Annotated in this window: 50 protein-coding genes (2 of these 50 cut by a window edge); 21 read left to right on the plus strand and 29 right to left on the minus strand. The window is 66.1% G+C overall.

Going from position 1 to position 57,369, the window contains the following annotated elements:
• The 6 genes in view from mraY to mraZ are tightly spaced (each overlapping or abutting the next) and all read right to left on the minus strand, a layout consistent with a single transcriptional unit that may run on beyond the window.
• On the minus strand, window positions 1-342 hold the 5' end (the start) of the coding sequence (mraY, locus tag QY325_10445) for a phospho-N-acetylmuramoyl-pentapeptide-transferase (protein ID WKZ65179.1). 906 nt of this gene lie to the left of the window's left edge; 342 of the gene's 1,248 nt are visible here — the first part of the coding sequence; it begins with the start codon at window positions 340-342; its stop codon lies off the left edge, out of view.
• Window positions 343-1,806, minus strand: coding sequence for a UDP-N-acetylmuramoyl-L-alanyl-D-glutamate--2,6-diaminopimelate ligase (locus tag QY325_10450; protein WKZ65180.1), 1,464 nt, complete (start codon window positions 1,804-1,806; stop codon window positions 343-345).
• Window positions 1,803-3,908, minus strand: coding sequence for a penicillin-binding protein (locus QY325_10455; protein ID WKZ65181.1), 2,106 nt, complete (start codon window positions 3,906-3,908; stop codon window positions 1,803-1,805). Before QY325_10455 ends, QY325_10450 begins: the two co-directional genes overlap by 4 nt.
• Window positions 3,905-4,312: an FtsL-like putative cell division protein gene (locus QY325_10460; GenBank protein ID WKZ65182.1), complete on the minus strand. Its 408-nt coding sequence runs from the start codon at window positions 4,310-4,312 to the stop codon at window positions 3,905-3,907. The genes QY325_10455 and QY325_10460 overlap by 4 nt, the downstream gene beginning before the upstream one ends.
• On the minus strand, window positions 4,309-5,214 hold the full coding sequence (rsmH, locus tag QY325_10465) for a 16S rRNA (cytosine(1402)-N(4))-methyltransferase RsmH (GenBank protein ID WKZ65183.1): 906 nt from the start codon (window positions 5,212-5,214) through the stop codon (window positions 4,309-4,311). Before rsmH ends, QY325_10460 begins: the two co-directional genes overlap by 4 nt.
• On the minus strand, window positions 5,204-5,668 hold the full coding sequence (mraZ, locus tag QY325_10470) for a division/cell wall cluster transcriptional repressor MraZ (protein ID WKZ65184.1): 465 nt from the start codon (window positions 5,666-5,668) through the stop codon (window positions 5,204-5,206). Before mraZ ends, rsmH begins: the two co-directional genes overlap by 11 nt.
• A 437-nt stretch (window positions 5,669-6,105) precedes the next feature.
• On the opposite strand from mraZ, the gene QY325_10475 reads away from it, so the two are divergent.
• Complete coding sequence (locus tag QY325_10475; GenBank protein ID WKZ65185.1) at window positions 6,106-6,867, plus strand: alpha/beta fold hydrolase; 762 nt, start codon at window positions 6,106-6,108, stop codon at window positions 6,865-6,867.
• Between the two features lie 75 nt (window positions 6,868-6,942).
• Window positions 6,943-7,584: a ribosome biogenesis GTP-binding protein YihA/YsxC gene (gene yihA, locus QY325_10480; GenBank protein ID WKZ65186.1), complete on the plus strand. Its 642-nt coding sequence runs from the start codon at window positions 6,943-6,945 to the stop codon at window positions 7,582-7,584.
• A 60-nt stretch (window positions 7,585-7,644) separates the two neighbouring features.
• On the opposite strand, the gene gldC is transcribed toward yihA, so the two are convergent.
• Together gldC and QY325_10490 are read right to left on the minus strand one after the other, a co-directional pair.
• Entirely contained in the window at window positions 7,645-7,974 is a 330-nt protein-coding gene (gene gldC, locus QY325_10485; protein WKZ65187.1) for a gliding motility protein GldC, read from the minus strand.
• Window positions 7,975-8,048: 74 nt separating this feature from the next.
• Complete coding sequence (locus QY325_10490) at window positions 8,049-9,089, minus strand: hypothetical protein (protein ID WKZ65188.1); 1,041 nt, start codon at window positions 9,087-9,089, stop codon at window positions 8,049-8,051.
• 13 nt (window positions 9,090-9,102) lie between these two features.
• Here QY325_10490 and QY325_10495 point away from each other — a divergent pair, with 13 nt between their 5' ends.
• A complete protein-coding gene (locus QY325_10495; GenBank protein WKZ65189.1) occupies window positions 9,103-9,834 on the plus strand; it encodes a porin family protein in 732 nt (243 codons plus the stop codon).
• A 62-nt stretch (window positions 9,835-9,896) separates the two neighbouring features.
• Entirely contained in the window at window positions 9,897-10,694 is a 798-nt protein-coding gene (gene nadE / locus QY325_10500; protein ID WKZ65190.1) for an NAD(+) synthase, read from the plus strand.
• 3 nt (window positions 10,695-10,697) lie between these two features.
• Here nadE and QY325_10505 read toward each other — a convergent pair whose 3' ends face one another.
• From QY325_10505 to trmB, 8 genes are all read right to left on the minus strand, one after another.
• Complete coding sequence (locus QY325_10505) at window positions 10,698-11,726, minus strand: 2-oxoacid:ferredoxin oxidoreductase subunit beta (GenBank protein WKZ65191.1); 1,029 nt, start codon at window positions 11,724-11,726, stop codon at window positions 10,698-10,700.
• Window positions 11,723-13,588 carry a 2-oxoacid:acceptor oxidoreductase subunit alpha gene (locus tag QY325_10510; GenBank protein ID WKZ65192.1) on the minus strand — a complete coding sequence of 622 codons (1,866 nt, stop codon included), beginning with the start codon at window positions 13,586-13,588 and terminating at the stop codon, window positions 11,723-11,725. Before QY325_10510 ends, QY325_10505 begins: the two co-directional genes overlap by 4 nt.
• Before the next feature lie 97 nt (window positions 13,589-13,685).
• Window positions 13,686-13,961, minus strand: coding sequence for a NifU family protein (locus QY325_10515; GenBank protein ID WKZ65193.1), 276 nt, complete (start codon window positions 13,959-13,961; stop codon window positions 13,686-13,688).
• A gap of 12 nt (window positions 13,962-13,973) precedes the next feature.
• Complete coding sequence (locus QY325_10520) at window positions 13,974-15,038, minus strand: Mrp/NBP35 family ATP-binding protein (protein ID WKZ65194.1); 1,065 nt, start codon at window positions 15,036-15,038, stop codon at window positions 13,974-13,976.
• 77 nt (window positions 15,039-15,115) lie between these two features.
• A complete protein-coding gene (locus tag QY325_10525; GenBank protein ID WKZ65195.1) occupies window positions 15,116-15,574 on the minus strand; it encodes a hypothetical protein in 459 nt (152 codons plus the stop codon).
• Between the two features lie 127 nt (window positions 15,575-15,701).
• A complete protein-coding gene (locus tag QY325_10530) occupies window positions 15,702-16,085 on the minus strand; it encodes an MGMT family protein (protein WKZ67976.1) in 384 nt (127 codons plus the stop codon).
• 2 nt (window positions 16,086-16,087) lie between these two features.
• On the minus strand, window positions 16,088-16,558 hold the full coding sequence (locus QY325_10535) for a hypothetical protein (GenBank protein ID WKZ65196.1): 471 nt from the start codon (window positions 16,556-16,558) through the stop codon (window positions 16,088-16,090).
• A 3-nt stretch (window positions 16,559-16,561) separates the two neighbouring features.
• Window positions 16,562-17,242, minus strand: coding sequence for a tRNA (guanosine(46)-N7)-methyltransferase TrmB (trmB, locus tag QY325_10540; protein ID WKZ65197.1), 681 nt, complete (start codon window positions 17,240-17,242; stop codon window positions 16,562-16,564).
• A gap of 129 nt (window positions 17,243-17,371) precedes the next feature.
• Here trmB and QY325_10545 point away from each other — a divergent pair, with 129 nt between their 5' ends.
• Window positions 17,372-18,439, plus strand: a complete 1,068-nt coding sequence (locus tag QY325_10545) for a glycosyltransferase (GenBank protein ID WKZ65198.1) — start codon at window positions 17,372-17,374, stop codon at window positions 18,437-18,439.
• Window positions 18,440-18,462: 23 nt separating this feature from the next.
• A complete protein-coding gene (locus QY325_10550; protein ID WKZ65199.1) occupies window positions 18,463-19,707 on the plus strand; it encodes a DNA/RNA non-specific endonuclease in 1,245 nt (414 codons plus the stop codon).
• On the opposite strand, the gene QY325_10555 is transcribed toward QY325_10550, so the two are convergent.
• On the minus strand, window positions 19,708-20,763 hold the full coding sequence (locus tag QY325_10555; protein ID WKZ65200.1) for an ATP-binding protein: 1,056 nt from the start codon (window positions 20,761-20,763) through the stop codon (window positions 19,708-19,710). It lies immediately after the preceding gene.
• 99 nt (window positions 20,764-20,862) lie between these two features.
• Between QY325_10555 and QY325_10560 the strand changes: the two genes are divergently transcribed.
• Entirely contained in the window at window positions 20,863-22,548 is a 1,686-nt protein-coding gene (locus tag QY325_10560; GenBank protein ID WKZ65201.1) for a Na/Pi cotransporter family protein, read from the plus strand.
• Window positions 22,549-22,557: 9 nt separating this feature from the next.
• Here QY325_10560 and QY325_10565 read toward each other — a convergent pair whose 3' ends face one another.
• Window positions 22,558-23,055, minus strand: a complete 498-nt coding sequence (locus tag QY325_10565; GenBank protein WKZ65202.1) for a hypothetical protein — start codon at window positions 23,053-23,055, stop codon at window positions 22,558-22,560.
• A 21-nt stretch (window positions 23,056-23,076) separates the two neighbouring features.
• Between QY325_10565 and QY325_10570 the strand changes: the two genes are divergently transcribed.
• Window positions 23,077-24,090, plus strand: coding sequence for an acyl transferase (locus QY325_10570; GenBank protein ID WKZ65203.1), 1,014 nt, complete (start codon window positions 23,077-23,079; stop codon window positions 24,088-24,090).
• Here the strand turns inward: QY325_10570 and tyrS are convergent.
• Window positions 24,087-25,364, minus strand: coding sequence for a tyrosine--tRNA ligase (gene tyrS / locus QY325_10575; GenBank protein WKZ65204.1), 1,278 nt, complete (start codon window positions 25,362-25,364; stop codon window positions 24,087-24,089). The genes QY325_10570 and tyrS overlap by 4 nt on opposite strands.
• Window positions 25,365-25,439: 75 nt before the next feature.
• Between tyrS and QY325_10580 the strand changes: the two genes are divergently transcribed.
• Entirely contained in the window at window positions 25,440-26,441 is a 1,002-nt protein-coding gene (locus QY325_10580) for an NAD-dependent epimerase/dehydratase family protein (GenBank protein WKZ65205.1), read from the plus strand.
• On the opposite strand, the gene QY325_10585 is transcribed toward QY325_10580, so the two are convergent.
• Genes QY325_10585 through QY325_10600 form a run of 4 tightly spaced genes read right to left on the minus strand, consistent with a single transcriptional unit; the run spans window position 26,375 to window position 38,621 of the window.
• Window positions 26,375-26,770, minus strand: coding sequence for a DUF4296 domain-containing protein (locus QY325_10585; protein WKZ65206.1), 396 nt, complete (start codon window positions 26,768-26,770; stop codon window positions 26,375-26,377). The genes QY325_10580 and QY325_10585 overlap by 67 nt on opposite strands.
• Window positions 26,767-28,104 (minus strand): dihydroorotase, encoded by a 1,338-nt coding sequence (locus tag QY325_10590; GenBank protein ID WKZ65207.1) that lies wholly within the window; start codon window positions 28,102-28,104, stop codon window positions 26,767-26,769. Before QY325_10590 ends, QY325_10585 begins: the two co-directional genes overlap by 4 nt.
• A gap of 5 nt (window positions 28,105-28,109) precedes the next feature.
• Complete coding sequence (locus QY325_10595) at window positions 28,110-28,829, minus strand: polyprenol monophosphomannose synthase (protein WKZ65208.1); 720 nt, start codon at window positions 28,827-28,829, stop codon at window positions 28,110-28,112.
• Between the two features lie 33 nt (window positions 28,830-28,862).
• Window positions 28,863-38,621, minus strand: a complete 9,759-nt coding sequence (locus QY325_10600; GenBank protein ID WKZ65209.1) for a gliding motility-associated C-terminal domain-containing protein — start codon at window positions 38,619-38,621, stop codon at window positions 28,863-28,865.
• A gap of 301 nt (window positions 38,622-38,922) precedes the next feature.
• On the opposite strand from QY325_10600, the gene QY325_10605 reads away from it, so the two are divergent.
• The 3 genes from QY325_10605 to QY325_10615 are packed head-to-tail and all read left to right on the plus strand — an operon-like array spanning window position 38,923 to window position 44,123.
• Window positions 38,923-41,484: a TonB-dependent receptor gene (locus QY325_10605; protein WKZ65210.1), complete on the plus strand. Its 2,562-nt coding sequence runs from the start codon at window positions 38,923-38,925 to the stop codon at window positions 41,482-41,484.
• A 14-nt stretch (window positions 41,485-41,498) separates the two neighbouring features.
• Entirely contained in the window at window positions 41,499-42,764 is a 1,266-nt protein-coding gene (locus tag QY325_10610) for a DUF5689 domain-containing protein (GenBank protein WKZ65211.1), read from the plus strand.
• A gap of 18 nt (window positions 42,765-42,782) precedes the next feature.
• Entirely contained in the window at window positions 42,783-44,123 is a 1,341-nt protein-coding gene (locus QY325_10615; GenBank protein WKZ65212.1) for a T9SS type A sorting domain-containing protein, read from the plus strand.
• 66 nt (window positions 44,124-44,189) lie between these two features.
• On the opposite strand, the gene QY325_10620 is transcribed toward QY325_10615, so the two are convergent.
• The 4 genes from QY325_10620 to QY325_10635 form a co-directional block, all read right to left on the minus strand.
• On the minus strand, window positions 44,190-45,224 hold the full coding sequence (locus QY325_10620; GenBank protein WKZ65213.1) for an endonuclease/exonuclease/phosphatase family protein: 1,035 nt from the start codon (window positions 45,222-45,224) through the stop codon (window positions 44,190-44,192).
• Window positions 45,225-45,300: 76 nt separating this feature from the next.
• The gene (locus tag QY325_10625; GenBank protein ID WKZ65214.1) at window positions 45,301-45,930 is read right to left on the minus strand and encodes a hypothetical protein; all 630 of its coding nucleotides are present in this window, start codon (window positions 45,928-45,930) and stop codon (window positions 45,301-45,303) included.
• The gene (locus QY325_10630) at window positions 45,927-46,721 is read right to left on the minus strand and encodes an alpha/beta fold hydrolase (GenBank protein WKZ65215.1); all 795 of its coding nucleotides are present in this window, start codon (window positions 46,719-46,721) and stop codon (window positions 45,927-45,929) included. The genes QY325_10625 and QY325_10630 overlap by 4 nt, the downstream gene beginning before the upstream one ends.
• Window positions 46,718-47,431 (minus strand): pyridoxine 5'-phosphate synthase, encoded by a 714-nt coding sequence (locus tag QY325_10635; protein WKZ65216.1) that lies wholly within the window; start codon window positions 47,429-47,431, stop codon window positions 46,718-46,720. The genes QY325_10630 and QY325_10635 overlap by 4 nt, the downstream gene beginning before the upstream one ends.
• A gap of 57 nt (window positions 47,432-47,488) precedes the next feature.
• Here QY325_10635 and QY325_10640 point away from each other — a divergent pair, with 57 nt between their 5' ends.
• From QY325_10640 to murI, 9 genes are all read left to right on the plus strand, one after another.
• Window positions 47,489-48,166, plus strand: a complete 678-nt coding sequence (locus tag QY325_10640; protein WKZ65217.1) for a CBS domain-containing protein — start codon at window positions 47,489-47,491, stop codon at window positions 48,164-48,166.
• On the plus strand, window positions 48,163-49,575 hold the full coding sequence (locus QY325_10645; GenBank protein WKZ65218.1) for a BamA/TamA family outer membrane protein: 1,413 nt from the start codon (window positions 48,163-48,165) through the stop codon (window positions 49,573-49,575). The genes QY325_10640 and QY325_10645 overlap by 4 nt, the downstream gene beginning before the upstream one ends.
• 3 nt (window positions 49,576-49,578) lie before the next feature.
• Complete coding sequence (locus tag QY325_10650) at window positions 49,579-50,463, plus strand: NAD kinase (protein ID WKZ65219.1); 885 nt, start codon at window positions 49,579-49,581, stop codon at window positions 50,461-50,463.
• A gap of 128 nt (window positions 50,464-50,591) precedes the next feature.
• The gene (locus QY325_10655) at window positions 50,592-51,437 is read left to right on the plus strand and encodes a DUF6089 family protein (protein ID WKZ65220.1); all 846 of its coding nucleotides are present in this window, start codon (window positions 50,592-50,594) and stop codon (window positions 51,435-51,437) included.
• A 29-nt stretch (window positions 51,438-51,466) separates the two neighbouring features.
• On the plus strand, window positions 51,467-52,237 hold the full coding sequence (locus QY325_10660) for an isoprenyl transferase (protein WKZ65221.1): 771 nt from the start codon (window positions 51,467-51,469) through the stop codon (window positions 52,235-52,237).
• 1 nt (window position 52,238) lies between these two features.
• Complete coding sequence (gene bamA, locus QY325_10665; protein WKZ65222.1) at window positions 52,239-54,767, plus strand: outer membrane protein assembly factor BamA; 2,529 nt, start codon at window positions 52,239-52,241, stop codon at window positions 54,765-54,767.
• 30 nt (window positions 54,768-54,797) lie between these two features.
• A complete protein-coding gene (locus QY325_10670) occupies window positions 54,798-55,469 on the plus strand; it encodes an OmpH family outer membrane protein (GenBank protein WKZ65223.1) in 672 nt (223 codons plus the stop codon).
• A gap of 11 nt (window positions 55,470-55,480) precedes the next feature.
• Window positions 55,481-55,990, plus strand: a complete 510-nt coding sequence (locus QY325_10675) for an OmpH family outer membrane protein (GenBank protein ID WKZ65224.1) — start codon at window positions 55,481-55,483, stop codon at window positions 55,988-55,990.
• Between the two features lie 7 nt (window positions 55,991-55,997).
• Entirely contained in the window at window positions 55,998-56,822 is an 825-nt protein-coding gene (murI, locus tag QY325_10680; protein ID WKZ65225.1) for a glutamate racemase, read from the plus strand.
• On the opposite strand, the gene QY325_10685 is transcribed toward murI, so the two are convergent.
• Together QY325_10685 and QY325_10690 are read right to left on the minus strand one after the other, a co-directional pair.
• The gene (locus tag QY325_10685) at window positions 56,809-57,327 is read right to left on the minus strand and encodes a gamma carbonic anhydrase family protein (protein WKZ65226.1); all 519 of its coding nucleotides are present in this window, start codon (window positions 57,325-57,327) and stop codon (window positions 56,809-56,811) included. The two genes, murI and QY325_10685, sit on opposite strands and share 14 nt — an antisense overlap.
• 3 nt (window positions 57,328-57,330) lie before the next feature.
• Window positions 57,331-57,369 carry the 3' end of a heavy metal-associated domain-containing protein gene (locus tag QY325_10690; protein WKZ65227.1) on the minus strand. Its footprint extends 315 nt past the window's final position, so 39 of the gene's 354 nt are visible here — the last part of the coding sequence; the start codon falls outside the window, past its right edge — the gene reads right to left on this strand; it ends in the stop codon at window positions 57,331-57,333.

The following is a 57,369-nucleotide window of genomic DNA, read 5'->3' on the forward strand; positions in this document are numbered from 1 at the left end:
GAGGAAGCCGATGAGGCCCATCCAGACGGTGCTCACCAGCAGCAGGATGATGTAGATGTTGGTGAGCTTGGCGAAGAGCAGCGTGGGGATGATCGTGGCGGAGAGGATGATGAGGCCGCCCATCGTGGGCGTGCCCTGCTTGCTCAGCTGGCCCTCGAGGCCGAGGTCGCGCACGGTCTCGCCCACCTGCATCCGGCGCAGCAGACGGATGATGCCCTTGCCGAACCAGAGCGAGATGAGCAGCGATGCGAACACGGCCAGGGCAGCGCGGAACGAGATGTAGCCGAACGCGCCCGAGCCGGGCAGGCTGTAGCCGATGCTGTCGAAGAGGTGGTAGAGCATCTACTTGTGCAGCAGTTCGAGGGTTTCCTTCAGCACGGCGGCATCGTCGAAAGGGTGCTTCACCCCCATGATCTCCTGGTAGGTCTCATGGCCCTTCCCCGCCAGGAGCACCACGTCGCCTGGGCGCGCCATGCCCACGGCCTGCCGGATCGCCTCGCGCCGGTCGGCGTTCACGAACACCCGCCCCTGGTCGCCGGCGGGCACGCCCGCCCGCATCCCTTCGATGATGGACATGGGCTCCTCGCTGCGGGGATTGTCGCTGGTGAGCACGACGACGGCGCTGAGCGCGGCGGCGATGCGCGCCATCTCCGGCCGCTTGGCGCGGTCGCGGTCGCCGCCGCAGCCCACCACGGTGATCACGCGCTCATCACCGCCGCATACGGCGTTGATGGTCTCCAGCACGTTGCGGAGCGCATCGGGGGTGTGGGCGTAATCGACGATGCCCAGCGCACCGGAGGGCCCGCGCACCACCTGGAAGCGGCCGCGCGGCGGCTCAAGGTCGCTCAAGGCGGTGAGCACGTCGAGCGGCTTCTGCCCCAGTAGCAGCGCCGTGCTGTATACGGCCAGCAGGTTGCTCGCGTTGAACTCCCCCACGAGCCGCGCATACAGGTCGTGACCGTCCACGTTGAGGTGCAGTCCGGTGAGCTGGTTCTCGATGATGCGCGCATGGTGGTCCGCGAGGCTCCGCACGGCATAGGAGCGCTTGGCGGCGCGCGTGTTCTGCACCATCACCGCGCTGTTGGGATCATCGGCGTTCACCAGCGCGAAGGCGGTCGAGGGCAGGCCGTCGAAGAAGCGCTTCTTGGCTTTGATGTACTCGGCGAACGTGCCGTGATAGTCGAGATGGTCGTGCGTGATGTTGGTGAAGACCCCGCCCGCGAAGCGGAGCCCGGTGACCCGATGCTGCACCACGCTGTGGCTGCTCACCTCCATGAAGCAGTGCGTGACGCCGGCTTCAACCATGGCCGCCAGCAGCTCGTTCAGCTGGACGGCATCGGGCGTGGTATGCGTGCTGGGAATGGCTTTCTGCCCGATCCTCGTCTCCACCGTGCTGATGAGGCCGCACTTGGTGCCCAGCGCGCGGAAAAGACGGAAGAGCAGCGTGGCCACGCTGGTCTTGCCGTTGGTGCCCGTGATGCCGATGAGGCTCAGGCGCTTGCTGGGGTGGTCGTGGAAGTTGGCGGCCACGAGCCCCAGGGCCTCGGCCGCGTCCTTCACGCGCACATAGGCCACTCCATCGGCGAACCGCTCGGGCATGCGCTCGCAGAGGATGGCGCTGGCGCCGGCGGCAACCGCCTTCTCGATGAAATCATGGCCATCGGCCCGGGTGCCCGGCACGGCCACGAATGCGGTCAAGGGCTTCACGGCACGGCTGTCGAAGGCGACCTGCTCGATGGCCGTGTTGGTGCTGCCCTCCACCTGCTCGATGGGGACGCCGTAGAGGATGTCCTTCAGCAGCTTCATGCCAGCTCGATGAGTATGGTGGCGCCATCGGCGGCGCGCGTGCCCGGCGGGAGCGATTGCCGCTTCACCATGCCGCTTCCCATCACCCGGACGCGCAGCCCGCGGTTCTCCAGGATGTAGAGCGCATCGCGCAGGCCCATGCCCAGCACGTTCGGCACGAGCCCGCTGCCATCGGTGGCGATCGCGCGCGGCCGGGCCGTCACCGCGGAATCACCGGCCTCGGTGGTCACCCACTCGGATTCGCCCTCGAGGCGGAAGGGTACGCCCAGGCCCGCCATCGCCGCGCTGAGGTCGGCAGCGCGCCCGCTCATGCTCACCGGTGTGCGCGGACCGCTGAGGTCCGCCAGCGGCCGCTCCTGCTGCAGCTCCAGCCGGTTGCTGTAGATCTTGTCGGCGATGGCCTGGAAGATGGGACCCGCCACGATGTTCCCGTAGTAACCGCTCATGGTTGGGCCATTCACCACCACGATGCAGCTGTACTTGGGCGCGTCGGCGGGGAAGTAGCCGGCGAAGGAGGCCTGGTAGCTGAGGCCGTGCTGCTTGTAGCTGCCATTGCGGGCCACCTGTGCCGTGCCCGTCTTGCCGGCGATGGCGAAGTGCGCGCTGCGCAGGTTTGTCGCGGTGCCGCTGTCCACCACGCCCTGCAGCAGCTCGCGAACCGTGGCGAGCGTGCGATCCGAGCAGATGCGCTCGTTGAGGACGCGGGGCTCGAACTCCTCCACCGTGCGTCCGTTGCGCGATACGCGGGTGACGAGCTGCGGCTGCATCATGCGGCCATTGTTGGCCACCGCGTTGTAGAAGGTGAGCATCTGCAGGGGCGTCAGCGCCACCTCGTAGCCGATGCTCATCCATGGAAGGCTGATGCCGCTCCAGCCCTTCTCGCCGGGGCCACGCAGGGTGGGGACCGCCTCACCGGGGATCATCACGCCGGTGGGCTCATGGAGGCGCATGCGCCTGAGCCCTTCGATGAACCGCTTGGGTTCCTTGCCATAGGCCTTGTGCACGGCCAGGCTCACACCGGTGTTGAGCGAGAGCTCGAAGGCGCGGCGCACCGTCACCTTGCGGTGCTTGCCGGGGTGGGAGTCCTTCATCTGCTGGCGGTGGTATTCCACCACGCCCCACCTCGTGTCCACCGTGTCGGTGACGTTGATGAGGCCCTCGTCCAGGCCCACCATGAGGGCCGGCAGCTTGAAGGTGGAGCCGGGCTCCGTGGCCTGCGCCACCGCGTAGTTCAGCGCCTCCACGTAGGTGCTGTCCTCGGTGCGCGTGAGGTTGCTGATGGCCTTGATGCGGCCGGTGGCCACCTCCATCACCACCACGCAACCGTACTGCGCGCCATGGTGGTGCAGCTGGCGCTCCAGCTCCGCATCGGCCACGTCCTGCAGGTTGATATCGATGGTGGTGTGGATGTCCGTGCCCGGCTCGGGATCCACGCCCTCGCCATCGATCGGCATCCAGGTTCCGCCGGCGAGGCGGCGCTCGAGGCGGCGGCCGGTGCGGCCCTTAAGCCAGGGATCGAAGCCCGCCTCGAGGCCCACCGCGCTGCTGTCGCGCAGCACATAGCCCACGGAGCGGGCGGCCAGCCGGCCGAACGGCCGCGCGCGGACCAGGCGCTTCTCCGTGACCAGTCCGCTCTTGTAGCGCCCCTCACGGTAGAGCGGGAAGCGACGGAGCGCCTGCACCTGCGTGTGGCTCGCCCGGCGCTTCACCAGGTGGTACCGTTCGCGCCGCTTGCGGGCATCGACCAGGTCGCGCTTGTACTCGGCCGCCGTGCGGTCCTTGAACAGGTCGGCCAGGTGCCAGGCCAGCGAGTCGATGGCGGTGGCGAAATGCTCATCGGTGAGCGCTTCGGGCACCATGTCCATGCGCACATCGTACTCCGGCACACTCGTGGCAAGCAGCCGGCCGTCCTCGCTGAAGATGTGGCCTCGCTCGGGCTGCACCGTGCGCCAGGCAGTGCTCACATGCTCGGCCTTGGCCCGCCAGCGCTCGCCCTCCACCAGCTGGATACGGAAGAGCTGCACGGCGATGGCGAGGGCGAAGAGCACCACGCCCAGGTACACCGCACCCGCCCGCATCACCAATTGCCTATTGTCGCTCATGGCTTCCGGATCTCCTCCAGTTGTCCCTCCTCGACCTTGATCTTCACCGGCGGCACGCGGCTCTCGCGCAGGCCCAGCGCACCGATGCGCCCGGCCACCTGGCTCTGCTGCTCCTGCTTCTCCAGCTCGGCGCGCACGGTGATGTACTCGGCGCGCTGCTCCTTCAGCGCAGCCCCGGTCCGTTCCAGCTCGCGCACGACGCGCTCAGTATGGTAGCCATAGGCGATGTAGACGAGCATGAGCCCCGCGCAGAAGAGCATGAAGGGCATGTTGCGCAGCACGTTCTCGCGGGTGAGGAAGGAGCCGCTGAGCAGGCTGACGAAGGCGCCCGGCAGCCGTGCCGGCTTCCCGGCCCGCTTGGGCTTCGGCTGCTCCTCCTGCTGCGGCGCTCGCATGCGGTTCATGTGCGTTCGGCTATGCGTAAGCGGGCGCTCCGGGCCCGCGGGTTTCGGTCGATTTCTTCTTCGGTCGGCTTGATGGCCTTGCTGCTCGTGGGGTTGAATGGCCGCAGCCGATTGCCGTAGAGGTCCTTGCGTTCCTCGCCCGAGGCATCGCCGGCCCGCATCCAGCTCTTCACCAGGCGGTCCTCCAGGCTGTGGTAGCTGATGATGGCCAGCCGGCCGCCCGGCGCGATGACCTGCTCGCACTGCCGCAGCAGCGATTCGAGCGCGCCCAGCTCATCGTTCACGGCGATGCGCAGCGCCTGGAAGACCTGTGCGCGGAAGCCGCTCACGTCCCTGCGCGGCGTCACCGGGGCGATGGCCGCCACCAGTTGCTGGGTGGTGGCGATGCGCTGCTCCGAGCGTGCGCTGACGATGGCCCTCGCCACGCGTCCGGCGCCTTCCACCTCGCCATAGGTCCTGAGCAGCCCCGCCAGGCGCGCCTCATCCCATCCGTTCACGATATCAGCCGCTGTGGTGCGCGCGCGGCGGTCCATGCGCATGTCCAAGGGGCCTTCGAACCGGATGCTGAAGCCTCGCTCGCCGCGATCGAACTGATGGCTGCTCACGCCAAGGTCGGCGAGCAGCCCATCGATGGGCAGCGCACCCAGGAAGCGCAAGTGGTTGCGGAGCCAGCGGAAGTCGGCCTTCACGAGCGTGAACCGCGGATCCGCCGGCGCATTGGCCCACGCATCCCGGTCGCGGTCGAAGGCGATCAGGCGCCCATGCGGCCCGAGCCGCTCCAGGATGGCCCTGCTGTGGCCGCCGCCGCCGAAAGTGGCATCCACGTAGGTGCCGGCGGGGCGGATGTTCAACCCTTCGATACAGGCTTGTAAAAGAACGGGGTCGTGGTACTCATGCGTCATTGGCCTTGGGCTTGCCCCCCATCACTCGCGCTGCCAGCGACTTGAAGTCCTCTTTCCCGTCGAGCGCACGCCGGTGCAGCTCCTCGTCCCAGATCTCGATGCGGTCGCCGATGCCCGAGAACACGATGTCCTTGCCCAGCTTGGCATAGTCCATCAGCGGCTTGGGGATCAGCAGTCGCCCGTTGGCGTCGAGCTCCACCGGCGTGGCCCCATTGAGGAACCGCCGGAGGAACTCCACGTTGTCCGGGTCGAAGCGGTTCAGGCTGCGCACATCGGCGCTGGTCCTTCTCCACTCCTCCATCGGATAGAGCACGAGGCACTGGCTGAACACATCCCTGTTCACCACGAAGCCCTTGGCCACCTCTCCACCGAGCTGCTTCTTCAGCGCGGCGGGCAGTAGGGCCCGGCTCTTGGCGTCCAGGGTGCTGGGGTATTCTCCGAGCAGGTCCAGCATTGCGCATGCACGAGGGAATCGCAGCGAAAGTAGAGGGCGTTTGCCCACTTACTCCCACAAACTACCCCGTTTTCGTCTCCTTGTTGATAATTCTTCAACGCCGAAGGTGTGCAAAAGTTGTCACACAAGCGCATCAGCACTAGAAAAGTCTGAGAATCAGCAGTGGGAGATCGTGGGCATTGTTAACAACAGATCTCCTACTTCCGCCTTCAACCTTTGCCGCTCACCCACCTATCATCTCACTGGTTATGAGGGCTATCCAGAGCAACAGCTCAGAGGAGCCTCTGCCAAGCATCCCGGCCCCTCCGCCGTGATCGGCCCCGCACCGTTGGCGCCATGGCCCGCTGCCGCCACGGTGCCGCCCCCCCTCCCATCGCCCTTCCTCGGCGCCGGCTTGGACCAGCTTTTCCGCGCTCCCCTACATTTGGTCGCACACCATGCCGCACGCACTCAAGCAGGAAGGCGAGTTCCACTACCTCGAAGCCGGTGAAGGGCCGCCGATCGTGCTGCTCCACGGCCTGTTCGGCGCCCTGAGCAACTTCCAGCCGCTCTTCGACCACTTCACCGCGCATTACCGGGTGCTGGTGCCCATGCTGCCGCTCTACACGCTGCCGATGCTGAACACCAACGTGCCGGCACTGGCGGATTTCCTCGACCGCTTCCTGCGGCACAAGGGGCTGGAGCGCGTGAACCTGCTGGGCAATTCACTTGGAGGCCATGTGGCGCTCATCTATTGTACCAAGCACGCCGAACGCGTGCGGACCCTTACCCTCACCGGCAGCAGCGGGCTCTACGAGAACGCATTCGGAGGCAGCTTCCCCCGGCGCGAGGACAAGGAGTACCTGCGCAAGAAGATCGCCCTCACCTTCCATGACCCCAGGCACGTGACCGATGAGCTCGTGGAGGAGTGCTACGTGACGGTGAACGACAAGGCCAAGCTCATCCGCATCCTCTCACTGGCCAAGAGCGCCATCCGCCACAACATGGCCAAGGAGATCCCGAAGATGGCCATGCCCGTGCTCCTCATCTGGGGACGGCAGGACACCATCACGCCGCCGGAGGTGGCCGATGAGTTCCACAGCCTTTTCCCCAGGAGCGAGCTCCATTGGATCGACGGCTGCGGCCATGCGCCCATGATGGAGCACCCCGAGGAATTCAACAGGATCCTGGAGGGCTGGCTGGCCAGGACCCTGGCATGATGCCCTGCCGAGCTTCAGGGCCGGAAGGTCTGCCGCGCACAGCGGCATGAGGCGCCTCCAACGAACCCCAGCGGCATGAAATCCCTAAGGGCCGAGCACCTTACCAGCGGACGCGAGGCGAAGCATTGGGCGCCGCCAATGCTGCCCGAATATGCCTTCATAGGCCGCAGCAACGTGGGCAAGAGCTCTCTGATCAACATGCTCTGCGCCATCCGGAAGCTGGCGCGCGTGAGCAACACCCCGGGCCGCACGCGGAACGTGGAGCACTTCCGGGTTGAGGGCACCCTTACCAGCGACCGGCCATGGATGCTCGCCGACCTTCCCGGTTACGGCTTCGCCAAGGCCAGCAAGGCCGACCGCGCGGTATGGGAGCGCATGATCCATACCTACCTGCTGAAGCGCGAGAACCTGCAATGCGTGTTCCTGCTCATCGACTCGCGGCTCGAGCCGCAGGACAATGACCTCGGCATGGTGCAGTGGCTCGGCGAGCGGGGCATCCCCTTCTGCATCGTCTTCACCAAGGCCGATAAGCTCTCGCCCCCCAAGGTGCAGGCCAGCATCGCGCGCTTCCGGCGCAAGCTGCTGGAGACCTGGGAGACCCTGCCGCCCATGCACACCACCAGCACCGCGACCGGAGAAGGTCGCGAAGGGATCCTGGCCTTCATCGAAGAGGTGAATGCGCGATGGGAAGGCCGGTGGCCGCAGGGCGCTCAATGATCATGCGCCGGCGCTCCGCCTGCCGCTTGAAGGCAGCCGGCCCCGAGCCCCTGCGCAGGCTCAGTCCTTCAGCCCCGGCAGCATGTGCTCGGCGAAATACGCCGCGAAGTCGCGCATCTGGGCAGCCATCCTGCCCTCGCCCGTCGCCCGCTCGAAGGTGTCGGCCATCGTGAGGATGTTCTGATGGAAGAAGGCTTTCATCTCCTCCACGGTCATCTCCTTCGTCCACAGATCGATGCGCAGCGTGTTGCGCTCCTGCTCGTCCCAGATGGAGAGGAGCACGGCCTTGCTCGCGCTCTGCGTTCCGCCGTCCTCGGCCGTCCAATCGATCCGCTCGGGGACGCGATTGTCATCGAGGGTGACGCGCAGGGTGATGTCAGAGGTCTTCATGGGGAGGGATGCGTTGGGTTGTGCTTGCGGCGCAGCCGGGCCACGATTGGCTGGTGATTGTGCGCCAGTTCGGCCTATCGCGGTTTGTAGGCCTTGAGGACAGCCCGCGGATCGTCAATGGCGAAGAGCTGCGGGTAAGTGGTGCCGGGGTGCTCCTTGAGGTAGGCCTGCACCATGCGCAGCCCTATCCATTCCCCCAGGTGGCCCGGGCTCTCGCGCGGCATGCCGTTGGTGAAGGGCCCGTCGTTCATCCAACGGCCGATGTCCTCGCCCTTGCGGCTGTAGAGCTGGTCCTTGCCCACCAGCTCCTTCCAGATCGCGTATTCGTTGGCCTCGCACCAGGCCAGCTGCTCGGGGCTGAAGGCGAGCTTGCGGTGCGCCGGGGTCTCGGGGAGCAGCGCATCGAGCAGGGCCATCACCTTCCCGGTCTCCACCAGGTTGCTCAGCAGGTCGCCCCCGCTGACATCGCGCGTGTAGTGCACGAGCAGCCAGCCCTTCACTGCGCTGGGCACGAGCATTTCCGGTTCCATGCGGCTCTTCACGTAGTGCGGGAAGGCTTCCGGCGCCAGGTAGCCGATGACGCGGTGCCCCTTGCCGATGAACCATTCCACGCCCACGCCCAGCACGCTGTCCGTGGGGAAGATGCCGTAATTGTACCCCGAGTTGAACGCCACCACGCGCGGGGTGAGGCTGTCCGGGAAGAGGCCTTTGAGACGGGTGAATGCCAGCGATAGCTGCACGCGCTGCGGCTCCAGGTCGCCGAGCACGCTATCCACCGCCTGCTGCGCATCGCGCCAATCGGGGTCGAGCACGAAGCGGTGCAGCACCATCGGCAGCCGGGGATCGCCGATCGGAGCGCCCTGCAGGATGTCCTCGATGTAGATGCGGTAGAACTCGCCGTACCGTGCGTAGGCCTTCAGGCTGGTGGCCGTCATGCTGTCCGGCGGGGCATGGAAGAGGTCCTGGTCGAGCCGCTCGATGCGGATCTCCACGGGCTCCGCCTCCGGGACAGGCGGTCCGTCGGGGCCGCCGCAGGCCGGCAGGGCGCAGGCGGCAATGATCAGCACGGTATTCGCTGGGCGCGGGAACCGCTCTTTACTTTCGCACTCGAACATCGAGCCCAAACCTATGAAGACCGCAACGTCCCGCATCGGAGGGAAGGCCTTTGCCGCCCTCGCCATTGCCCTGATGGGCGTTCTCTCCACCCAGGCGCAGGACGACGTGGGCGTCCGCTTCGGCCTGAAGCTGAGCCCCAACATGGGCTGGGTGAACCCCGATAGCAAGAACATCAAGGCCGGCGGTGCAGGCTTGGGCTACACCTTCGGCCTGCTCCTCGAGCTGCCCATCGGCACCACCGGCAATTACCGGTTCGCCACGGGCCTCAACCTGAACAACATGGTGGCGAAGTGGCAGCAGGACTTCGAGTACTTCGATGCCCCGGGCGGGCCGAAGAAGCTGAAGGAACTTGAGACGGATGTGAAGCTGCAGTACATCGAGCTGCCGCTCACCATCAAGCTCATGACCAACGAGATCGGCTACATGCGGTACTACGCGGTGGTGGGTGCCGGCAATGCCTTCAATATCCGCGCACGGGCCGATTACGTGGTGCCGCAGTACTACGCGAATGCCCCCACCCTGGTCGAGAAGTTCGAGGAGGTGACGGACGAGAACCTCCAAGACGACATCGCGCTCTACAAGGCCTCGCTCATCGTGGGCGCCGGCCTGGAGTACAACTTCAGCGGCAACACCAGCCTGGTGACGGGCATAACCTATAACAACGGGTTCACCAACATACTCGATGTGGATGGCGTGAAGGCACGCGCGCACTACCTCGAGCTCACCGTGGGCGTCTTCTTCTGAGCCCGCCGATACGGATTCGGGAAGCCCTGCCGAACTTGGCAGGGCTTTTCCATTGCAACGCTATGCAGACAGCACGCATCATCGACCACATCACCGACTGGCTCCGCTCCTATTGCGGGCGCAACGGCCAGCGTGGCTTCGTCATCGGTATCAGCGGCGGCATCGACAGCGCCGTGACCAGTGCGCTCTGCGCCCGCACCGGCCTGCCCACGCTCTGCGTGGAGATGCCCATCCACCAGGCCTTCAGCCAGGTGCAGCGCGCGCAGGACCACATCGCGTGGCTGCGCCAGCGGCACCCCAACGTGCAGGTGGAGGTGGTGAAGCTCACCCCCGTCTTCGACCAGCTGGTGGCCGCCTTCCCCAAGCCCGACGGCGACCACCAGCTGCAGCTGTCGCTCGCCAACACCAGGGCGCGGCTGAGGATGACCACGCTATACTACTTCGCCGGCCTGCTCCGCTTCCTGGTTGCGGGAACCGGCAACAAGGTGGAGGACTTCGGCATCGGCTTCTTCACCAAGTACGGTGATGGCGGGGTGGACCTGTCGCCCATCGCCGACCTCACCAAGACCGAGGTGTACGCCGTGGCGCGCGAGCTGGGCATCATCGAGAGCATCCTGCAGGCCAAGCCCACCGATGGCCTCTGGGGCGACGACCGCAGCGACGAGGACCAGATCGGCGCGAGCTATCCGGAGCTGGAATGGGCCATGGACCTGCGCGAGCGCGGCCTTGAGGCGGAGGCGCTCGGGCTCACGCCCCGGCAGCGCGAGGTGCTCGCCATCTTCGATCGGCGGCAGGCGGCCAACGCGCACAAGATGACGCTGCCCCCGGTGTGCGCGATACCCGCGGAACTGAAGCGCTGAGCGCTACGCAATGGTCCAGGTGTGCTCGCCCTTGAGCAGCGCGTCCAGGTCGCCTGTGCCCTTCACCTCCTTCGCGCGCCTCACCTGAGCCTGCAGCTTCTCCTCGTGCGTGGGGCGGTCGGCCACATAGAACACGCCGAAGGGGCGCGGGAAGGCGCCCTCATGGCGCGGGTCCTCGAAGAGGCGCACGAGGATGGAAGCCTTGAAGTTGTCTCGCTCATCGTGGATCCAGCAGTCGTTGGGCGAGAAGTCCGGGCCGATGTCGATCACGCGCGGCCTCATGTCCTTGATGCAGATGCCCTTGGTGCCGCCTGCGAAGGTGAGCGGCTTGCCGTGCTCCACGAAGAGCGTATGCGTCGGCTTGCTGGCCTTCTCCGTGAAGACCTCGAAGGCGCCGTCGTTGAATACGTTGCAGTTCTGGTAGATCTCCACGAGCGAGGTGCCGCGATGCGCATCAGCGCGGGCGAGCACCTCGCGCATGTGCTTCGGGTCGCGGTCCATGCTGCGGGCGATGAAGGTGCCATCGGATCCCTTCACCAGCGCGAGCGGGTTGAATGGATGATCGGTACTGCCCATCGGCGTGCTGCGCGTCACGGCTCCTTCGGGCGAGGTGGGCGAGTACTGGCCCTTGGTGAGGCCGTAGATCTCATTGTTGAAGAGCAGCACGTTCACATCCACGTTGCGGCGCAGCAGATGGATGATGTGGTTGCCGCCGATGCTGAGCGCGTCGCCGTCGCCCGTGATCATCCATACGCTGAGATCGGGGCGCACGCTGCGCAGGCCGCTCACGATGGCCGGCGCGCGTCCGTGGATGCCGTGCAGGCCATAGGTATCCAGGTAGTATGGGAAGCGCGAGCTGCAGCCGATGCCGCTGATGAAGACCACCTCTTCCTTCTTCCTGCCGCTCTGCTCCAGCAGCGTCTGCACCTGCTTCAGGATGCTGTAGTCGCCGCAGCCGGGACACCAGCGCACCTCCTGGTCGCTCGCGAAATCCACCTTCTCCGCGGGCGCGGATCCATTCACGGCGCTCATTTCCTCAGCAGGTTTAGCACGGCCTCTTTGATCTCCGCGCTGGTGAAAGGCAAACCTTGGATCTTGTTAAGGCCTTGTGCATCCACGAGGAATTCCGCGCGGAGCAGCTGTCGCAGCTGGCCGCTGTTCATCTCGGGAACCAGCACCTGCTTGTACTTCTTCAGCAGCGGCCCCAGACCTTTGTTGAAGGGGAAGAGGTGGCGCAGGTGCACGTGCGCCACGCTGCGGCCCTCGGCCTGCAACTCGAGCGCGGCTGTCCGAATCGCGCCGTACGTGCTGCCCCAGCCCACGATGAGGACATCACCTTCGGGGGGGCCGCTGTCCAACCGGATGGGCTTGAAGCGGTCGGCTATCCGCGCGACCTTCTCGGCGCGCAGGCGCACCATCAATTCATGGTTCCTCGGCTCGTAGCTGATGTTGCCGGTCTTGTCCTGCTTCTCGATGCCGCCGATGCGGTGCTGGAGCGCCGGCTGTCCGGGAAGCGCCCATGGGCGCACGCCGCGCTCGTCGCGCAAGTAAGGCAGGAACCGCTCGCCATCGTTCGGTGCCTTGATGAAGGGCGGGGCGATCTCCGGCAGATCGCCCGACTGCGGGAAGCGCCAGGGCTCCGCGCCGTTGGCGATGTAGCCGTCGGTGAGCAGGATCACGGGCGTCATGTGCTCCAGTGCGATCTGCACCGCCTCGAAGGCCATATCGAAGCAGTCGATGGGCGTGCTGGCCGCGATCACGGGGATGGGCGCTTCGCCGTTGCGGCCATGCACCGCCTGCCAGAGGTCGGCCTGCTCGGTCTTGGTGGGCAGGCCCGTGCTGGGGCCGCCGCGCTGCACGTTCACGATCACCAGGGGCAGCTCGAGCATGAACGCGAGTCCCATGGCCTCCGTCTTCAGCGCGACCCCGGGGCCACTGCTGGCCGTCACGCCCAGCGCCCCGCCATAGCTGGCACCGATGGCCGAAGCGATGGCGGCGATCTCATCCTCTGCCTGGAAGGTGACCACCCCGAAGTTCTTGTGGCGCGAGAGCTCGTGCAGGATGTCGCTGGCCGGCGTGATGGGGTAGCTGCCATAGAAGAGGCCCAGCTTCGCCTTCTGCGCGCCCGCCACCAGGCCCAGCGCCACGCCCTGGTTACCGGTGATGCTGCGGTATGTGCCCTTGGGCATCGGCGCGGGCTTCACCTCGAAGCGCGTGGTGAAGGTCTCGCTGGTATCCCCGAAATGGTAACCGGCCTTGAGCGCGCGCAGGTTGGCCTCGAGCAGGTCCGGCTTCCTGGCGAACTTCTGCTGCAGGAAGCGCTCGCTGCTCTCCATCCCCCGGTTGAACATCCAGTTGATGAAGCCGAGCACGAACATGTTCTTGCAGCGGTCCTTCTCCTTCATGCCGAGGGTGAGGCCCTCGAGGGCGGCACGCGTCATCTTGGTGACATCCACGCTGTGGAGCACGTACTGCGCCAAGGTGCCGTCGGTGAGCGGGTCGGCCTCGTCGATGTAGCCCGCGAGGCGCAGGTTCTTCTTGTCGAAGCCATCGCTATTGGCGATGATGATGCCGCCAGGCTTCAGCTTGTTGAGGTTCGCCTTGAGCGCCGCGGCGTTCATCACCACCAGAACGTCGCACTGGTCGCCGGGAGTGAAGACCTCCACGCTGCCGAAGTGGAGCTGGAAGCCGCTCACGCCGGCGAGGGTGCCCTGCGGCGCCCGGATCTCGGCCGGGAAATTCGGGAAGGTGCTGACATCATTGCCGAAGAGCGCACTGCTGTCCGTGAACTGCGCGCCGGTGAGCTGGATGCCGTCGCCGCTGTCGCCGGCGAAGAGGATGACCACGTTCCGCCGTTCCTCGACGGCCTTGGCCTGCTGCGTTCCTGTAGGCATGGAATTCCGGCGCGAAGGTAGGGCTGCGTCGTTGGGCGTGGGGGTGACCACCGTCACCGCAGCAAGCAACACGGCTGGCGCCCGGATGTTCGCGCCCTCAGGCGGTAAGGCCCGCCCCCGGCTCCCGAACGGGCAGGTTGACGGCCTCCACGCTCAGGATGGCGGGCGCCGCGCGCTTGATGGCCTCCTCCACACCGGCCTTCATGGTCATGGGCACCATGGCGCAGCTGGTGCAGGCTCCATGAAGGCGCACCCGGGCCACGCCTTCGGCCGTCACCTCCTCCAGGGTGATGTCGCCGCCATCGGCCTCGAGGAAGGGCCGCAGCTCACCGAGGGCTTCCCGAATGCGGGCCTCCAACGATTCACGTTCCATGCGGTCCATGGCTCAGGCGGGCATGGCATGCAGCACCTTGTCGGCGACTGCGGCGCAAAGATGGCCGAACGGCTCGGCAGCAGGCGTACCGCCCTGCAGTACAGCCGGCCGGCCCACGTCACCCGCCTCTCGCACGCTCTGAATCAGCGGCACCTCGCCCAGGAAGGGAACGCCCAGCTCCTCGGCCAGCGCCTTCGCCCCCCCCCTGCCGAAGATGTAGTAGCGATTGCCCGGCAGCTCGGCCGGTGTGAACCAGGCCATGTTCTCCACGATGCCCAGCACCGGCACGTTCACGCTGGGAAGCCTGAACATGCCAACACCCTTGCGCGCATCGATGAGGGCCACCGGCTGCGGCGTGCTCACGATGATGGCGCCCGAGAGGGGCACCGCCTGCACGAGCGAGAGGTGGATGTCGCCGGTGCCCGGCGGCAGGTCGATGAGCATGAGGTCGAGTTCGCCCCAGTCCACATCCTTGATCATCTGTTCCAGCGCCTTGGTGGCCATGGGACCGCGCCACACGATGGCCTGATCGGTCTGAGCGAAGAAGCCGATGCTGAGGAGCTTCACCCCGTAGCTCTCCACGGGGACGATCCAATGCTTGCCGTCCCGCTCGCGCGTTCCGGGCTTCTCATGCACCACGTCGAACATCAACGGCATGCTGGGACCGTAGATATCGGCGTCGATGAGGCCCACGCGCAATCCGCGCGCGGCGAGGCCGGCAGCGAGGTTGGCGGTGATGGTGCTCTTGCCCACGCCGCCCTTGCCGCTGGCTATGGCTACGATGTGCTTCACGTGGGGCAGCACCTTGCGCACGCTGGCGCGCTCGCCACTGAGGGGAGACACCTGCACCCGCACATCGACCTCCTGGCCCAGCGCCTGCTTGAGGTTGAAGATCATCGCCTCCTCCATGCGCTTGCGGCTGTGCATGGCGGGATTGCTCACCTCAACGCTCACATGGACGGCACGGCCTTCGATGCGGATATCGCGCACCAGCCCAAGGGCCACGATGTCCTTCTTCAGGTCGGGCTCAATGATGCGCGATAGGGCGGAACGGACCGCGTCTGGCGTTACCGGCATGACAAAGGGTGGGCGAAATTAGGCAACCCCGGACCCTGTCCCGACACGTCCGCAAGGGCTACGGGCGGAGCGGCCCGCTAGTGCTGCCCCGCCTTCCCGGAGCCGCCTGGCGCCGGAATCGACACCTCCACGCCATCGTTCTCCAACAGCCAGAGCTGTGCCATGGAGGGGTCATCGAAGTAGGCTACGCTGGCCGCAGAGGCCGGAATGGTGCTGACCATGTTGTCCACTGCGATTACCTGGAGGCCATCGGTGCCGCTCACGATTGCGATGCGGACCAGGCCGGCCTCGAGGAGCCTCGGAATCACCTCCCGCTCGCTCCAAGCCCGGTCCGCGAAGAGGATGGAGCCCAGGCCACGGGAGTCGCTCAGGAAGTGCTTCAGCCCGAAATCCCTCACGGCCTTGAGCACAGCAAGCGAGGGCGCGCGATAGGCCTCTCCGGTCGCGCTGCACCGCCAGGTGAGCCGAACCAGATGCTGTTGCGGGTGGACCTCCACCTGGGCGTGGTCGCTGGAAAAGGTGATCTGCGCTTCCATGGCTGATCCGATTGAGCCAGCAAGCTAATGCGCGACGGAACGGATTGCACGGCCCGCCCCGGAAAGCGCCTCCGCTCCTTGCGGATCCACCACTTCTGGGAGCACGGCCCGGCTCCTCTTCCGCCGCTCAGAGCCGAAGCTCGGTCACCGGATCCCAGAACCGGGCTGCGAAGTCCACCACTTGGTCGTCCTTCACACGCACGCCTTCCCCCTCCAGCAGCTTCTGCATGCGGTCATCCGGGCCGAAGTGGTGCTTGCCGGTGAGGATGCCCGCGCTGTTCACCACGCGATGCGCCGGTACGGGCGGCTTCACGGTGTGGCTGTTATTCATGCAATACCCGACGATACGGGCCGACCGTGCCGCACCAAGGTACTTGGCGATCGCGCCATAGCTCGTCACCCGCCCGCACGGGATCCGGCGCACCACATCCATCACATCAGCGAAGAAGTCACGCTGCTGGACCGCCCCCGCTCGCAGCTGCTTCCTAGGTGCTTTGCCGTTCGCGCCCATGATCATGCCGCTGGTCGTGCAGCGATCCATCGCCTGAAGCGTTCCACAGCATCGGTGCCGGAGAGGTCGGGCTTGGCCGGAATCGGCATCCGTCCGGCTGAGGTGCACCGCTGGCAAAGCCTGTCGAGCTCGGATACGCGCACCACATATGACCACGGAACCTCGCTCCGCGCACCGGATGAGGTCGTGCCCACGAACCGATCCGCATCGACCGTGAATCGCCGCTCCTCGTTGACTTGTTGATTGTCCTTTCGACTGGCCCATGCGGCAAGGACCACCATTCGAATGACCGGCAGGGAAAAGAGCACAAGCCCGTGGAAGCGGAGCGCCCCTGCCGCGGAAAGGAACGCGCAGGCCCCGACACCGACGAACACGGCATGCAACCACCACGCCTTGCGAAGCCAAGCCTTCATCAGCAGCCAGGGATACACCGACCGCGTGAGGCGCATGGGCTTGAGCGTGATGGCATCCATGCCTCAGTCCAGCGAGAACCGGACGTAATGGATCGTACGGCCTTCCTCCAGCCACATGCTCTCGTAGTAGGTCCGGATGCCCAGGACAGCCTGTTCCTCAGGCGATGCGCGATGCATGAGGTCGGCATAGATGTCGGCGCTATGCTCATGGATGCGCAAACCCTGCTCTTCGATCATCTCCAGCGTGTATTCGTACAGCACCGGGCTGTCGGTCTTCAGGTGCACCAGTCCCCCGGGCTTCAGGATCTCCTTGTAGCGCGCAAGGAAGATCGGGCTGGTGAGGCGCTTGCGGGGCTTGCCCAGCTGCGGGTCGCTGAAGGTGAGCCAGACCTCATCCACCTCCTGCGGACCGAAGCACCGCGTGACATGGTCAACATGGGTGCGCAGGAAACCCACGTTGCTCAGGCCTTCCTCCCGCGCATTCCGGGCACCGCGCCAGATGCGTGCGCCTTTGATGTCCACCCCGATGTAGCACCGCTCCGGATTCAGCCGAGCCAGGCCCAGGGTGTATTCGCCGCGCCCGCAGCCCAGTTCGAGCACCAAGGGCGCCTCGCGCTGGAAGAAATCAGCGTTCCAGCGGCCTTTCAGCGGGAAGCTGCCCTGCACGAGCTCCTCGAACGCGGGCTGCACCACATGCTCGAAGGTGAGGTTCTCGGCGAAGCGAGCCAGTTTGTTCTTACCCATGCTTTACCCGGCTGCACGCGGGCCTACCGGAGAGGGGCGCGAAGGTAGCCCCCGGGCGATAGCCGGCGGGTTGTCGAACTTGCCGCAGCTTAACGATCGCATCACGTCGCCGCACGCACCTTCGCCGACATGTTCAACGGAGCCCGCATCCTGGTTGCACCGCTCGACTGGGGCCTGGGCCACGCATCGCGGTGCGTGCCGATCATCCGCAGGCTGGTCGAACTCGGCGCGCAACCGGTGATCGGGGCCGACAAGGGCCCGCTGGAGCTGCTCCGCCGGGAATTCCCTGACCTGGAGCATGTGGTGCTGCCCGGTGTCGAGATTCGCTACGGCCGCGGCCCCAGCCAGCTATGGAGCATGGCCCGCCAGTTCCCGGCCATGGTGCGGAGCGTGCACGCCGAGCGGGCGCTCTTCGAACGGCTCCGGCCGGAACTGCGGCTGAACGCGGTGATCAGCGACCAGCGGTTCGGCATCCGCAGCCCCGACCTCCACAGTGTGCTCATCACGCACCAGGTCTTCCCGTACACGCCCTTCGCGCAACGCGCCTTGCGCCGGGTGAATCGCCTGCACATCAGCCGCTTCAACCGCTGCTGGGTGATGGATGAACCGGAAGCGCCGGGGCTGGCCGGCGAACTCTCCCATGGACGCCCGTGGCCTGGCAATGCGCGATACATCGGAACAGTGAGCCGGCTGCAGCGGGAAGGGCCTGCGGAGGGCCCTTATGATACGGTAGCGGTGATCAGCGGCCCGGAGCCCCAGCGCACGCTCCTCGAGCACCGGCTCATCAGCCAACTGTCCTCACTTCCCGGCCGCCACCTCCTCGTGCTCGGGCTGCCTGGCTTGGACCGCCAGGAACAGGTGGGGACGCTGGCCATCCGTGCCCATCTCGATGGGGCTGCGCTCGGTGCGGCCCTGCGCGGGGCCCGCCTTATCATCTCGCGGAGCGGCTACACCACCCTGATGGACCTCGCGGCCTTGGGACGCTCGGCTCTCGTTGTGCCCACTCCCGGTCAGCTGGAGCAGGAATACCTGGGTGAGCTGCATCGCCGCACCGGGCGTTTCGTGGTGCAGGTGCAGGAAGCGCTCGACGTGCGCCGCGCGCTCCGCGAAGCGCTGCCACCCCGAGCTGAGCCGGTGAGCGCGCACGCACCGCTTCTGGAAAGCGCCTTGGAAGAGCTGGCGGCCGCCCTCTGCTGAGGCACTCCCGTTACTTTGCGGCCATGCCGAAACGGTACGCCCTTCTTCTTTGCTCCCTTTCCTACGCACTGGCAACGGCAGCGCAGGACGACCTGGACCAGCGGCTCAACCGGCTGATGGAACATGGCGCACGGCTTCGCGAGCAGCAGCAGGCCCTCACCGCCAGGCTCGACTCGACCAAGCTGGCCATCATCCGGCGCGACCTGCTCGCCAAAGGCCTGCCGAAGCTCGAGGCCGGCGAGACCCTCATCACGCACCCGGGCCACCTGCTCGTGTACAGCGAACGGCACGAGCAGGCCAAATGGGTCGCGCACATCGCTTCGCCGGACCTCATCACCGGCAGCCTGGCCCGCATCGACTCATTCCTTCCCGATCCCAAGGTGAGCACGGGCACCGCGGTCACGGCCGATTACTGGAACAGCGGTTACGACCGCGGGCACCTGGTGCCGAGCGCCGATATGCGGTGGAACGGCGATGCCCTGCTGGCCACCTACTACTACAGCAACATCAGCCCGCAGAAGCCTGAGCTGAACCGCGGCACGTGGGCGGAGCTGGAGGATTGGGGGCGCCGCTACGTGAACTTCAGCAAGCGCCGGGTATTCGTGGTCACAGGCCCTGTGCTCCGGGAGGACCTGCCCACCCTGCAGAAAGCGGACAGGAAGAATGAGGTGAGCATCCCGGAGCTCTTCTGGAAGGTGATCGCCGACCTGGATGGCGAGCAGCCCAAGGCCATTGCCTTCGTGATGCGGAATGCCGCACAGGAATACCCGCCCATCAGCTACGCCGTCCCCGTGGACAGCGTGGAGCGCCTCACCGGCCTGGACTTCTTCCATGCGCTGGACGATGCCACGGAAGCGCGCATCGAGGCCATGCGCGAGCCGCAGGACTGGTATGCCGAGGGCGATCCCTTCTTCGGCGAGGCCGAGCCGTTGCGGGCACCGCTCCCCAAGGGCATGTTCAACACGGTGCAGGCGAAATACCACATCGGCAAGACGGCCACGGTATGCGGCACCGTGGTGAGCACCCGCAAGACCGCGAAGGCCAAGGCCATCTACCTCAACTTCGACCGGATGCACCCGCATCAGGACTTCTATGCCACCATCTGGGAGTACAACGGGCCCAATTTCAGCTACGACCCTGAGACCCATTTCCTTCAGAAGAAGGTCTGCGTAACGGGCAAGGTGACGGTGTTCGACGACATCCCCCGTATCAGCATCAACAACGAGAATGAAGTGATGCTCTACGACGAGGCCGTGACCGGGCGCTGATCAATCGGGACGCTGCAGCGTGAAGGTGAATGTGGTGCCCTTGCCCTCCACGCTTTTCACCGTGATGCTCTGCCCATGGGCATCGATGATGTGCTTGACGATGGCCAGGCCCAGTCCCGAGCCGCCCTCGTTCCGGGCGCGGCTCTTGCCCACTCTGTAGAAGCGCTCGAACAGCCGCGGAAGGTGCTCGGGGCTGATGCCGATGCCATCGTCCGCCACCTCCACGGCCACCTGGTCGCCGAGCAGGTAGCTTGAAACGTGGCAGCCCCCCCCCTCACGGCCGTAGTTGATGGCATTCGTGAACAGGTTCACCAGCACCTGCATCAGCCGATCGCGATCCACCCGCACAGGTGTGCCGCGCTCCACGCCGTTGACCAGCTTCACCCCTTTGGATGCGCTCTGCAGTTCAAGGGATTCGATGGCGTCGCGCACCACCTCATGGAGGTCCACCACCGCAAGCCGGAGGTCCATAACGCCGCTCTCGAGCTTCGAGATCATGTCCAGGTCCTCCACGATCTTCATCAGGCGGTCGACTCCGTTGGAGGCGCGCTCCAGGAAGTCGCGGTTCACCTTCTCGTCCTCCAGCCCGCCTTCCAGCAGCGTAAGGATGTAGCCTTGGATGTTGAAGATGGGCGTCTTCAGCTCATGGGCCAGGTTGCCTATGAATTCGCGGCGGAACTTCTCGCGTTCCTGCAGCTCGCGGATCTCCGTGCGCCGCTCGCTGGCCCATTCCGCCACCTCCGCATTCACCCTGCTGAGCTCATCGCCCGCAGCGGTCCGCTCCGGCGCAGGCCTCCCGCGCCGCAGATCGTGAACGGTGCGATAGAGCGTCTTGATCCGCCCATGCACGAAACGCTCGATGCCGAATGAGAACGTTGCGTATGCCACCCCGAGGATGGCCAGCGCGCACAGGAACGGCCACCAGGGCGCCAGGGATGAACCGGCGATGTCGGCGCCCATGCCAGCCAGCAGGCCACCGATGGCCGCCACCGCCATGGAGGCGAGCAATGCGATCTGGCGTGGGGTGAGTTGGCCCATGACGGTGCGTGCCGGCACGTAGGGCAAGTTTACCCCCGAGCGGGGATGCCCGACAGGCAGGACCGGTGATTTAACCTTTCCGAAACACAGGCCGGGTAGCTTGCGCCGCCATTCCCCATGCGCTTCGGGCTGATCGAGTTCCTTACCCTCGCTGGGTCGCTGGGCCTCTTCATCTATGGGATGAAGGTGATGAGCGAAGGCCTCCAGAAAGTAGCGGGGCGCCGCATGCGCAACGTGCTGGCCAGCATGACGGCCAACCGCTTGCGGGGCGTCCTCACGGGCTTGGTGAGCACCGGGGTGATCCAGAGCAGCAGCGCGGCCACCGTGATGGTGGTCGGCTTCGTGAACGCCGGATTGCTTTCGGTGCGTCAGGCGATCAGCGTGATCATGGGCGCCAACATCGGCACCACCTTGAAGGCCGTGCTGTTCAGCTGGGCGGTGTTCGCCGATGTGAGCATCACCAAGCTGGCCATCCCCATCATCGGCATCGCCTTCCCGCTGCTGTTCATGAGGGCGCCTCGGGCCCGAGCAGGCGCCGAATTCCTGCTAGGCGCAGCCCTGCTCTTCCTCGGCATCGAGTTCCTCAAGCAGTCGGTCCCCGCCCCCTCGCCGGAGGCGCTGCGCTTCCTCCATGGGCTCAGCGACCGGGGCATGCTCTCCGTGGTGCTGTTCGTGCTCATCGGCGCCGCGCTGGCGGCGGTCATCCAGTCCTCGAGCGCCTCCATCGCACTCACCCTGGTGCTCTGCGAGAACGGGACCATCGGCTATGACATGGCCGCAGCGCTGGTGCTGGGCGAGAACATCGGCACCACGGTAACGGCGAACATCGCCGCCCTTGTGGCCAGTGCATGGGCCAAGCGCACGGCACGCGCCCACCTGCTGTTCAACCTCATCGGCGTGGCCTGGGCGCTGCTCCTGTTCAGGCCATACCTCGACCTCATCGACCGCTACGTGGCAGCCACCTTCGGCGCCTCGCCCTATTACGACCATGCCTCGATCATGTGGGCGCTCACCGCGCTCCACATCAGCTTCAATGTGACCAACACCCTGCTGCTGGTCGGATTCGTGCCCCTGCTTGAGCGCATCGTTACATGGATGGTGCCCGCCCGCACCCAGCTGGATGAGGAATACCGGCTGGAATACCTCGATGCTGACATCCCCCTCTCCCCCGAGGTCTCCCTCATCGAGGCACGTCGTGAGATCGCCCGATTCGGCCGTGTCACCCATGAGATGCTGGGCATGACGCGCGAACTGCTCACCGCGCGCGAGAGCGTGCAGCGCGACCGGCTCATGCAGCGCATGGCCCGATACGAGCAGCTCACCGACCGCATCGAGGTGGAGGTGGGCAAGTACCTTACCAAGACCAGTACCGAGGCGCGCAACGAGGAGGTCACCCAGCGCATCCGCGGCATGCTCAGCATCGTGGGCGACCTGGAGCGCGTGGGCGACATCTTCTTCCAGATGAGCAAGGCCATGGAGCGCAAGCTCGATGACCGCGTCTGGTTCACACCGGAGCAGCGGCAGGACCTCTCCGGCATGCTCGACCTGCTGGACCAGGCCTTCGAGGTGATGCACCGCAACCTGGATGCGGACCAGGACCTCGTGCGGCTGGATGAGGCCGTGGAGGCCGAGCAGCGCATCAATGCCTTGCGCGACCAACTGAGGCACAAGCATTGGAAGAGCATCGAGGAGGGCGACTACAACGTTCGCAGCGGCCTCGTCTACCACGATCTGTTCAGCAGCTGCGAGAAGGTGGGCGACCACCTGATCAACGTCTCCGAGGCGCTCGCCGGCGAGATGTGACCGCGCCCCTCAGGGCGCCACCTTCACCGGATCGCTGACCACCGTATTGCTGGTGTGCAGTGCGCGGTCAACCAAGCGCGCGGAGATGCGGACGGTATCGAACGGATTGCCCGGCACGATGGGCCAAGGCTTCAACGCCACGGCAATCTCCCCCTCCAGCGCCTTATTCTGGCCGGTGGGTGTGATGCGCGGGATGCGGTAGTACAGCGGGAGCGCGAAGTCCACGCGCGTCCACACGCCGTTCCGGAGCTCATCGTAATCCAGGAAGAGGTTGTGGTAGTAGGTCGACCCGGTGTCGAACGGCGGCTGATTGTCACCGCCGTCCAGGCCCACATCCCCGTCACCATCGGTGAAACCGATGACGAAGGAGGCCGAATCCTGGTATTGGGTGAACGATCGGAAGGTGATGACCGGCTCCACCGGGAACTCCTCCGGCTTGCGGCAGCCGAGCACCGCCGCCATGGCGATGGCCAGGAGCCCGGCTACTTTTACCCGCGAGGTGCGCATCGGTCGCATTGTTCCAAAGGTATGCCGCCAGCGGTGCCACAGCCCAGCCCCACCCTCTTCCGGGAGCAGGTCCTGGCCGTCCGCACCGCTGAGGAGTTCAACGCCGCCGCCCTTGGATTATTCCGTCTGCATGCCTCCTCGAACCCTGTGTACCGGGGATTCCTTGAAGGACTGGGGCAGGACCCGGCCGAGGTGCGCGAGGTGGCTGGCATCCCGTTCCTCCCCATCACGGCGTTCCGCCGGCATACCGTGCTGCTTGAGGGGCTCAAGCCCACGATCACGTTCACCAGCAGCGGCACCACCGCCTCCGTCACCAGCCGGCACCCCGTGCCCTGGCCGGACCTCTACGAGCGGTCCTTCATGGCTTCCTTCACTGCTGCCTATGGCCCGCCTCAGGGTTGGCGCATACTGGCGCTGCTGCCCTCCTACCTCGAGCGCTCGGGCAGCTCTTTGGTCCATATGGCTGAGCGCCTCATCGCGGCCACGGGCGATGCGCTCAGCGGCACCTACCTCTACCGGTACGACGAGCTGGCGGAGGCGCTCCGCCGCTCGGAGGCAGAAGGCCGGCCCACCCTGCTGCTCGGCGTCACCTTCGCCCTCCTCGACCTGGCCGAGCACCATCCGATGCCGCTGCGCCATACCGTGATCATGGAGACGGGCGGCATGAAAGGGCGCCGGCCCGAATTGGTGCGGGAGGAGCTGCACCGGATACTGCGTGAGGCCTTCGGGGTGCCGGCCATCCACAGCGAGTACGGCATGACGGAACTGCTCTCGCAGGCCTGGAGCGGCGGGGAGGGCGTATACCGGTGCCCGCCGTGGATGCGGGTACGCATACGCGAGGTGAACGACCCGTTCGCTACGGTGCCGGACGGCCGAACGGGAGGCCTCGACATCATCGACCTCGCCAACGTGGCCAGTTGCCCCTTCATCAGCACGCAAGACCTGGGGCGCAGGCACCAGGACGGGGCCTTCGAGGTGCTGGGCCGCTTCGACAACAGCGATGCGCGGGGGTGCAACCTGCTCCTTGAGGTCTAGCCCGCCACCTTCACCAGGAAGTAGTTCTTCTTGCCCCGTTGCAGCAGGAGGAAACGCCGATCGGCATCCGCAGTCCACGCCTCCTCCACCTTCTGGCGATTCACGCTGATGCTGCCTTCCTTCAAGGCACGCTTCGCTTCGCCCTTGCTGGGAAGGAAGCCCGTCAGCTCCGTGAGCAGATCGGTGATTGCGGCGCCCATGAGGCGCTCGCGCGGAACCTCGGCCTGCGGCACCCCCTCAAACACCTCGAGCCATTGCCGGTCCGTGAGGCGGTCCAACGCATCGGCCGTGGCATTGCCGAAGAGGATCTCGCTCGCCTGCTGCGCAGCCTTCAGCTCTTCCCGGCCATGGACCCGGCTCGTGATCTCCTCCGCCAGCGCCCTCTGCAAGGCCCGCTGGTGCGGCGCCTTGGCATGCTCGGCAATCAGGGCCTCCACCCGCTCCTGCTCCCAGGTGGTGAAGATCCGCAGGCACTTCTCCGACTCCGCGTCGGCAGTATTGAGCCAGAACTGGTAGAACCTGTAAGGCGAGGTGCGCTTCGCATCGAGCCAGATGTTGCCGCCCTCGCTCTTGCCGAATTTGCTGCCATCGGCCTTGGTGAGCAGCGGCGTGGTGATGGCGAAGGCAGGGTTGCTGACGGCCTCCTCTCCCCCCATGCGCCGGATGAGCTCCGTACCGGTGGTGATGTTGCCCCACTGGTCGCTGCCCCCCATCTGGAAGCGCACGCCCTTGTGCTTCCAGAGCCAGTAGAAGTCGTAACCCTGCACCAGCTGATAGCTGAACTCGGTGAAGCTGATGCCCGTCTCCAAGCGGCTCTTCACGCTGTCCTTCGACATCATGTAGTTCACGGTGATGTGCTTGCCCACCTCACGGATGAAGCGCAGGAAGCCCATGTCCTTGAACCAGTCGTAGTTGTTCACGAGCTCGGCCGCGTTCGGGCCGCTGAAATCGATGAAGCGCTCGAGCTGCGCCTGCACGCAAGCCTGGTTATGGCGCAGCGCATCCTCGTCGAGCAGGTTGCGCTCGGCGCTCTTGCCGCTGGGATCGCCCACCATGCCAGTGGCGCCGCCGACCAGCGCGATGGGCGTGTTGCCGCAGCGCTGGAAGTGCACCAGCATCATGATCTGTACCATGTTGCCCACATGGAGGCTGTCCGCCGTGGGGTCGAAGCCGATGTAGCCGCGCTGGGGGCCCTTGGACAATTGCTCCTCGGCGCCGGGCATGCTGTCATGCAGCAGGCCTCGCCAGCGCAGTTCCTCGATATAGTTCCTCATGACGCTTCACCCGCCCGGCGGGCGGCAGCGAAGGTAGCCGGAGGCGGGCGGAGGGGCTACCTTTCGCTCCCCCGCATGGATCTCGTAACCGGCGCCACCGGCATCGTGGGCACGCATGTGCTCCTCGAGCTCCTCCGTGCCGGGAGGCCGGTGCGTGCGCTGCACCGCGCCGACAGCGATCGGGGAATCGTGCAGCGGGTCTTCCGCCACTATGGCCACGAGGGGTTGGCCGGCCGCATCGAATGGGCCCAAGGCGACCTTCAGGATGTCGACGCACTGCGCGATGCGCTACAGGGCATCACGCACGTCTATCATGCCGCAGCGGTCGTGAGCTTCGACCCGCGCCACGCACGGTCGATGTATGCGGTGAACGCGGGGGGAACTGCGAATCTCGTGGACATGGCCCTGGAGGCGGGTGTGTGCAGGCTGTGCCACGTAAGCTCCACCGCAGCCATCGGGTCCGCCGGCGCCGGTGCGGTGCGGGATGAGTCGATGCCCTGGGCCGACGTGGCGGGGACATCGGACTACTCCCGCAGCAAGCATCTGGCGGAAATGGAGGTGCAGCGCGGCATCGCGGAAGGGCTTGATGCAGTGATCGTGAACCCGAGCGTGATCATCGGGCCCGGTGCCCCGGGCCGCAGCAGCATGGCGCTCCTCACCCGGCTCCGCAAGGGAACACGCTTCTACACGCGGGGCACCAATGCATTCGTCGATGCCCGCGACGTGGCGGCATGCATGGTGGCCCTCATTGAGCGCGGCTCCTGCGGCGAACGCTACCTGATCCCCGGCGAGAACGCCACCTACCGCAGCCTGTTCGAGGCCGCCTGCCGCGCATTCGGGAACCCGGCGCCTACCTGGGAGGCGAAGGCATGGATGCTCCATCTGGCCTGGAGGGCGGAACGGCTGCGCAGCCTGCTCACGGGCTCCTCTCCCTTGGTCACCCGCACCGCCGTTGCCAGCGCCCTTGCGCGCCGCTCGTACAGCGGCGCTAAGGCTGCGGAGCTCCTGGGCTACCGGTTCAGGGCCTTGGAGGAGTCCGTGGCCAACGCGGCATCCTTCGCCGCCGCTGCATCGTGAAGGCGCTCGTCCTTCATCACCCGCAGCCGCTCCACAACAGCTTCATACACCGCCTGCATCGCCTCCGGCCGGGCGGCATAGTGGTCGAAGCTCCTGCGGAATGCCGCGCTGTCGATGCCATGCTCCGCGAATACCTCGGCATAGCAGCTATCCGGATCCGAGGTCGCTGGCTGCATCATGGCGATCTCCTGATTCAGCCGCGCCTCCACCAGCGTCATGTCGACCATGATGCCCACGAACCGCTCCCGGGGCAGTACCTCTTCCGGCACGGGGTCTGCAGGGCGGCAGCCGCACGCGAGCAGGAGCAGCAGAATGGCAACGGGCCTCATCGGTCGAACATGAGCCGCTCTCCGCGCGCATCGCCGTCCACCCGGCCATCGGCGTAGACCTGCCGGCCATTCACCCAGGTGCGCAGGACCTTCGCATGGAACCTCTGGCCCTCAAAGGGCGACCAGCCGCATTTGCTCAGGAGGCCATTGCGCGTGACGGTCCACGGCGCATCGAGGTCCACCAGCACGAGATCGGCCTTGAAGCCCTCGCGCACATAGCCCCGCTCGGCGATGCGGAAGAGCCTCGCGGGCGCGTGACAGAGCTTCTCGACCACCTGCTCGATGGTGAATACGCCTTCGCGCGCCAACTCCAGCATCGCCGGCAGTGCATGCTGCACCAGGGGGCCGCCGCTCGGGCACTGGCGGTACCTCTGTGCCTTCTCCTCGAGCGTGTGAGGCGCATGATCGGTGGCCACCACATCGATGCGGCCCTCGTCCACGGCCCTGCGGATGGCATCGCGGTCGGCTGCTGTCTTCACGGCAGGGTTCCACTTGATCAGGCTGCCCTTCGCGGCGTAGTCGGCATCGGTGAACCAGAGGTGATGGACACAGGCCTCAGCCGTGATGCGCTTACCCTCCACCGGCCCCGGTTCGAAGAGCCCTACCTCCTTCGCCGTGCTGATGTGCAGTACATGCAGGCGCGTACCGAAGGCCTTCGCCCGCGCCACCGCAGTGCTGCTCGAACGATAGCAGGCCTCGGCGCTGCGGATGAACGGATGCTCCTCGATGGGGATGTCCTCTCCGTAGCGTTCGATGCGCCTCTCGAGCTCCTGCCTGATGAGAGGGTCATCCTCGGCATGGATGGCGAGCAGCAGGTGCGCGCGGCGGAAGAGCTCGTCGAGGGCATGCTCCTCGGTGATCACCATGTCGCCGGTGCTGCTCCCGAGGAAGGCTTTGAGCCCGCAGACCCGGCGGGGGTCGGTGCGCACCACCTCCTCGATGTTGCGCTCGCCGCAGCCCATGTAGAAGGAGTAGTTCACCACGCTGGAGGCCGCTCCGAGGCGGTACTTCTCCTCTAGCAGCTCCTGGGTGAGGGTCTGCGGAACGGTGTTGGGCATCTCCATGTAGCTGGTGATGCCGCCAGCGGCTGCGGCCATGCTGCCGTGCGCGATGTCCTCCTTGTGGGTCAGCCCGGGCTCGCGGAAATGGACCTGGTCATCGATGGCGCCCGGCAGCAGGTGGCGTCCGGCAGCATCCACCTCCCGTGCCCCAGGCACCGCGCCGATGCCCTCCGGAGCGACCCTGGCGATCCGATCGGCCTCCAGGAGCACATCGGCCTGCACCGAGAGGCCCTCATTCACTACGACCGCATCTCTTATCAGCGTGCGTTCCATGGCCATCATTTGATCCACCCGCCGAAGCGCATCTGCAGAACGCCGATCATCGCCTCGCGGAAGATGCTGGTGTTCATCTTGCTCGTCCCCTTCTCCCGGTCGATGAAGGTGATGGGCACCTCCGCGATCCGGAACCCTTTCCGCCGGGCGCGGTACTTCATCTCGATCTGGAAGGCATAGCCGACGAACCGCACCTCATCCAGCGGGATCGCCTCCAATACGCGCCGCGTGTAGCAGACGAATCCGGCAGTGGTGTCGCGCACGCCGAGCCAGAGCACGGCGCGCACGTAGAGCGACGCGCAGTAGCTGAGCAGCACACGGTCCCAGCTCCAATCCTTCACATGGCCGCCCTTCACATAGCGCGAGCCCACGCTCATGTCCGCACCGTGGTCTGCGCAAGCCTTGTAGAGGCGGACAAGGTCATCCGGGTCGTGCGAGAAATCCGCATCCATCTCGAAGATGAACGCATAGCCCTCCGCCAACGCCCATTTGAAGCCCGCGATGTACGCCGTTCCCAAGCCGAGCTTGCCCTGTCGCTCGATCAGGTGCACGCGCCCGGGATGCAAGGCCATCATCTCCCGCACGATCGCTGCGGTGCCATCCGGGGATCCATCGTCCACCACCAGTGCATCGAATGCGGGATCGAGGCGGAGCGCATGCGCGAGAATGTCGCGGATGTTCTCCCGTTCGTTGTAGGTGGGGATGATGACGAGTCGCTGCGCCAAGGCGGAGCGAAGATAGACCGCCGCACCCGGGCCTCACCGAAGCAGGGTGACATGGCCGATGCGCTCGACGCGGTCGCCGCTGTAGGCGTCCTTTACGCGCACCTGCCAGACGTACACATCGGATGGGGCATCCGAGCCATCGGGCAACCGGCCATCCCATGCGATGCCGGGCGTTTCACTGCCGAAGACCTGGAGGCCCCAGCGATCGAACACCTCGAAGCGATAGTAGCGTTCATCTATGCCGACCACGACCGGCACGAAGCCCTCATTGCGCGCATCCTCATTCGGGGTGAATGTGTTGGGCACCCAAAGCACCATGCCATCCTCCAGCGTGATGTAGCGGCACACGGTATCCGCGCACTGCGCGGAGGCGTAAGCGAGCAGGCAGACCCCATACGTGTCGCCGATGACGGCGGGGAACGTGTACTGGAGGTCCACCGCCTCGGAGACCGGCTGCCCATTGATTAGCCAGGCATAGTCGGCGGCTCCTGTGCTCGCATTGCTGAAGAAGGCCGTGGGCTGCAGGGTGGTAATGGCTTCCGGGAGCATGCCGAATGCCGCGGTCGGCTGGGCATACACGGTGACCGCGCCGTCCAGTGTCACCGTGTCGGCACCGCACCCGTTCCCGGCATCCACAATGAGCGTGACATCATAGCTGCCCGGCGCAGCATAGATGTGCGTGAAGGGCGCGCATTGCTCCACAACCTGGCCGTCGCCCAGGAACCACGTGCATGTTCCATTGCCGGTATAGCCATGGGAGAAGTCGATCTCGACCGGAGCGCACTCACCTCCGCTCAGCGCCTCGAATGACGCCACAGCGGGAGGGACCACCGAGATGGAGACCGTGGCGCTCTCCTGCGGGCAAGGCGAGGCCGGTGTCACCGTGTAGGTATAATCGCCGGAAGCATCCACGGCCGGGTCGAAAACGGCGGTGGTCAAGGGCCCTGCCGGTCCGGTCCATGTTCCTCCAGTGTCCGGGCTGCCGCCCAGCGATGCGAAGAGGTCGACCGACGGATCGCTGGAGCAGAGCGCGAAGGCGCTGTCCAGACCGGCGTTCGCCGCCGTCGCCACAGCCACGAGCACCACGGCCGAATCATTCACGCAGGGCAACGAACCCAAGACCGTGTACGTGTATGTGCCGGGCGTGGACGCACCCGGGTCGAACACGCCGTTGGCCGGAACGCCATCCGGACCGATCCAATAACCGCCGGCCTGGGGGGAGCCGCCAAGGCCATCCAGCAATGCCATGGGCGCAGCTGATGCACAGAGCGCGAGTGATCCGTCCTCCCCGGCGAATGCGACCGGGTGGATGACCACGAGGACCGTGGAGCTGGCGGATGGGCAAGGGGCGTCGCCAGCGACCAAGTAGGTGTAGACCCCTGCCGCGTGAGCGACGGGATCGAGGATGGCGCCGTGCGGGGACCCATCGGGTGCCGCCCATGTGCCGCCGGCATCCAAAGTCCCCGCAAGGCCATCGAATAGTGATTGGGGCGAGCCGTTGGAGCAGAACGTCAATGTGCCGCTCACCCCGGCCAAGGGTGCTTGCGAAACGGCAATGGTCAGGACTGCATCATCAGACGGGCAGGAACTCGTTCCTGGAACCACATAGCTGTAGGCTCCGGCTATCGACACCCCTGGCGTGAACCAAGCTGGCACTACGGACCCACTGGCATCGGACCAAGCCCCGCCCGAGCCCGGTGTTCCGCCCAACTGCTCGACCAGCGCGAAAGGCGGATCGCTGCTGCACACCGTAATCGACGCATCCTCGCCGGCATAGGCGCCAGGGAGGATATTGACGGTCACGATGGAGACAGCGTCAGGACAGGCAGATCCCGCGAGGATGTAGGACTGTTCACCGCCAGTATCCGATGCAGAATCGAAAATCCCGTCAAAGGGTGTTCCATCTGGATGCGTCCAAGTGCCACCTGCATCAGGACTCCCGCCGAGCACGGTGAACAGATTCACTGCCGCTGCGCCGGGGCAGAGATCGATGCTGGCATCCACGCCAGGATTGCTGGGCTGCTCCTCCGCTACCACGACTTGAGCAATTGCATCACTGCAAGGCGCAGCCGCCGAAACGGTGTACGTGTATACGCCCGGGCTCATCGTGACCGGATCGTAGCTGCCGCCAACCACCGCGCTCGGGCCGCTCCAGCTCCCGCCCGCATCGGGGCTGCCGCCAAGCTGCGCGAACAGGTCCAGCGCGATGCCATCGCCGCACACCGTGGCGCTGCCGTCCGTGCCCGCATCCGGCGAGCTCGTCTCGGTCACCGTCACCGTCGCCGATGCGTTCGCGCAGGGCGCCGTGCCCGCCACCGTGTACGTGTACACCCCGGGGTCCATCGCGGCCGGGTCGTAGTTGCCGCCAGCAACAGGTGATGGGCCGCTCCAGCTGCCGCCGGCATCAGGGCTGCCGCCAAGCTGCGCGAGGAGGCTCACCGCTGCGCCCGCATCGCAGACCGTCAGCGTGCCGCTGCTCCCGGCATCCGCAGGTGCGCTCTCGGTGACGGTCACCGTGGCGCTGCTGCTCACGCACGGCGCAGCCGCCGTGAGCGTGTAGGTGTACACCCCGGGATCCATCGTGACCGGATCGTAGCTGCCGCCAACCACCGCGCTCGGGCCGCTCCAGCTCCCGCCCGCATCGGGGCTGCCGCCAAGCTGCGCGAACAGGTCCAGCGCGATGCCATCGCCGCACACCGTGGCGCTGCCGTCCGTGCCCGCATCCGGCGAGCTCGTCTCGGTCACCGTCACCGTCGCCGATGCGTTCGCGCAGGGCGCCGTGCCCGCCACCGTGTACGTGTACACCCCGGGGTCCATCGCGGCCGGGTCGTAGTTGCCGCCAGCAACAGGTGATGGGCCGCTCCAGCTGCCGCCGGCATCAGGGCTGCCGCCAAGCTGCGCGAGGAGGCTCACCGCTGCGCCCGCATCGCAGACCGTCAGCGTGCCGCTGCTCCCGGCATCCGCAGGTGCGCTCTCGGTGACGGTCACCGTGGCGCTGCTGCTCACGCACGGCGCAGCCGCCGTGAGCGTGTAGGTGTACGCCCCGGGATCCATCGTGACCGGATCGTAGCTGCCGCCAACCACCGCGCTCGGGCCGCTCCAGCTCCCGCCCGCATCGGGGCTGCCGCCAAGCTGCGCGAACAGGTCCAGCGCGATGCCATCGCCGCACACCGTGGCGCTGCCGTCCGTGCCCGCATCCGGCGAGCTCGTCTCGGTCACCGTCACCGTCGCCGATGCGTTCGCGCAGGGCGCCGTGCCCGCCACCGTGTACGTGTACACCCCGGGGTCCATCGCGGCCGGGTCGTAGTTGCCGCCAGCAACAGGTGATGGGCCGCTCCAGCTGCCGCCGGCATCAGGGCTGCCGCCAAGCTGCGCGAGGAGGCTCACCGCTGCGCCCGCATCGCAGACCGTCAGCGTGCCGCTGCTCCCGGCATCCGCAGGTGCGCTCTCGGTGACGGTCACCGTGGCGCTGCTGCTCACGCACGGCGCAGCCGCCGTGAGCGTGTAGGTGTACGCCCCGGGATCCATCGTGACCGGATCGTAGCTGCCGCCAACCACCGCGCTCGGGCCGCTCCAGCTCCCGCCCGCATCGGGGCTGCCGCCAAGCTGCGCGAACAGGTCCAGCGCGACGCCATCGCCGCACACCGTGGCGCTGCCGTCCGTGCCCGCATCCGGCGAGCTCGTCTCGGTCACCGTCACCGTCGCCGATGCGTTCGCGCAGGGCGCCGTGCCCGCCACCGTGTACGTGTACACCCCGGGGTCCATCGCGGCCGGGTCGTAGTTGCCGCCAGCAACAGGTGATGGGCCGCTCCAGCTGCCGCCAGCATCAGGGCTGCCGCCAAGCTGCGCGAGGAGGCTCACCGCTGCGCCCGCATCGCAGACCGTCAGCGTGCCGCTGCTCCCGGCATCCGCAGGCGCGCTCTCGGTGATGGTCACCGTGGCGCTGCTGCTCACGCACGGCGCAGCCGCCGTGAGCGTGTAGGTGTACGCCCCGGGATCCATCGTCGACGGATCGTAGCTGCCGCCAACCACCGCGCTCGGGCCGCTCCAGCTCCCGCCCGCATCGGGGCTGCCGCCAAGCTGCGCGAACAGGTCCAGCGCGACGCCATCGCCGCACACCGTGGCGCTGCCGTCCGTACCCGCATCCGGCGAGCTCGTCTCGGTCACCGTCACCGTCGCCGATGCGCTCGCGCAGGGAGCCGTGCCCGCCACCGTGTACGTGTACACCCCGGGGTCCATCGCGGCCGGGTCGTAGTTGCCGCCAGCAACAGGTGATGGGCCGCTCCAGCTGCCGCCCGCATCAGGGCTGCCGCCAAGCTGCGCGAGGAGGCTCACCGCTGCGCCCGCATCGCAGACCGTCAGCGTGCCGCTGCTCCCGGCATCCGCAGGCGCGCTCTCGGTGACGGTCACCGTGGCGCTGCTGCTCACGCACGGCGCAGCCGCCGTGAGCGTGTAGGTGTACGCCCCGGGATCCATCGTGACCGGATCGTAGCTGCCGCCAACCACCGCGCTCGGGCCGCTCCAGCTCCCGCCCGCATCGGGGCTGCCGCCAAGCTGCGCGAACAGGTCCAGCGCGACGCCATCGCCGCACACCGTGGCGCTGCCGTCCGTGCCCGCATCCGGCGAGTTCGTCTCGGTCACCGTCACCGTCGCCGATGCGTTCGCGCAGGGCGCCGTGCCCGTCACCGTGTAGGTATATGCCCCGGGTACCATCGTGGCCGGGTCGTAGCTCCCGCCCGCCACGGGGCTCGGGCCGCTCCAGCTCCCGCCCGCATCGGGGCTGCCGCCCAAGGAGGCTGCCAGCGCGGCTGCTCCGCTCGTCGAGCACAGCGTCAGCGTTCCGTCCGTCCCCGCATCAGGCGCCGCGTTCTCCGTCACCGTCACTGTCGCCGATGCGTTCGCGCAGGGCGTCACGCCCGTCACCGTGTACGTGTACACCCCGGGGGCCATCGTGGCGGGGTCGTAGTTGCCGCCAGCTACAGGTGATGGGCCGCTCCAGGCGCCGCCCGCCTGCGGTGATCCACCCAGTTGGGCGAACAGCGACTGCGCGGCGCCATCGCTGCACACCGTCAGCGTGCCGTTGGTGCCCGCATCCGACGCGGCGTTCTCCGTCACCGTCACCGTCGCCGATGCGTTCGCGCAAGGCGCCGTGCCCGTCACCGTGTAGGTGTACACCCCGGGGGCCATCGTGGCCGGGTCGTAGCTCCCGCCAGCAACAGGTGATGGGCCGCTCCACGTGCCGCCCGCATCGGGGCTGCCGCCCAAGGAGGCTGCCAGCGCGGCTGCTCCGCTCGTCGAGCACAGCGTCAGCGTTCCGTCCGTCCCCGCATCAGGCGCCGCGTTCTCCGTCACCGTCACTGTCGCCGATGCGTTCGCGCAGGGCGTCACGCCCGTCACCGTGTACGTGTACACCCCGGGGGCCATCGTGGCGGGGTCGTAGTTGCCGCCAGCTACAGGTGATGGGCCGCTCCAGGCGCCGCCCGCCTGCGGTGATCCACCCAGTTGGGCGAACAGCGACTGCGCGGCGCCATCGCTGCACACCGTCAGCGTGCCGTTGGTGCCCGCATCCGACGCGGCGTTCTCCGTCACCGTCACCGTCGCCGATGCGTTCGCGCAAGGCGCCGTGCCCGTCACCGTGTAGGTGTACACCCCGGGGGCCATCGTGGCCGGGTCGTAGCTCCCGCCAGCAACAGGTGATGGGCCGCTCCACGTGCCGCCCGCATCGGGGCTGCCGCCCAAGGAGGCTACCAGCGCGGCTGCTCCGCTCGTCGAGCACAGCGTCAGCGTTCCGTCCGTCCCCGCATCCGGCGCCGCGTTCTCCGTCACCGTCACTGTCGCCGTGGCGTTCGTGCAGGGCGCCGTGCCCGTCACCGTGTACGTGTACACCCCGGGGGCCATCGTGGCGGGGTCGTAGTTGCCGCCAGCTACAGGTGATGGGCCGCTCCAGCTGCCGCCCGCATCAGGGCTGCCGCCAAGCTGCGCGAGGAGGCTCACCGCTGCGCCCGCATCGCAGACCGTCAGCGTGCCGTTGGTGCCCGCATCCGGCGCGGCGTTCTCCGTCACCGTCACCGTCGCCGATGCGTTCGCGCAAGGCGCTGTGCCCGCTACCGTGTAGGTGTAAACCCCAGGGTCCATCGTGGCCGGGTCGTAGCTCCCGCCCGCCACGGGGCTCGGGCCGCTCCAGCTCCCGCCCGCTTGCGGGCTGCCGCCCAGCTGCGCGAACAGGCTCACCGCTGCGCTCGTGCTGCAAAGGGTCACGGTGCCGTTGGTCCCGGCGTTCGGCGCCGCGTTCTCCGTCACCGTCACCGTCGCCGTGGCGTTCGCGCAGGGCGCCGTGCCCGTCACCGTGTAGGTGTACACCCCGGGGGCCATCGCGGCCGGGTCGTAGCTCCCGCCAGCAACAGGTGATGGGCCGCTCCACGCGCCGCCCGCCTGCGGTGATCCACCCAGTTGGGCGAACAGCGACTGTGCGGCGCCATCGCTGCACACCGTCAGCGTGCCGTTGGTGCCCGCATCCGGCGCCGCGTTCTCCGTCACCGTCACCGTCGCCGATGCGTTCGCGCAGGGCGCCGTGCCCGCCACCGTGTACGTGTACACCCCGGGGGGCATCGTGGCCGGGTCGTAGCTCCCGCCAGCTACAGGTGATGGGCCGCTCCAGGCGCCGCCCGCCTGCGGTGATCCACCCAGTTGGGCGAACAGCGACTGTGCGGCGCCATCGCTGCACACCGTCAGCGTGCCGTTGGTGCCCGCATCCGGCGCCGCGTTCTCCGTCACCGTCACCGTCGCCGATGCGTTCGCGCAGGGCGCCGTGCCCGTGACCGTGTAGGTATATGCCCCGGGTACCATCGTGGCCGGGTCGTAGCTCCCGCCCGCCACGGGGCTCGGGCCGCTCCAGCTCCCGCCCGCATCGGGGCTGCCGCCCAAGGAGGCTGCCAGCGCGGCTGCTCCGCTCGTCGAGCACAGCGTCAGCGTTCCGTCCGTCCCCGCATCCGGCGCCGCGTTCTCCGTCACCGTCACTGTGGCCGTGGCGTTCGTGCAGGGCGCCGTGCCCGTCACCGTGTACGTGTACACCCCGGGGGCCATCGTGGCGGGGTCGTAGTTGCCGCCAGCTACAGGTGATGGGCCGCTCCAGCTGCCGCCCGCATCAGGGCTGCCGCCAAGCTGCGCGAGGAGGCTCACCGCTGCGCCCGCATCGCAGACCGTCAGCGTGCCGTTGGTGCCCGCATCCGGCGCGGCGTTCTCCGTCACCGTCACCGTCGCCGATGCGTTCGCGCAAGGCGCTGTGCCCGCTACCGTGTAGGTGTAAACCCCGGGGTCCATCGCGGCCGGGTCGTAGCTCCCGCCAGCAACAGGTGATGGGCCGCTCCACGCGCCGCCCGCCTGCGGTGATCCACCCAGTTGGGCGAACAGCGACTGCGCGGCGCCATCGCTGCACACCGTCAGCGTGCCGTTGGTGCCCGCATCCGACGCGGCGTTCTCCGTCACCGTCACCGTCGCCGTGGCGTTCGCGCAGGGCGCTGTGCCCGCTACCGTGTAGGTGTAAACCCCAGGGTCCATCGCGGCCGGGTCGTAGCTGCCGCCAGCAACAGGTGATGGGCCGCTCCAGCTGCCGCCCGCTTGCGGGCTGCCGCCCAGCTGCGCGAACAGGCTCACCGCTGCGCTCGTGCTGCAAAGGGTCACGGTGCCGTTGGTCCCGGCGTTCGGCGCCGCGTTCTCCGTCACCGTCACCGTCGCCGTGGCGTTCGCGCAGGGCGCCGTGCCCGTCACCGTGTAGGTGTACACCCCGGGGTCCATCGTGGCCGGGTCGTAGCTGCCGCCAGCAACAGGTGATGGGCCGCTCCAGCTGCCGCCCGCTTGCGGGCTGCCGCCCAGCTGCGCGAACAGGCTCACCGCTGCGCTCGTGCTGCAAAGGGTCACGGTGCCGTTGGTCCCGGCGTTCGGCGCCGCGTTCTCCGTCACCGTCACCGTCGCCGTGGCGTTCGCGCAAGGCGCTGTGCCCGCTACCGTGTAGGTGTAAACCCCAGGGTCCATCGTGGCCGGGTCGTAGCTGCCGCCAGCAACAGGTGATGGGCCGCTCCAGCTGCCGCCCGCTTGCGGGCTGCCGCCCAGCTGCGCGAACAGGCTCACCGCTGCGCTCGTGCTGCAAAGGGTCACGGTGCCGTTGGTCCCGGCGTTCGGCGCCGCGTTCTCCGTCACCGTCACCGTCGCCGTGGCGTTCGCGCAGGGCGGTGCGCTGGGCACCGTGTAGGTGTATACCCCAGGCGCCATGGTGACCGGGTTGTACAATCCACCAGCCACCGGGCTCGGGCCGCTCCACGTTCCACCGGCATCGGGTGCGCCGCCGAGGACTGTGAGCAGGCTGAAGGATGCCCCATTGCCGCAAACCGCGATGGTTCCATCCGTACCTGCGTCGCTCGTGGCACCTTGATTCACGGTAACCGTTGCGGAAGCATTCTGGCAGCCATTTCCGACCGTATAGGTGTAGGCACCGTATAGGTCGTTGGAAGGGTCGAAGAGCCCTGGGTGCGACGCACCATTGGGCCCGGTCCACACACCGCCTGCATCCGGGGAGCCGCCGAGCTGTCCGAAAAGATTGATGGCCGGCGTACCGGCGCATGAAGAAATCACCACGGATGTGCCGGGGTCCGGCGGAATCGGCGGGGGCGTAACCACGGTGATGGTCAGCTCATAACTGGAGAGGTTCTCCAACGGACACGCGTTGTCATTGACATTGATCAGTACCGAGGCTGGGGAGAGCCCGAGATCAGGGGTCCAGCAAATGGTTGCCACCGCCGGATTGGAACCCGACACCGAGAACGTGGCGCCGGGCAGCTGGGACGTGACTTGGGAGGCCAGCGTGACGACAGCCAGCGGATCAACGTCACTGAAGGACAGATCAACACAGAACGGTATGCCGTCGCAGACCTGGATGCCCGTCGCACTGGTGATGACTCCATTGGAGATCGATGTAGGTCCCAGGTTGGTCGCCGGCGGGTCGATGCACGGAATCACAATGAACAGGAAGTCCCGCATCACGGTACCAATCAGCTGCCCCAAGGCATTGTAGGATGCGACCTGCAGCGCCACCACATAGCTGCCGGTTATCGTAGGGGTGAAGTTGATCTGTCCGGTGTTGGGATTGAGCGTCACACCCGGAATGGGCGTGCCGGCAGTGAAGCCCGGGATATAGTTCACGTTGGTCGGCGCCGGAGCTGCGAAGCGCGCGCTGATGAACGAGTATACCAGCGTGTTCCCGTCGGCGTCGGTCACCTCCGGGTTGTAAGAGACAGGCGTGCCCACGCACACATACGGGATGGACTGGTCGCCGAACTGGGGGGATTGGTCGCAAAGCCCTCCAGCATTGTTGATGGTTGCCGCCACGTACATGCCGGGGGTCAGCTGCACGTTCTGGGTGGTGGCGCGGCAGCAAATGCTCCAGCTGATCGTCCACGCGTTACAGGGGGACAGTACGATCGTAGTCTGGAACCGGTAGTGCCGGATGCCTGGAAGAGTGCCCCCGTTGCAGGTGCTGTTGGCCAGTTGGGAGCCGCAGAGCTGGGAAACCTCTTCGGTTTGAACGAGGGGAATATTGGGCAAGGAGAATGAGACCCCGCAGTTATTGGAGAAATTGAGCGTCTGGGGCGTGATGGGGGCTCCCGAGCAGTCCAGGAAGAGATCGAGGGTGATCCTGTACTGATTGGGGCCTACGCACTCATAGGTGATGTTGGCACCGGAGTAATGATCGGCCCTGGCTTCAGCCAAGCCCCACCCCATGGCGAGGACAACGATCACCAATCGACGAAATGCACCGAACCGCTCAACCATCACCGTGGGTCCTTGCCTATCCACTTTGGCGGGACAACAAGCCATCAAAAGTACGCAAACCCGTTTGTATCCAGAGCCTTACGCATGTTCCACATTCATTCCACTAGACGATTCCTAAGCCGTGTACGTTGGCTGATCCGATTTAACGCCATGGTGACATCCCCTGCATCACCCTCCGGGCTACTTTTGCCGGCCCAATTCGCCAAGGCAACGCCCGCCTTGAAAGCTTTCCGCATTGCGCCGCACCCACGCCCAGCCTGAGCCCAGCATGCCGAGTCCACTGCCCATTTCCGCCCTCCGCCGGCCTTTGGTCCTGGGCCTTCTCCTTGCTGCCGCTCCGGCGGCAAAGGCCCAGATCGACACCCTCCTCAACGCTCCGGCGGCCGATACCACCGATGCGGCCAACACGCCCCGGCTGCCGGTGTACACCCTCACCACCGACGACCTGGATGGCGAACTGGGGAACCAGGACATCAGCGGCATCCTGCAATCCTCCAGGGACCCCTTCACCGCAGTAGCGGGCTTCAACTTCGGCCAGGCGCGATTCAGGATCCGTGGTTACGATGGCGAGAACACGCTCGTTACGATCAATGGCGTGCGTGTGAACGACCTGGAGACCGGCTGGGCGGTCTGGAGCAATTGGGCCGGCCTCAACGACGTGACCCGGTGGATGCAGGTGCGGACCGGAATCGGGCCGAGCCGGCTGCTTTTCGGCAGCATTGGCGGCACCACCGACATGAACATCCAGGCAAGCGCGCTGCGCAAAGGGGTAAGGGTGTCCTACGCCAGCGCCAATCGCGCCTACCGCAACCGCATCATGGCCACCTATGCCACCGGGATGAACGCCAAAGGATGGGCCTTTGCCTTCAGCGGCTCCCGCCGGTGGGCGGAGGAAGGCTATGTGGAGGGCACCTCTTTCGACGCCTATTCGTACTTCCTGGCGGCGGAGAAGCGCTTCAACGACCAGCATAGCATAAGCCTCAGCGGCTTCGGCGCCCCGATTGTCCAAGGCCGGCAAGGCTTGGCGGTCCAGGAGGCCTATGACCTGGCCGGGACCCCATTCTACAACCCCAACTGGGGCTATCAGGCGGGTCAGAAGCGGAATGCCAAGATGAGCCGTGACCACAAGCCGATGATCATGGCCACCCACAACTTCCGGCTCAGCGATGCTGCGAAGCTCACCACGTCAGCGTATTACACCTTCGGCCGGGATGGCCTTACGGGGCTGAATTGGTTCGATGCCAAGGACCCGCGCCCCGACTACTACCGGTACCTGCCGAGCTACTACAGGTTCGAGGACAGCCACCTCTACGACGACCGTGTCAGGGCTTGGGAGAACGATGTGAACACCCGGCAGATCGACTGGGACCAGCTGTACTTCGCCAACGGCAAGAACCTCTATCTGGTGCAGAACGCCAATGGACAGGCCGGAAAGACCGAGATCGGCTACCGCAGCAAGTACATCGTGGAGGAGGTCAGGGCCGACCCCACCCGCTTCGGCATCAATAGCGTATGGAACAAGGACCTTGACGAACGCACCCACCTGACCATCGGCGGGAGCTTCCACAAGCAGCGCACGCACTACTTCCGGGTGGTGGACGACCTGCTCGGCGGCCAGTTCTGGTTGGACATCGACCAGTTCGCTGACCGCGATTTCAATGACACCACGATCTCGCAGAACGACCTGGACGTCCCGAACAAGTTGGTGCGCGAGGGCGATGTCTTCGGCCACGACTACGAAATCCACACGCAGTACGCGAACATCTTCGCCCAGTGGGAGAAGAAGTGGACCAAGCTGGAGGCCTACGCCGGCGTGGACATCTCGCACACCAGCTTTTGGCGCGAGGGACGGCTCCGCAACGGCCGCTTCCCGGATGAATCCTTCGGCGAGGGCGAGAAGCATCGGTTCGCCGGGTTCGGCGCCAAGGCCGGCGGCATCTACAAGCTGACCGGGCGCCACTTCATCACGGCGAATGCCACCTACATCGTGCGCCCCCCCGCGAGCAATGTGGCCTACATCGCGCCGCGCGTCCGCGATGCGGTGCTCACCGGGCTCACCCCGGAGTCGACCTACGGCGCCGACCTGAGTTACGTGCTGAAGGCTCCCCGCGTAAAGGGGCGCGCAACGGTGTACTACACCCGCATCATGGACCAGGCTTGGAACCGCAGCTACTACCACGACGAGTTCCTGACCATCGTGAACTACGCCATGACCGCCGTGGACCAGCTGCACCAAGGGGTGGAAATCGGGGTGGAAGCGAACCTGACGAGCACTTGGCAGCTCACCGCCGTGCATGCCGGAGGCAGCTACACGTATGACTCACGGCCAACGGCCACCGTCACCCGCAACAACAGCGAGGAAGTGTTCGCCCAGGACCGCACCATTTACTGGAAGGGCTACCGTGTTGGCGGCATGCCCCAGTCCGCCTCATCGCTGGGGCTGCGGTACAATTCACCCAAGTTCTGGTTCGCTGGAGCAAGCGCGAACTTCTTCCAGCACATCTACCTCGACCCGAACCCGGACCGCCGCACCGAGGACGCGCTGGAGAACCTCGTCACCAGTGACCCCCAATGGAACGAGCTCCTGGAACAGACCCGCCTGGACGACAACCTGACGGTTGACTTCTTCGCGGGAAAGAGCTGGCTCATCAACAGGAAGTACCGCCTGGCCGTCAATGTATCGGTAAGCAATGTGCTCGACAACCGCGACTTCCGCGTGGGCGGCTTCGAGCAGCTGCGCTACGATCGCATGGACGTGAACCGGTTCCCGCCCAAGTACAGCTACCTCTTCGGACGGAACTACTTCGCCATGCTCACCTTCAGCTTCTAACGCACACCGCACGCATGACCCGCAATATTCTTCTCTTCCTCTCCGCTGCAGCGCTGCTGCTGGCCTCTTGCGAAAAGGAGCTCGATACCCCGCCCCAGAGGACCCTGCCGGTTGGCGAGGTGCTCACGGTGGCACAGCTTCGAGGTCTCTACTCCGGCACGCCCAAGCGCTTCGGTGGCGACAGCAGCGTCTACGCCGTGGTGACCGCCGACGAGCAGAACGGCAACCTCTACAAGAACGTCTACGTGCAGGACCACACCGGAGGCATCGTCATCCGCCTGGTGAACTCCGGGGGACTGTACCAAGGGGACAGCATCCGCATCTACCTTCCCGGTACGATACTCAGCTCCTATCGCGGCATGCTGCAGCTCGATAGCGTCGATGTGGACAATAACACGGTGAAGCAGGCCGTGGGCGTGCAGAAGCAGCCCCAGCTGGTGACCGTCGCACAAGTGACCCCGGATATGCAAGGCAAGCTGGTTCGGCTGGAGGGCGTCGAGTTCATCCAGGCCGAGGTTGGGCAGCCTTACGCCGATGCGGTGAACCAGGTGACCGTGAACCGGACGCTGAGCGACTGCAGCGCCAACATCATCGTCCGCAACAGCGGCTATGCCAACTTCGCCGGTCAACCGCTTCCCGCAGGCAACGGCAGCTTCGTTGCGGTAGTGGGGCAGTTCGACGATGACATGCAGCTGTTCATCCGGAACATCGCAGAGGTGCAGCTCACCGGTGACCGCTGCGACCCCTTTCCCGAGCTCTGCGCCGCCGCTTCAGCCGTTCAGGAGGATTTCGGCACCACCACCGCCAACGTGGACGTGGACCTGGACTGCTGGAACAACCAGGCCCAGCTCGGCAGCCGTTTCTGGCGCGGCACCTCGGTGAGCGGGAACATGGCCGTGCAGGCGACCTCGTTCTCCTCGAGCAATGCCAGCGATGTATCCTGGCTGGTCACCCCGCCGGTCACCTACAGCCCCGGCATGACCCTCTCGTTCCGCTCGCAGCGCGGATTCGGCGTGGCCGGCCACGATCCCTTCGCGCTCTTCATCAGTACCAATTACAGCATCGGCAACCTGGCCACGGCCAATTGGGCGCCGCTTACGTGCGCCTATGCCACCCCGTCCACAGCCGACCAGGTGTGGGTGGAGAGCGGTGCAGTGGACCTTGGGGCCGCCCTGCCCCCCGGCTACACCGGGGCCTTCGTGGTGGGCTTCCGCTACACCGGAAGCGGCCCGAACGGCCAGACAACGAACTTCCGGATCGACGACGTCCAGATCCAATGACCACCAAACCCTAATGTCATGAGAACAGCAGTACTCGCCCTTGCCGTCATGTGGTCCGCAGCAGCGGGCGCACAGGTTTTCACCAGCGGCTTCGAGACCTGGAACGACACAGTGCCCGCTGAATGGATGGGCAGCAAGACCTCGTTGAGCGCCGACAGCGTGACCCAGGTGACCACGGATGTGCATGGCGGCACCTTCGCCGTGCGCCTCCAGAACAGCACCACGAGCCATCGGCGGTTCACCACGCAACCGGTACCCGTCACCAACGGGGCCATCTACGATGTGACCTACTGGGTGCGCGGCACCGGCGAGATCAGGACCGGCCTCTTCGATGACCGGCCCTCGGGCGGCACTTCAGGATACGCGCCCTACACCAACTACTTCGTCTCCACCGGCAGCACCTGGACGCAGGTGACCCAGCAGATCTCCGCCGCCAACGACTTCGCCTCCGCCGAGTTCATCCTGTCCGTCCGCAGCACGGCCGGCCCGGAACACCTGGTGGTGGACGATGTGACGATCACCGAAGCCGCCCCGCCCGAGCCCGTGAGCATCTACGCCATCCAGTTCACCGCCGATCCGGGCGGCGCTTCGCCGCTCGCCGGTCAGATCGTGACCACGGGGGGCATCGTCACCGCGGTGGACACCATCGGGGCCGATAGCTACTTCATCCAGAGCGGCACGGGGCCGTGGACGGGCATCTACGTGAATGATGCCACCAACGCGGTGGCCCTCGGCGACAGCGTCATCATCACGGCCTCCGTGGAGGAAAGCTTCCAGTACACCCGCCTCACCAACGTCACCTCCTTCGCGGCAGAGGGCGGTTTCGCCGTGCCTGCCGCCGAAGTGCTCACCCCCAACCAAGCCAATGAGGAGCAATGGGAGGGCGTGCTGGTGAAGGTGCCGGATGTCGGCTGCACGGCGCTGCCCGACAACTTCGGCGAATGGCTCGCCACCAGCACCACCGGGGGCAGCATCATGATCAACGACCTGCTCTTCGCGTACACCCCGACCGTGGGGACCTTCTACACCATCACCGGTGTGATGAACTACAGCTTCAACGCCCGCAAGCTGGAGCCCCGCTTCCTCGCCGACATCGAGTTCGGCAGCGGCGTGGCGGAGCAGGCGCAAGGCGCCTTGCTGGCCTACCCGAACCCCACCAACGGCATGGTGCGGCTCAGCGGCTGGGAGCCCAACGGTGGGGCGGACTTCAGCGTCACGGATGCCGCTGGACGCCTGGTCCTCAGCGGCCCGCTGATGAACCCTGTGGCCGACCTCGCCGGCCTGCCTGATGGCGCATACACGCTCTCCCTGCGCACGGCCGAGTCCGTGATCCGCACCCGCGTGGTGGTGCAGCGCTGAGGGGACCAGTGAGCACGAGGCCCCGGCTTGGAGGTTCCAAGGCGGGGCTTCGTGCATCCGGGAGGCTCACACCTCCTTCACGAGGATCAGGAAGACCGGGAAGTGGTCGCTGTAGCCATCCTGATAGGTGTCACCGACGAAGGTGCGGTTGGGATAGCCGGCGAAGTTCCCTTCGGTCTGGCGCAGGTACGGCTCATTGTAGATCCGCGCACCATAGTACCTGTAGCGCCCTCCCTGACCGCTCACCAGGCCCGGTGAGACGAGCACCTGGTCGAACAGGTTCCACGAGTCGCGCCACGCCAGGGAACCGATGCCCTTCTGATAGGGCTCATGCATGGGATTGAAGAATGTGCCATCCACTGCCTTGGCCCTGTCGCCCGTGGCGCCGAAGAAACGGGTCACGCTGGCATTCACGGGGTCATCATTCAGGTCTCCCATGTACAAGATGCGCGCGTCGGCGTTCGCGGCCAGCAGCGAATCGACGATGCGCCGCCCAAGCTCAGCGGCCGCCTTGCGCTTGGGGGCGCTGCGCTGCTCCCCTCCGCGCCGCGACGGCCAGTGCGCCACGATGACATGCGTGGTGTCACCGTCCAGGACACCGCTCACCAGCAACTGGTCGCGCGTGCGGAACGCGGTGTCAGCGACGTGCAGGCGGTAGCTCCTGTGCGCGTAAACCTTGTAGATCGCTGGATTGTAGATGAGCGCAACGTCGACGCCTCTTCGGTCGGGCCCATCCTCGTGAACCACCCGGTAGCCGCGCCCCTTCAGCGCCTCACGGGACACCAGGTCCTCCACCACCCGCTTGTTCTCCACCTCCGCGAGGCCCACGATGGCCATGCCCTGCGGATGCAGGTCCTTGCCCATCGCCGCGATGACGCCCGCGGTCTTCTCCAGCTTGCGCCAGTACCGCTGGCTGCCCCATTGCTTGGCGCTGCCCGGCAGGAACTCAGCATCGTCCACTCCAGGGGCATCCAGCGTGTCGTAGATGTTCTCCACGTTGTAGAATCCGACCAGAGCAGCCTGATACTCCTTCTTCGCCTGTCCACAGGCCATGAGGGGCAGGAGCATCACGAAAGGGGCCAGGGCGAAGAAGTGGCGCATGCGGCGGAGCTATGGGCGGCCAAATTAGACCGCTCCGGCGCTTCACTTCGAAGTCCGTGCCGATCATCCCGCCAACTCACCGGGGCATGAGCAGCGGGTGGCGCTCATTATAGTGCCGCAGGAAGCGGAACAGGGCCTCATCGCTGTTCCGCTGCTTCTTCGGCAGGCGGCGGAATTCCTCCTGAAGGAGCGGGTCATGCGCCAGTGCAGCATCCATGCCGGCGGCATCGAAGGGAAGTGCCCGCCCGGTCTCCATATCGATCAGCTGTTGCACGAGCACGGTCCGCGTGACGGTCCCCGCCCCGTACAGGAAGGGGTCCCAATCCCTGTAGGAGCGCTCGTAGAGCATGTGGGCCAGGCTGCCCATCAGCCCGATGCGGAAGAAACCGTCGCCTGCTGCGACATAGACCACATCGTTCTGGCAGAATCCCCAGATCCGATCCAGCCGGATCGATTGGACCCCGCCGGTATCCGGCTGGTAGCGGAGGCGGCTGAGCACGGCGCGCAGATCACGCACCGGAAGACCTTGGTCGTCCCGTAGGCGCTCGAGGGGAACGGAGGGCGCATTGTAGCGGAACGCCCGAAAGTCGAGGTAGATGCCCTCCCGCAGGTCCATCCCGCCCTGGTAAGGCGCCCAAAGTGTATCGGCCTGGCCGAAAGCCGCCATGACCAGACCCCCGGCCGCCCAAGCCAGCAGCAGCCTCATCCCGCGCATTGCCGAATCCAGGCAATCACCTCGTCCGGGGCCTGCGCATGAACCCAATGGCCTGCGAAGGGGACGGTCTCCACCCTGCTGCGCAGGAACTGCTCCCGGATGGCGGGGATATCCTCGCGCAGGATGTAATCGCTCTGGCCGCCCCTGATGAACAGCGTGGGCACGGACACCGTCTCCGGGCCGATCGATGCGAGGATGGCATCCAGGTCACGCTCCAGCAGGGGCACGTTCATGCGCCAGGCCAGCTGATCATCGGTCCTCCAGTACAGGTTCTTGAGGAGGAACTGCACCACGCCGGGCTCCTTCACATGGGCGGCGATGTGCGCCTCGACCTCCTTCCGTGAACGGCCGCTGGAAAGGTCGGCCGTGCGCAGCGCATGGATGATGTGCGCGTGGTTGTTCGCGTGCTCCTTGGGGCTGATGTCGATGACCACCAGGTGGCGTAGCAGGCCGGGCCAGCGCTGCGCGAAGACCATCGCCGCCTTGCCGCCCATGCTGTGGCCCACGAGCACGATGCCTTGCAGGCCGAGGCGCTGCACCAGGGCATGCACATCGGCCGCCATCAGCCCGTAGGAAGTGGTATCCGTGTGCGGCGACCGGCCATGGTCCCGCAGGTCGACGAGGACCACATCGAGCGCCGGCACCCCCGGCACCGTGGGCTCTGATAGCTCCTTGCCGATGCTGCCCCAATTGTCGCTGGTGCCGAAGAGCCCGTGCAGGATCACCACCGGGACGGATCCGGGTGCACCCAGCCTGCGGTAATGAAGGTCGACCGCGCTCATCGCAGCTCCCGCAGGTAGAGTTGCACGGTGTTCGCCATGCCGTGTAGGAGGGCATCACAGATGAGGGCATGCCCGATGGAGACCTCCAGTACCTCAGGCACATGCTGCACGAACCAGCGCAGGTTCTGCAGGTCAAGGTCGTGGCCGGCGTTGACTCCCAGCCCCAATTGCGCAGCGCGCTCGGCTGCCCGCACGAATGGTGCCACCGCAGCCCGGGGATCGCGACTGAAGCCGGCGGCATACGGCTCGGTGTAGAGCTCAATGCGGTCCGCGCCGGTTTCAGCGGCATGCGCGATCTGCTCGGTGTCCGTGCCCATGAAAAGCGAGGCACGCAGGCCCTCGGAGCGGATGCGCGCCACGGCCGCCTTCAGCTCGTCCTTCCGCCCGCGGGCATCCCATCCGGCATTGCTGGTGAGGACGCCCGGCGGGTCCGGCACCAAGGTCACCTGGTCCGGGCGCACCTCGCACACCAGGTCCAGGAATGCGGCATCAGGGAAGCCCTCGATGTTGTACTCGGTGGTGACCACCGCCCGCAGCGCACGCGCATCGGCACGGCGGATATGGCGCTCATCGGGCCTGGGGTGCACCGTGATGCCGTGCGCCCCGAACCGCTGGATCTCCTCCGCCCACCGGAGCACATCGGGGTTGTTGCCGCCCCGCGCGTTGCGCAGTGTGGCCAGCTTGTTGATGTTGACGCTGAGGCGTGTCACCCGTGGTTCCGTTACTTTGAACCGCTCCCTGCGCGGACGGTGCAAAAGTAGCCGGCCATGGAGCCTACCGCCATGCACGCCATCGACCTCATCACCGCCGACATCCCGCCGCTGCGCCCGCAGGACGATGCAGGCCGCGCGCTGGACTGGATGGAGGAGTTCAAGGTGAGCCACCTGCCCGTGGTGGAGGGCCAGCGCCTGGTGGGCCTCGTGAAGGATCAGGACCTCGTGGACCGCAACGATGCGCGCGCCACTGTGGCCAGCGTGATGGACAGCGTGGAGCTCCCCTATGCTCGTGCCGGACAGCACATCTACGAGGTGATGAAGCTCTTCAGCGAGCGCGGGCTCACCGTAGTGCCCGTGCTGGATGAACTGGGCGTGTACCAAGGGGCCATCACCGAGCATGAGGCCCTCAAGCGGCTCGCGCAGGTGACCAATATCCATGAGCCGGGAAGCATCGTGGTGCTGGAGATGAACGTGCGCGACTACAGCCTGCACGAGATCGCCAGGCTGGTTGAATCGAATGACGGCAAGGTGCTGAGCGTGTACACCCGCACCCTGCCCGATTCCACGCGCATCGAGGTGACGCTGAAGATCAACCGCGAGGACATCAGCGATGTGCTGCGGAGCTTCGAGCGCTACGACTACTTCGTGAAGACAACCTACCAAGGGAGCAAGCTCCACGACGACCTGCGCGACCGATTCGAGGAGCTGATGCGCTTCATCAACCCGTGACCCGTCTCGCGCGACCGCTGCTCCTCCTGCTCCTGACCGGACCGACGGCAGCCGCCCTGGCGCAGCAGACGGCCCTTGCTGAAGGGCGCGTACTGGTGATGGGCGTGACCGTGGCGGGCAACAAGGCCACCAAGGAGCGCATCATCGTGCGCGAGGTACTGGTGCGCGAGGGGGACACGCTCACCCAGACCGCCCTCTACGAGCGCCTCGAGCGCAGCCGCCAGAACCTGATGAACACCGGGCTCTTCAACACCGTGTCGGTGCTGCCGGTGTACCTGGACCTGACGCATGTGATGGTGGAGGTGTCCGTGAACGAGCGGTGGACCATCTGGCCCTCCCCCATCTTCCAGCTGGCCGACCCGAACTTCAACACCTGGTGGCGGACCTTCAATCGCGATGGCGACCGCGTGAACTATGGCGGATACCTCTACAAGTACAATTTCCGCGGGCGCAACGAGACCATCTACCTGAAGGCCCAATTCGGCTATGCGCGCCAGTTCGGGTTCCGCTACAAGGTGCCGAACGTGGATGCGCGGCAGCGCTGGGGCATCAGCATCGGGGCCTCTTACACCGAACAGGCCGAGGTGACCGCGGGCACCCTCGCGAACCGGCGCCTCCTGCTGCGGCGCGCCAATGGCCCCAACCGCAACGAGCAGAAAGCGGACCTCGAGGTGAGCCTCAGGCCCAGCCATGATGTCCGCCACTTCTTACGCGCGGGGTTCGTGCAGGCGGCGGTGAGCGATACCGTGCTGGAAGTGGCTGCGGAGTACTTCGCTGGCGGCGGCGGCGCTACACGGTTCCTGAGCATCGGCTACGGCATGGTATGGGACCGCCGCGACATGAGGGCCTACCCCCGTTCGGGGCACTTCGCAGAATTGCGCATCGACCGGCTCGGCCTCGGCCTGCTCGATGTGAATGCGCCCGGCATCACCACCGCATACGCCAGCCTGAAGAAATGGTGGAAGCTGGGCGAACCCGTGAGCCTTGCGGCGGGGCTGCGCGGAAAGGGCACGCTGGGCACGCCGCCTTACTATGTGCAGGAAGGGCTGGGCTATGCCCACTACGTCCGCGGCTATGAGTACTATGTCATCGACGGCGAGGCCTTCGTCCTGGGCAAAGGCAACCTGGTGGTGCAGCTGCTGCGGCCGCGCACGCGGCGCGCCGAATTCATGCCCGCCGAGGCCTTCCGCACGCTCTACTTGGCCCTCTATCTCAACCTATACGCTGACGCCGGCCGGGTATGGGACAGTCGGTACGCGGCGGCGAACCCCTTGGCCGGTGCCTGGATGAGCGGGTACGGCGCAGGCCTCGACCTGGTGACAAGCTATGATCAGGTGGTGCGTGCCGAATACACGCTGAACGCCCTTGGCGAGCATGGCTTCTTCCTACATTTCACGCAACCTTTCTGAGCCATGCGCGCAGCGGTGAACGGACGCGGGATGGATGCTGCCATGGCCCCCATGGTGGCCCAGGTGCTGGAGCGGATGCGCACCGCCGGAATCAGCCCGGTGCTCTCCCCCCAGCTGGCCGACTGGATGGCCCGCAGCGGCGCTCCTCCTGCCGACGCCACGCTGCCCCCCACGGACCCCGGCCGCCAGGACATCGACCTCTGCATCAGCCTCGGGGGCGATGGCACACTGCTCGACACGGTGGCGATGATGGGCCGCGCCGGCATCCCGGTGCTCGGCATCAACCTGGGGCGGCTGGGCTTCCTGAGCAACGTTCGCCTCGAGGAGGTGGATCACGCCCTCACGGCACTGCGGGCGGGCCGCTATGCGCTGCAGGACCGCTCGCTCCTCGAAGTCACCGGGCATGACGCACTCCTCGGCGAGGCCAATTTCGCCCTCAACGAGGTAAGCGTGCACAAGCGCGACACCAGCACCATGCTCGCAGTGCATGTGCACCTGGGCAACGATTACCTCAACACCTACTGGGCGGATGGACTGATCATCGCCACCCCTACCGGCAGTACAGCCTATTCGCTCAGCTGCGGCGGGCCCATCCTCTACCCCACCAGCGATGCCCTGGTGATCAACCCCATCTGTCCGCACAACCTCAATGTGCGGCCCTTCGTGATTCCCGACCACTTCACGATCACCCTTCAATTGGAAGCACGCTCCGAGCTGTGCCTGCTGAACCTCGACGCCCGCAGCCACCCCATTGAGGGCCGGAGCTCGGTCATGATCCAGCGCGCCCCCTTCTCCATGAAGATGGTGCAGCTCGAAGGGCACGATTTCCTCCGCACCCTGCGCGAGAAGCTCAATTGGGGATTGGACGCGCGCAGCGGAAGACCGTGACTGGATTGTTTTCACGAATCTTAACGACCGGATTCCCAGCACGTTACTGCGTCATCGGGCAGACCGATACCTTCGCCCGGCCAAGACAGCCGGATACCACCGGCCAAGCACTTCCGTTGAGACTGCCGATGCACCGCTGGTTCCTTCCTCTCCTGCTCATCCTGAACGGCTTGGCCGTCACCGGACAGGTGAATGAGCTTGGGCTGACCGTCGGCGCCACTTACTACATCGGCGACCTGAACCCCTACCGCCACTACCCGAAGGACACCAAGCTCGCCGGCGGCATCGTCTTCCGCCATAACCTCACCGACCGGTATGCCCTTCGGCTCCAAGGCCTTTACGGAACGCTCCAGGCCTACGACAGCGATTCGCCGGACAGCCTTCAGCAGCTGCGCAACCTCCACTTCCGGGCCCCGCTTTTCGAAGCCTCCCTGCTGCTCGAGATCAACTTCTTCAAGTACAGGTCCAAGGGCAAGGACGCGAAGAAGTGGACTCCCTTCGTCTTCGGCGGATTGGCCTACTTCAGGGCCAGTCCCAAGGCGCAGCTCGATGACACCTGGTACGACCTGCAGCAGCTGGGCACCGAAGGGCAAAGCACCACGCAAGGCGACAAGCTTTATGCGGTCGACCATATGGCGATTCCCTTCGGGGCAGGGCTCAAGCTCAATGCCGGCCGGATCGACTTCCAGCTGGAATGGGGCATGCGGCGCACCTGGACCGATTACATCGACGACGTGAGCGGCGCCTACTTCGACAACGACGTGCTAGCCTTCGAGAACGGGCCGCTCGCCGCAGCCCTGGCCGACCGGTCGGGGCTGGAGGACCGCATCCCCGGCTATAGCAACACGGGGCGGGCGCGCGGGGACGCCAACACGCGTGACTGGTACGTCTACTCCGGCCTCACCATCACCTATGTCATCAGCCGCTTCTCCGACTGCGATGAGCAGTATAACTGGATGAAGCGCAGGCGGTGACGCCGTTCTTCCCACCTTCGCCGACCGTTTTGGAGAATCCCCAGCCCCATACCGACGCCCTCAAGCAGCGCATCGACCCCGACAGGGTGCCGAAGCACATCGCCATCATCATGGACGGCAACGGCCGCTGGGCTGAGCTCCATGGCGAGCAACGCATCATGGGGCATGCGAGCGGCGTGCGGTCGGTGAGGGAGGCCCTCACCGCCGCCACCGAGATCGGCGTGGGCTACCTCACCCTCTATGCCTTCAGCACCGAGAACTGGAACCGGCCCCGCGCCGAGGTGGATGCGCTGATGGACCTGCTGGTGCGCACCGTGGTCGACGAGGTGGAGGAGCTCCATCAGAACAGCGTGCGGCTGCATGCCATCGGCGATATCGACAGCCTGCCGGACCGCTGCCGAGAGACCCTGCAGCGCGCCATCGCCCGTACCGCTGGCAACAGCCGCATCACCCTCACGCTTGCGCTGAGCTACAGCGCCCGTTGGGAGCTGGTGCGCATGGCGCAGACCATCGCCGAGGAGGCACGCGCCGGGCGGCTGGAGCCCTCCGCCATAGACGAGTCCGTGGTGGCAGGGCACCTGGCCACGCGCGGCATGCCTGATCCCGAACTGCTCATCCGCACGAGCGGAGAGCTCCGCATCAGCAACTTCCTGCTCTGGCAGATCGCCTACACCGAACTGTGGTTCACGCCTGTCCTGTGGCCCGATTTCCGCAAGGAGCACCTGTTCCAGGCCGTGCTCGAATACCAGGGCCGCGAGCGCCGCTTCGGCAAGACCAGCGACCAGTTGGCCACCCGTTGAGATGCGCGCGCTCCTCGTCCTCACCCTTGCGGTTGCCAGCATCGCGGCAGCGCAGGCCCAGCAGCCCAGCATGGACTACGGGGTGCCTCAGACCTACGAGATCGGCGGCATCACCGTGAGCGGGACCCGCACGGTGGACCCGAACGCGGTGAAGCTCTTCAGCGGCCTGCAGGTAGGTGACAAGGTGGAGGTGCCCGGCGACCGCATCAGCCGCGCCGTGCGCAACCTGTGGGACCAGAAGCTGTTCAGCGACGTGGCGGTCGAAGCCGCCGAGATACGGGGGCGCACCATCTTCCTTCACATCGTGGTGGCTGAGAAGCCCAGACTGTCCCGCTACAAGTACAACGGCGTGAGCAAGGGCGAGGCCGAGAAGCTCGATGAGCAGGTGGGCCTGGCGCGCGGCCAGCAGGTGAACGAGGCGCTGCTGGCGCGCGTTCGGCAGTCCATCCGCACCTATTACGTGGACAAGGGCTTCCTCATGGCCGATGTGCGCATGCGCGAGGTGCCCGATACGCTGCGCTCAGCGCTGGAGAACAGCGTGGTGCTCTTCGTGGACGTGGACCGCGGCGCCCGTATGCGCATCCAGGACGTGGATTTCCAGGGCAACGAGGCGCTGGCCGATGCCCGCCTGCGGCGCGCCATGAAGAAGACCAAGCGCAAGCGCTGGTACAATTTCCTCTCCGGAAGCAAGTTCATCCCTGCGGAGTACAAAGCCGACAAGGCGCGGGTCATCGAGACCTACAACAATGAGGGCCACCGCAACGCCATGATCACGCGCGACACCATGTACCAGGTGAGCCGCAAGCGGGTGCGCGTCGAAGTGGAGGTGGACGAAGGGCAGAAGTTCTATTTCCGCAACATCACGTGGACCGGCAATACCAAGTACCGCACCAGCCGGCTGGACAGCATCCTGGGCATCCGCAAGGGCGATGTGTACAGCAAGAAGACCCTGGACAGCCGGCTGTACATGAATCCCACGGGCCGCGACGTGAGCTCCCTCTACATGGACGACGGCTACCTCTCCTTCTACCCGGAGCCGATCGAAGTGATGGCCGAAGGCGACAGCATCGACCTGGAGATCCGCGTCCGTGAGGGCCGCCAGTACCGCATCCGCAACGTGATCATCAAGGGGAACTCGAAGACCAACGAGCACGTCATCCGGCGCGAGATCCGCACCAAGCCCGGGCAGCTGTTCAATCGCAGCGATGTGATCCGCACTCAACGCGAAATCGCCCAGCTGGGCTACTTCGACCAGGAGAAGCTGGGCGTGAACCCCATCCCCGACCCGCGCACAGGCCTGGTGGACCTGGAGTACACCGTGGAGGAGCGGCCCAGCGACAGGCTGGAGCTGAGCGGAGGCTATGGCGCGGGCCGCGTGGTGATGAGCCTGGGGCTCTCCTTCACGAATTTCAGCCTGCGCAAGATCACGGACCCCTCGTCGTACCAGCCCCTGCCAGCCGGCGACGGGCAGACCCTGAATCTACGGGCGCAGACCAATGGCCGGTTCTTCCAGAGCTACAGCCTCTCCTTCGTGGAGCCCTGGCTGGGCGGGCGCAAGCCCAATGCGCTCAGCTTCTCCGTCTACCACAGCGTGCAGACCAACGGGGAGGCCCGCTACGTGAGCACCGAGGCCGGGCGCGTGGAGAACCCGCGGCGCCAATCGCTGCTCATCAGCGGCATCACCCTCGGCTTGGGCAAACGGCTACAGGTGCCGGACGACTTCTTCATCCTGCGCCAGAACCTCTCCTACCAGCTCTACGATCTGCGCAATTACAGCAGCGGCCAGGTCATCTTCGCCTTCAGCAACGGCACCAGCAACGTGCTCGCTTACAGCGCTCAGCTGTCGCGCAACTCGGTCGATGCGCCGTTCTTCGCCCGCTCCGGCTCCGATGTCACCGTTTCGGTGAAGGCCACACCGCCCTTCTCACTGCTCCAGCCGGCACGCGACTGGGCCGCCCTCCCGGCGGAGCAGCGCTACAACTGGGCGGAGTTCCACAAGTGGAAGTTCACCACGCAATGGTTCAACCGCATCACGCGATCCAAGAGCCAGCACGACCTGGTGCTGATGGTGCGCGCAGGCTACGGCTTCCTGGGCCGATACAACAATGCCATCGGCGACTCGCCCTTCGAGCGCTTCTACCTCGGCGGAGCGGCGCTCACCGGCTTCCAGCTGGACGGCCGTGAAATCGTGGGGCTCCGCGGCTACGACGACTTCTCCCTGTCGCCCCAGACCGGCAACTTCGTGGTGAGCAAGTACACGGCCGAGCTGCGCTTCCCGGTTTCGCTCAACCCCCAGGCCACCATCTACACCCTCGGCTTCGTCCAGGCCGGCAACACCTGGGGCAGCTTCGACCAGTTCAACCCCTTCAAGCTCTATCGCAGCGCGGGCGTCGGTCTCCGCCTATTCCTGCCCATGTTCGGCCCCATGGGACTCGACTACGGATGGCGCCTGGACGATGTCCCAACGGCCCCGAACATGGCCAAGAGCCAGTTCCATTTCACCATCGGCATAGATCTTGGCGAGCTCTAGGAGCCATCGCCTACTTTCGACACCCTACGCATGCGCCGCCTCCTCCGTTCCGCGATCCTCGCGCTGCTGCCCCTGATGGCGGCATTGCCGGCCAACGCCCAGCGCGTGGCCTTCGTGAACACCAAGTACATCCTCGATCAGCTGCCCGAGTACGAAACGGCCCAGAAGGAGCTGGACCGCCTCTCCAAGCAATGGCAGGAGGAGATCGATGAGCGACACCAGACCATCAGGCGCCTGCGCGATGCATACAACGCCGAGGCCATCCTGCTCACCGAGGACATGAAGCGCTCCCGCTTGGAGGAAATCGAATCAAAGGAGCGTGATGCGCGCGACCTGCAGAAGCGGCGGTTCGGCCCGCAGGGCGACCTCTTCAAGAAGCGCCAGGAGCTGATCCAGCCGATCCAGGACCGTGTCTACAACGCGGTGAAGGAAGTGGCCGGCACCAGCTATGTCGCCGTGTTCGACATCGGCGGGCAGAACGGCGGCAACCTGCTGTTCGCCAGCGACAAGTACGACAAGAGCGACGCCGTGCTCAAGAAGCTCGGCATCCGCCCCAAGCGCGAGGGCACCGGACCAGCCAAGGACGACGAGGAGTTCGGCGAGCCCCCCCAGGAGGAGCCCGGCAAGGACGGCGGTCGGGATGGCGGCCGCAACCAAGCCGCGCCACGCACCGGCGGCGGTGAAGAGAAACAACCACGATGAACACGACAACCATGATGAAGCAACTCGTTCTCACCCTCTGCCTTCTCTTCGCTACAGGGCAAGCGGCAATGGCCCAGCAGGTCAAGCTCGGCCACATCGACCGCCAAAAACTGCTGCTGACCCTGCCCGAGCGCAAGGGCGCCGAGGAGAAGATGCAGGCCTTCGCCAAGACCCTCGATGAGCGGCTGAAGGCCATGGGTGCGGAGTACCAGGCCAAGGTGGCCGATGCGCAGGCCCGCGCCGACAAGATGACCCAGACGGAGAAGGAAATGGCCGTGCGCGAGATCAATGAGCTCGAGCAGCGCATCCAGACAGCCCAGGAGAAGGCCCAGGAGGACCTCGCGAAGCAGGAGGAAGAGCTCCTGAAGCCGATGGTGGAGCGCACCAACCAGGCCATCAAGGATGTGGCTGACGAGAAGGGCTTCACCTACATCTTCGACATCAGCACCGGCTTCGTCCTTTACTTTGACAAGGGCGAGGACATCATGCCCCTGGTGAAGGCCAAGCTGGGCATCCAATAAGCGACACGTGGCCGGCAGCGACCGCCCCATCGGCATCTTCGATTCCGGTATCGGCGGGCTGACGGTGGCAGCGGCCATTCGGCAGGCGCTCCCCCGGGAGCGCCTGCTCTATTTCGGGGACAACCTGCACATGCCCTACGGCGCACGTTCGCTCAGCGAGGTGCGCGGGTTCTCCATGGGCATCACCGAGGCGCTCCTCGCCCAGGGATGCAAGCTCATCGTCATCGCCTGCAACACGGCCAGCGCGGCCGCCCTGGCCGAGGTGCGCCGGCGCTGGCCCGAGCTGGCCTTCGTGGGCATGGAGCCGGCCGTGAAGCCTGCCGCCGAGCAGACGCGCACCGGCGTGGTGGGGGTGATCGCCACGGTGGCCACCTTCCAGAGCGAGCTCTACGCATCCATCGTGGAGCGCTTCTCCCAAGGCGTGGAGGTGCTGCATCAGCCCTGCCCGGGCCTGGTGAAGCAGATCGAGGCGGGCGAATTCGATACGCCTGCCACGGAAGCGATGCTGCGCGGATGGCTCGAGCCCATGATAGCGCGGAACATCGATGCCCTGGTGCTGGGCTGCACGCACTACCCCATCGTACGGCCGCTGATCGAGCGCATCGTGGGGCCGCACGTTCGGGTCATCGACCCCGCTCCTGCGGTGGCGCGCCAGACCGCACGGCTGCTCGAGGAGCGGGGGCTCCTGGCTCCCACTGATGCTGCGGGCGGCATGCGCATCTGGACGAGCGGCAGTCCGGCAGCGTTCCGAAGCATGATGCGCCGCATGGGCTTGCCCGACGCCCCGGTGGCACAGGCCGCCTGGTTCGATGGCGCGCTCAGCCTTCCTTGAACCAGGAGGCGTACATGCCATAGTTGCGGGCGATCCGCTCGATCTCGTTCCGCGATAGGTCCGCGCTCACCGGGCCGATGCGCTTGGCAGGAACCCCGGCCATGAGGCTGCCGGGCTCGACCACGGTATTCTGCAGCACCACCGCTCCCGCAGCGATCACGCTGCCCTCGCCGATCACGGCATGGTCCATCACGATGGCCCCCATGCCGATGAGCACCTTGTCCATCACCGTGCACCCGTGCACGATGGCATTATGCCCGATGCTCACATCGCTGCCGATGGTGAGCGCTGCGCGCTCGTAGGTGCAGTGCAGCACCGCGCCGTCCTGGATGTTCACCCGATGGCCGATGCGGATGGCGTTCACATCGCCGCGCACCACGGCATTGAACCAGACGCTGCAGCCGTCGCCCATCACGGTGTCACCGATCACCACAGCCGTCTCCGCCAAGTAGCAGTCGCCTCCGAATCGCGGGCTGAAGCCCCGTACGCTCCGTATCAGTGCCATGGCTCAGGGCTTCGTTTCAGGCAGCTTGCCGCAGCCCTCCTT

This window comes from Flavobacteriales bacterium, from assembly GCA_030584065.1.
GTDB lineage: Bacteria > Bacteroidota > Bacteroidia > Flavobacteriales_F > PHOS-HE28 > PHOS-HE28.

What these genes read in the sequence shown, in the direction of transcription:
- mraZ (WKZ65184.1), bottom strand. Translation starts at nt 5,668, where the DNA reads ATGCTGGACCTGCTCGGAGAATACCCCAGCACCCTGGACGCCAAGAGC.
- QY325_10625 (WKZ65214.1), bottom strand. Translation starts at nt 45,930, where the DNA reads ATGAGGCTGCTGCTGGCTTGGGCGGCCGGGGGTCTGGTCATGGCGGCT.
- QY325_10640 (WKZ65217.1), top strand. Translation starts at nt 47,489, where the DNA reads ATGGAGCCTACCGCCATGCACGCCATCGACCTCATCACCGCCGACATC.
- QY325_10685 (WKZ65226.1), bottom strand. Translation starts at nt 57,327, where the DNA reads ATGGCACTGATACGGAGCGTACGGGGCTTCAGCCCGCGATTCGGAGGC.
- QY325_10455 (WKZ65181.1), bottom strand. Translation starts at nt 3,908, where the DNA reads ATGAGCGACAATAGGCAATTGGTGATGCGGGCGGGTGCGGTGTACCTG.
- QY325_10650 (WKZ65219.1), top strand. Translation starts at nt 49,579, where the DNA reads ATGCGCGCAGCGGTGAACGGACGCGGGATGGATGCTGCCATGGCCCCC.
- gldC (WKZ65187.1), bottom strand. Translation starts at nt 7,974, where the DNA reads ATGAAGACCTCTGACATCACCCTGCGCGTCACCCTCGATGACAATCGC.
- QY325_10550 (WKZ65199.1), top strand. Translation starts at nt 18,463, where the DNA reads ATGCCGAAACGGTACGCCCTTCTTCTTTGCTCCCTTTCCTACGCACTG.
- nadE (WKZ65190.1), top strand. Translation starts at nt 9,897, where the DNA reads ATGCAGACAGCACGCATCATCGACCACATCACCGACTGGCTCCGCTCC.
- QY325_10515 (WKZ65193.1), bottom strand. Translation starts at nt 13,961, where the DNA reads ATGGAACGTGAATCGTTGGAGGCCCGCATTCGGGAAGCCCTCGGTGAG.
- QY325_10545 (WKZ65198.1), top strand. Translation starts at nt 17,372, where the DNA reads ATGTTCAACGGAGCCCGCATCCTGGTTGCACCGCTCGACTGGGGCCTG.
- QY325_10630 (WKZ65215.1), bottom strand. Translation starts at nt 46,721, where the DNA reads ATGAGCGCGGTCGACCTTCATTACCGCAGGCTGGGTGCACCCGGATCC.
- QY325_10610 (WKZ65211.1), top strand. Translation starts at nt 41,499, where the DNA reads ATGACCCGCAATATTCTTCTCTTCCTCTCCGCTGCAGCGCTGCTGCTG.
- QY325_10505 (WKZ65191.1), bottom strand. Translation starts at nt 11,726, where the DNA reads ATGAGCGCCGTGAATGGATCCGCGCCCGCGGAGAAGGTGGATTTCGCG.
- QY325_10475 (WKZ65185.1), top strand. Translation starts at nt 6,106, where the DNA reads ATGCCGCACGCACTCAAGCAGGAAGGCGAGTTCCACTACCTCGAAGCC.
- QY325_10460 (WKZ65182.1), bottom strand. Translation starts at nt 4,312, where the DNA reads ATGAACCGCATGCGAGCGCCGCAGCAGGAGGAGCAGCCGAAGCCCAAG.
- QY325_10605 (WKZ65210.1), top strand. Translation starts at nt 38,923, where the DNA reads ATGCCGAGTCCACTGCCCATTTCCGCCCTCCGCCGGCCTTTGGTCCTG.
- yihA (WKZ65186.1), top strand. Translation starts at nt 6,943, where the DNA reads ATGAAATCCCTAAGGGCCGAGCACCTTACCAGCGGACGCGAGGCGAAG.
- QY325_10510 (WKZ65192.1), bottom strand. Translation starts at nt 13,588, where the DNA reads ATGCCTACAGGAACGCAGCAGGCCAAGGCCGTCGAGGAACGGCGGAAC.
- trmB (WKZ65197.1), bottom strand. Translation starts at nt 17,242, where the DNA reads ATGGGTAAGAACAAACTGGCTCGCTTCGCCGAGAACCTCACCTTCGAG.
- QY325_10450 (WKZ65180.1), bottom strand. Translation starts at nt 1,806, where the DNA reads ATGAAGCTGCTGAAGGACATCCTCTACGGCGTCCCCATCGAGCAGGTG.
- QY325_10530 (WKZ67976.1), bottom strand. Translation starts at nt 16,085, where the DNA reads ATGGGCGCGAACGGCAAAGCACCTAGGAAGCAGCTGCGAGCGGGGGCG.
- QY325_10570 (WKZ65203.1), top strand. Translation starts at nt 23,077, where the DNA reads ATGCCGCCAGCGGTGCCACAGCCCAGCCCCACCCTCTTCCGGGAGCAG.
- QY325_10525 (WKZ65195.1), bottom strand. Translation starts at nt 15,574, where the DNA reads ATGGAAGCGCAGATCACCTTTTCCAGCGACCACGCCCAGGTGGAGGTC.
- QY325_10490 (WKZ65188.1), bottom strand. Translation starts at nt 9,089, where the DNA reads ATGTTCGAGTGCGAAAGTAAAGAGCGGTTCCCGCGCCCAGCGAATACC.
- QY325_10590 (WKZ65207.1), bottom strand. Translation starts at nt 28,104, where the DNA reads ATGGAACGCACGCTGATAAGAGATGCGGTCGTAGTGAATGAGGGCCTC.
- QY325_10620 (WKZ65213.1), bottom strand. Translation starts at nt 45,224, where the DNA reads ATGCGCCACTTCTTCGCCCTGGCCCCTTTCGTGATGCTCCTGCCCCTC.
- tyrS (WKZ65204.1), bottom strand. Translation starts at nt 25,364, where the DNA reads ATGAGGAACTATATCGAGGAACTGCGCTGGCGAGGCCTGCTGCATGAC.
- QY325_10565 (WKZ65202.1), bottom strand. Translation starts at nt 23,055, where the DNA reads ATGCGCACCTCGCGGGTAAAAGTAGCCGGGCTCCTGGCCATCGCCATG.
- QY325_10495 (WKZ65189.1), top strand. Translation starts at nt 9,103, where the DNA reads ATGAAGACCGCAACGTCCCGCATCGGAGGGAAGGCCTTTGCCGCCCTC.
- QY325_10585 (WKZ65206.1), bottom strand. Translation starts at nt 26,770, where the DNA reads ATGAGGCCCGTTGCCATTCTGCTGCTCCTGCTCGCGTGCGGCTGCCGC.
- QY325_10615 (WKZ65212.1), top strand. Translation starts at nt 42,783, where the DNA reads ATGAGAACAGCAGTACTCGCCCTTGCCGTCATGTGGTCCGCAGCAGCG.
- QY325_10560 (WKZ65201.1), top strand. Translation starts at nt 20,863, where the DNA reads ATGCGCTTCGGGCTGATCGAGTTCCTTACCCTCGCTGGGTCGCTGGGC.
- rsmH (WKZ65183.1), bottom strand. Translation starts at nt 5,214, where the DNA reads ATGACGCATGAGTACCACGACCCCGTTCTTTTACAAGCCTGTATCGAA.
- QY325_10580 (WKZ65205.1), top strand. Translation starts at nt 25,440, where the DNA reads ATGGATCTCGTAACCGGCGCCACCGGCATCGTGGGCACGCATGTGCTC.
- QY325_10520 (WKZ65194.1), bottom strand. Translation starts at nt 15,038, where the DNA reads ATGCCGGTAACGCCAGACGCGGTCCGTTCCGCCCTATCGCGCATCATT.
- QY325_10670 (WKZ65223.1), top strand. Translation starts at nt 54,798, where the DNA reads ATGCGCCGCCTCCTCCGTTCCGCGATCCTCGCGCTGCTGCCCCTGATG.
- QY325_10535 (WKZ65196.1), bottom strand. Translation starts at nt 16,558, where the DNA reads ATGGATGCCATCACGCTCAAGCCCATGCGCCTCACGCGGTCGGTGTAT.
- QY325_10675 (WKZ65224.1), top strand. Translation starts at nt 55,481, where the DNA reads ATGATGAAGCAACTCGTTCTCACCCTCTGCCTTCTCTTCGCTACAGGG.
- bamA (WKZ65222.1), top strand. Translation starts at nt 52,239, where the DNA reads ATGCGCGCGCTCCTCGTCCTCACCCTTGCGGTTGCCAGCATCGCGGCA.
- QY325_10655 (WKZ65220.1), top strand. Translation starts at nt 50,592, where the DNA reads ATGCACCGCTGGTTCCTTCCTCTCCTGCTCATCCTGAACGGCTTGGCC.